General features: G+C 73.1%; 53 protein-coding genes (2 of these 53 only partly in view). 21 read left to right on the plus strand and 32 right to left on the minus strand.

The window, feature by feature from the left end; all coding sequences use genetic code 11:
• Window positions 1-794 carry the 3' portion of an alpha/beta fold hydrolase gene (locus tag OG965_RS08905; protein ID WP_371650937.1) on the plus strand. The gene continues 73 nt to the left of window position 1, outside the view, so the window shows 794 of its 867 coding nt (coding positions 74-867); the start codon falls outside the window, past its left edge; its stop codon occupies window positions 792-794.
• A gap of 56 nt (window positions 795-850) precedes the next feature.
• Here the strand turns inward: OG965_RS08905 and fxsT are convergent, their stop codons facing one another.
• The 5 genes from fxsT to OG965_RS08930 all read right to left on the minus strand — a co-directional run bounded on the left by fxsT (window position 851) and on the right by OG965_RS08930 (window position 9,698).
• Window positions 851-4,825, minus strand: coding sequence for an FxSxx-COOH system tetratricopeptide repeat protein (fxsT, locus tag OG965_RS08910; protein WP_371650939.1), 3,975 nt, complete (start codon window positions 4,823-4,825; stop codon window positions 851-853).
• On the minus strand, window positions 4,809-6,173 hold the full coding sequence (locus OG965_RS08915; RefSeq protein ID WP_371650941.1) for a TIR-like protein FxsC: 1,365 nt from the start codon (window positions 6,171-6,173) through the stop codon (window positions 4,809-4,811). The genes fxsT and OG965_RS08915 overlap by 17 nt, the downstream gene beginning before the upstream one ends.
• A 94-nt stretch (window positions 6,174-6,267) precedes the next feature.
• Window positions 6,268-8,718: an FxsB family cyclophane-forming radical SAM/SPASM peptide maturase gene (locus OG965_RS08920; protein ID WP_371650943.1), complete on the minus strand. Its 2,451-nt coding sequence runs from the start codon at window positions 8,716-8,718 to the stop codon at window positions 6,268-6,270.
• Between the two features lie 16 nt (window positions 8,719-8,734).
• The gene (locus tag OG965_RS08925; protein ID WP_371650944.1) at window positions 8,735-8,920 is read right to left on the minus strand and encodes a hypothetical protein; all 186 of its coding nucleotides are present in this window, start codon (window positions 8,918-8,920) and stop codon (window positions 8,735-8,737) included.
• Between the two features lie 205 nt (window positions 8,921-9,125).
• Entirely contained in the window at window positions 9,126-9,698 is a 573-nt protein-coding gene (locus OG965_RS08930; RefSeq protein ID WP_371650946.1) for a helix-turn-helix domain-containing protein, read from the minus strand.
• Between the two features lie 122 nt (window positions 9,699-9,820).
• Here OG965_RS08930 and OG965_RS08935 point away from each other — a divergent pair, with 122 nt between their 5' ends.
• The gene (locus OG965_RS08935) at window positions 9,821-10,684 is read left to right on the plus strand and encodes an EamA family transporter (protein WP_371650948.1); all 864 of its coding nucleotides are present in this window, start codon (window positions 9,821-9,823) and stop codon (window positions 10,682-10,684) included.
• A gap of 94 nt (window positions 10,685-10,778) precedes the next feature.
• Here the strand turns inward: OG965_RS08935 and OG965_RS08940 are convergent, their stop codons facing one another.
• The gene (locus OG965_RS08940) at window positions 10,779-11,522 is read right to left on the minus strand and encodes a DapH/DapD/GlmU-related protein (protein ID WP_371650950.1); all 744 of its coding nucleotides are present in this window, start codon (window positions 11,520-11,522) and stop codon (window positions 10,779-10,781) included.
• Between the two features lie 78 nt (window positions 11,523-11,600).
• Window positions 11,601-12,131 carry a gamma carbonic anhydrase family protein gene (locus OG965_RS08945; RefSeq protein ID WP_371650951.1) on the minus strand — a complete coding sequence of 177 codons (531 nt, stop codon included), beginning with the start codon at window positions 12,129-12,131 and terminating at the stop codon, window positions 11,601-11,603.
• A 94-nt stretch (window positions 12,132-12,225) separates the two neighbouring features.
• Here OG965_RS08945 and OG965_RS08950 point away from each other — a divergent pair, with 94 nt between their 5' ends.
• On the plus strand, window positions 12,226-12,672 hold the full coding sequence (locus OG965_RS08950) for an SRPBCC family protein (RefSeq protein WP_371650953.1): 447 nt from the start codon (window positions 12,226-12,228) through the stop codon (window positions 12,670-12,672).
• Between the two features lies 1 nt (window position 12,673).
• On the opposite strand, the gene OG965_RS08955 is transcribed toward OG965_RS08950, so the two are convergent.
• The 4 genes from OG965_RS08955 to OG965_RS08970 all read right to left on the minus strand — a co-directional run bounded on the left by OG965_RS08955 (window position 12,674) and on the right by OG965_RS08970 (window position 18,184).
• Window positions 12,674-13,324: a DedA family protein gene (locus OG965_RS08955; protein WP_371650955.1), complete on the minus strand. Its 651-nt coding sequence runs from the start codon at window positions 13,322-13,324 to the stop codon at window positions 12,674-12,676.
• 77 nt (window positions 13,325-13,401) lie between these two features.
• Window positions 13,402-15,018, minus strand: a complete 1,617-nt coding sequence (locus OG965_RS08960; RefSeq protein ID WP_371650957.1) for a carboxylesterase/lipase family protein — start codon at window positions 15,016-15,018, stop codon at window positions 13,402-13,404.
• Entirely contained in the window at window positions 15,015-17,513 is a 2,499-nt protein-coding gene (locus tag OG965_RS08965) for a beta-glucosidase (RefSeq protein WP_371650959.1), read from the minus strand. The genes OG965_RS08960 and OG965_RS08965 overlap by 4 nt, the downstream gene beginning before the upstream one ends.
• A gap of 233 nt (window positions 17,514-17,746) precedes the next feature.
• The gene (locus tag OG965_RS08970) at window positions 17,747-18,184 is read right to left on the minus strand and encodes a DUF4442 domain-containing protein (protein WP_371656890.1); all 438 of its coding nucleotides are present in this window, start codon (window positions 18,182-18,184) and stop codon (window positions 17,747-17,749) included.
• Between the two features lie 110 nt (window positions 18,185-18,294).
• On the opposite strand from OG965_RS08970, the gene OG965_RS08975 reads away from it, so the two are divergent.
• Complete coding sequence (locus tag OG965_RS08975; RefSeq protein WP_371650961.1) at window positions 18,295-19,377, plus strand: hypothetical protein; 1,083 nt, start codon at window positions 18,295-18,297, stop codon at window positions 19,375-19,377.
• A gap of 90 nt (window positions 19,378-19,467) precedes the next feature.
• A complete protein-coding gene (locus tag OG965_RS08980; RefSeq protein ID WP_371650963.1) occupies window positions 19,468-20,787 on the plus strand; it encodes an MFS transporter in 1,320 nt (439 codons plus the stop codon).
• On the opposite strand, the gene OG965_RS08985 is transcribed toward OG965_RS08980, so the two are convergent.
• The 4 genes from OG965_RS08985 to OG965_RS09000 form a co-directional block, all read right to left on the minus strand.
• Window positions 20,749-21,594 carry a spermidine synthase gene (locus OG965_RS08985; protein ID WP_371650965.1) on the minus strand — a complete coding sequence of 282 codons (846 nt, stop codon included), beginning with the start codon at window positions 21,592-21,594 and terminating at the stop codon, window positions 20,749-20,751. The two genes, OG965_RS08980 and OG965_RS08985, sit on opposite strands and share 39 nt — an antisense overlap.
• 89 nt (window positions 21,595-21,683) lie before the next feature.
• Window positions 21,684-22,523, minus strand: coding sequence for a patatin-like phospholipase family protein (locus OG965_RS08990; protein ID WP_371650966.1), 840 nt, complete (start codon window positions 22,521-22,523; stop codon window positions 21,684-21,686).
• 94 nt (window positions 22,524-22,617) lie between these two features.
• Complete coding sequence (tuf, locus tag OG965_RS08995; protein WP_371650968.1) at window positions 22,618-23,787, minus strand: elongation factor Tu; 1,170 nt, start codon at window positions 23,785-23,787, stop codon at window positions 22,618-22,620.
• A 100-nt stretch (window positions 23,788-23,887) separates the two neighbouring features.
• On the minus strand, window positions 23,888-24,022 hold the full coding sequence (locus OG965_RS09000; RefSeq protein WP_371650970.1) for a hypothetical protein: 135 nt from the start codon (window positions 24,020-24,022) through the stop codon (window positions 23,888-23,890).
• A 306-nt stretch (window positions 24,023-24,328) separates the two neighbouring features.
• Between OG965_RS09000 and OG965_RS09005 the strand changes: the two genes are divergently transcribed.
• Window positions 24,329-25,144: a TVP38/TMEM64 family protein gene (locus tag OG965_RS09005; RefSeq protein ID WP_371650972.1), complete on the plus strand. Its 816-nt coding sequence runs from the start codon at window positions 24,329-24,331 to the stop codon at window positions 25,142-25,144.
• Between the two features lie 120 nt (window positions 25,145-25,264).
• Window positions 25,265-26,143, plus strand: coding sequence for an undecaprenyl-diphosphate phosphatase (locus OG965_RS09010; protein WP_371650974.1), 879 nt, complete (start codon window positions 25,265-25,267; stop codon window positions 26,141-26,143).
• A 22-nt stretch (window positions 26,144-26,165) separates the two neighbouring features.
• Here the strand turns inward: OG965_RS09010 and OG965_RS09015 are convergent, their stop codons facing one another.
• Window positions 26,166-26,963, minus strand: coding sequence for a crotonase/enoyl-CoA hydratase family protein (locus OG965_RS09015; protein ID WP_371650975.1), 798 nt, complete (start codon window positions 26,961-26,963; stop codon window positions 26,166-26,168).
• A gap of 109 nt (window positions 26,964-27,072) precedes the next feature.
• On the opposite strand from OG965_RS09015, the gene OG965_RS09020 reads away from it, so the two are divergent.
• Together OG965_RS09020 and lnt are read left to right on the plus strand one after the other, a co-directional pair.
• Window positions 27,073-27,558 (plus strand): nuclear transport factor 2 family protein, encoded by a 486-nt coding sequence (locus OG965_RS09020; protein ID WP_371650977.1) that lies wholly within the window; start codon window positions 27,073-27,075, stop codon window positions 27,556-27,558.
• 148 nt (window positions 27,559-27,706) lie between these two features.
• A complete protein-coding gene (gene lnt / locus OG965_RS09025) occupies window positions 27,707-29,311 on the plus strand; it encodes an apolipoprotein N-acyltransferase (RefSeq protein ID WP_371650978.1) in 1,605 nt (534 codons plus the stop codon).
• Here lnt and OG965_RS09030 read toward each other — a convergent pair.
• The gene (locus OG965_RS09030; RefSeq protein WP_371650979.1) at window positions 29,235-30,140 is read right to left on the minus strand and encodes a Gfo/Idh/MocA family protein; all 906 of its coding nucleotides are present in this window, start codon (window positions 30,138-30,140) and stop codon (window positions 29,235-29,237) included. The two genes, lnt and OG965_RS09030, sit on opposite strands and share 77 nt — an antisense overlap.
• Window positions 30,141-30,276: 136 nt before the next feature.
• On the opposite strand from OG965_RS09030, the gene OG965_RS09035 reads away from it, so the two are divergent.
• From OG965_RS09035 to OG965_RS09045, 3 genes are all read left to right on the plus strand, one after another.
• A complete protein-coding gene (locus OG965_RS09035) occupies window positions 30,277-30,798 on the plus strand; it encodes a DinB family protein (RefSeq protein WP_371650981.1) in 522 nt (173 codons plus the stop codon).
• 108 nt (window positions 30,799-30,906) lie between these two features.
• Window positions 30,907-31,350, plus strand: a complete 444-nt coding sequence (locus tag OG965_RS09040) for a hypothetical protein (RefSeq protein WP_371650983.1) — start codon at window positions 30,907-30,909, stop codon at window positions 31,348-31,350.
• A 138-nt stretch (window positions 31,351-31,488) separates the two neighbouring features.
• Window positions 31,489-31,959: a hypothetical protein gene (locus OG965_RS09045; RefSeq protein WP_371650985.1), complete on the plus strand. Its 471-nt coding sequence runs from the start codon at window positions 31,489-31,491 to the stop codon at window positions 31,957-31,959.
• A 64-nt stretch (window positions 31,960-32,023) separates the two neighbouring features.
• Here the strand turns inward: OG965_RS09045 and ung are convergent, their stop codons facing one another.
• From ung to OG965_RS09075, 6 genes are all read right to left on the minus strand, one after another.
• Complete coding sequence (gene ung, locus OG965_RS09050; RefSeq protein WP_371650987.1) at window positions 32,024-32,707, minus strand: uracil-DNA glycosylase; 684 nt, start codon at window positions 32,705-32,707, stop codon at window positions 32,024-32,026.
• 109 nt (window positions 32,708-32,816) lie between these two features.
• Window positions 32,817-34,352 (minus strand): ABC transporter substrate-binding protein, encoded by a 1,536-nt coding sequence (locus OG965_RS09055; protein WP_371656891.1) that lies wholly within the window; start codon window positions 34,350-34,352, stop codon window positions 32,817-32,819.
• 235 nt (window positions 34,353-34,587) lie between these two features.
• On the minus strand, window positions 34,588-35,355 hold the full coding sequence (locus OG965_RS09060) for an SDR family oxidoreductase (protein ID WP_371650989.1): 768 nt from the start codon (window positions 35,353-35,355) through the stop codon (window positions 34,588-34,590).
• Window positions 35,356-35,372: 17 nt separating this feature from the next.
• On the minus strand, window positions 35,373-36,134 hold the full coding sequence (fabG, locus tag OG965_RS09065) for a 3-oxoacyl-ACP reductase FabG (RefSeq protein ID WP_371650991.1): 762 nt from the start codon (window positions 36,132-36,134) through the stop codon (window positions 35,373-35,375).
• A gap of 181 nt (window positions 36,135-36,315) precedes the next feature.
• Complete coding sequence (locus OG965_RS09070) at window positions 36,316-36,699, minus strand: DUF3037 domain-containing protein (protein WP_371650993.1); 384 nt, start codon at window positions 36,697-36,699, stop codon at window positions 36,316-36,318.
• The gene (locus tag OG965_RS09075; RefSeq protein WP_371650995.1) at window positions 36,696-37,574 is read right to left on the minus strand and encodes a HipA family kinase; all 879 of its coding nucleotides are present in this window, start codon (window positions 37,572-37,574) and stop codon (window positions 36,696-36,698) included. Before OG965_RS09075 ends, OG965_RS09070 begins: the two co-directional genes overlap by 4 nt.
• 64 nt (window positions 37,575-37,638) lie before the next feature.
• Here OG965_RS09075 and OG965_RS09080 point away from each other — a divergent pair, with 64 nt between their 5' ends.
• Both OG965_RS09080 and OG965_RS09085 read left to right on the plus strand, forming a co-directional pair.
• The gene (locus OG965_RS09080; protein WP_371650997.1) at window positions 37,639-39,732 is read left to right on the plus strand and encodes a prolyl oligopeptidase family serine peptidase; all 2,094 of its coding nucleotides are present in this window, start codon (window positions 37,639-37,641) and stop codon (window positions 39,730-39,732) included.
• 67 nt (window positions 39,733-39,799) lie between these two features.
• On the plus strand, window positions 39,800-40,288 hold the full coding sequence (locus OG965_RS09085; protein ID WP_371650998.1) for a Rieske (2Fe-2S) protein: 489 nt from the start codon (window positions 39,800-39,802) through the stop codon (window positions 40,286-40,288).
• Between the two features lie 20 nt (window positions 40,289-40,308).
• On the opposite strand, the gene OG965_RS09090 is transcribed toward OG965_RS09085, so the two are convergent.
• The gene (locus OG965_RS09090; RefSeq protein ID WP_371650999.1) at window positions 40,309-40,983 is read right to left on the minus strand and encodes a cysteine hydrolase; all 675 of its coding nucleotides are present in this window, start codon (window positions 40,981-40,983) and stop codon (window positions 40,309-40,311) included.
• An 87-nt stretch (window positions 40,984-41,070) separates the two neighbouring features.
• Here OG965_RS09090 and OG965_RS09095 point away from each other — a divergent pair, with 87 nt between their 5' ends.
• Window positions 41,071-41,556, plus strand: a complete 486-nt coding sequence (locus tag OG965_RS09095) for a pyridoxamine 5'-phosphate oxidase family protein (RefSeq protein ID WP_371651001.1) — start codon at window positions 41,071-41,073, stop codon at window positions 41,554-41,556.
• 88 nt (window positions 41,557-41,644) lie between these two features.
• On the opposite strand, the gene OG965_RS09100 is transcribed toward OG965_RS09095, so the two are convergent.
• Window positions 41,645-42,550: a LysR family transcriptional regulator gene (locus tag OG965_RS09100; protein ID WP_371651002.1), complete on the minus strand. Its 906-nt coding sequence runs from the start codon at window positions 42,548-42,550 to the stop codon at window positions 41,645-41,647.
• A gap of 74 nt (window positions 42,551-42,624) precedes the next feature.
• On the opposite strand from OG965_RS09100, the gene OG965_RS09105 reads away from it, so the two are divergent.
• On the plus strand, window positions 42,625-43,599 hold the full coding sequence (locus OG965_RS09105; protein WP_371651003.1) for a DMT family transporter: 975 nt from the start codon (window positions 42,625-42,627) through the stop codon (window positions 43,597-43,599).
• A gap of 29 nt (window positions 43,600-43,628) precedes the next feature.
• On the opposite strand, the gene OG965_RS09110 is transcribed toward OG965_RS09105, so the two are convergent.
• Window positions 43,629-44,960 carry an aminotransferase class I/II-fold pyridoxal phosphate-dependent enzyme gene (locus tag OG965_RS09110; RefSeq protein ID WP_371651005.1) on the minus strand — a complete coding sequence of 444 codons (1,332 nt, stop codon included), beginning with the start codon at window positions 44,958-44,960 and terminating at the stop codon, window positions 43,629-43,631.
• 36 nt (window positions 44,961-44,996) lie between these two features.
• Between OG965_RS09110 and OG965_RS09115 the strand changes: the two genes are divergently transcribed.
• On the plus strand, window positions 44,997-45,659 hold the full coding sequence (locus tag OG965_RS09115) for a pyridoxamine 5'-phosphate oxidase family protein (protein WP_371651007.1): 663 nt from the start codon (window positions 44,997-44,999) through the stop codon (window positions 45,657-45,659).
• A gap of 44 nt (window positions 45,660-45,703) precedes the next feature.
• On the opposite strand, the gene OG965_RS09120 is transcribed toward OG965_RS09115, so the two are convergent.
• The 3 genes from OG965_RS09120 to OG965_RS09130 all read right to left on the minus strand — a co-directional run bounded on the left by OG965_RS09120 (window position 45,704) and on the right by OG965_RS09130 (window position 48,436).
• Window positions 45,704-46,663 (minus strand): DMT family transporter, encoded by a 960-nt coding sequence (locus tag OG965_RS09120; protein ID WP_371651009.1) that lies wholly within the window; start codon window positions 46,661-46,663, stop codon window positions 45,704-45,706.
• Window positions 46,664-46,824: 161 nt separating this feature from the next.
• Window positions 46,825-47,862 (minus strand): DMT family transporter, encoded by a 1,038-nt coding sequence (locus tag OG965_RS09125; RefSeq protein WP_371651011.1) that lies wholly within the window; start codon window positions 47,860-47,862, stop codon window positions 46,825-46,827.
• Between the two features lie 31 nt (window positions 47,863-47,893).
• Window positions 47,894-48,436 carry a Clp protease N-terminal domain-containing protein gene (locus OG965_RS09130; protein ID WP_371651013.1) on the minus strand — a complete coding sequence of 181 codons (543 nt, stop codon included), beginning with the start codon at window positions 48,434-48,436 and terminating at the stop codon, window positions 47,894-47,896.
• Between the two features lie 231 nt (window positions 48,437-48,667).
• Between OG965_RS09130 and OG965_RS09135 the strand changes: the two genes are divergently transcribed.
• Both OG965_RS09135 and OG965_RS09140 read left to right on the plus strand, forming a co-directional pair.
• Window positions 48,668-48,865 carry a hypothetical protein gene (locus OG965_RS09135; RefSeq protein ID WP_283144452.1) on the plus strand — a complete coding sequence of 66 codons (198 nt, stop codon included), beginning with the start codon at window positions 48,668-48,670 and terminating at the stop codon, window positions 48,863-48,865.
• 114 nt (window positions 48,866-48,979) lie between these two features.
• Entirely contained in the window at window positions 48,980-49,408 is a 429-nt protein-coding gene (locus OG965_RS09140; RefSeq protein ID WP_371651015.1) for an SRPBCC family protein, read from the plus strand.
• Window positions 49,409-49,490: 82 nt separating this feature from the next.
• Here OG965_RS09140 and OG965_RS09145 read toward each other — a convergent pair whose 3' ends face one another.
• Complete coding sequence (locus OG965_RS09145) at window positions 49,491-50,078, minus strand: PadR family transcriptional regulator (protein WP_371651017.1); 588 nt, start codon at window positions 50,076-50,078, stop codon at window positions 49,491-49,493.
• Window positions 50,079-50,255: 177 nt separating this feature from the next.
• On the opposite strand from OG965_RS09145, the gene OG965_RS09150 reads away from it, so the two are divergent.
• Entirely contained in the window at window positions 50,256-51,071 is an 816-nt protein-coding gene (locus tag OG965_RS09150) for a PhzF family phenazine biosynthesis protein (RefSeq protein WP_371651019.1), read from the plus strand.
• A 99-nt stretch (window positions 51,072-51,170) separates the two neighbouring features.
• Here OG965_RS09150 and OG965_RS09155 read toward each other — a convergent pair whose 3' ends face one another.
• Window positions 51,171-51,974, minus strand: a complete 804-nt coding sequence (locus tag OG965_RS09155) for a CPBP family intramembrane glutamic endopeptidase (RefSeq protein ID WP_371651020.1) — start codon at window positions 51,972-51,974, stop codon at window positions 51,171-51,173.
• Between the two features lie 163 nt (window positions 51,975-52,137).
• Here OG965_RS09155 and OG965_RS09160 point away from each other — a divergent pair, with 163 nt between their 5' ends.
• Entirely contained in the window at window positions 52,138-53,922 is a 1,785-nt protein-coding gene (locus OG965_RS09160; RefSeq protein WP_371651021.1) for a substrate-binding domain-containing protein, read from the plus strand.
• Window positions 53,923-53,941: 19 nt separating this feature from the next.
• Here the strand turns inward: OG965_RS09160 and OG965_RS09165 are convergent, their stop codons facing one another.
• Window positions 53,942-55,395, minus strand: the 3' portion of a protein-coding gene (locus tag OG965_RS09165) for a glutamate--cysteine ligase (RefSeq protein ID WP_371651022.1). 67 nt of this gene lie beyond the right edge of the window; the window shows 1,454 of its 1,521 coding nt (coding positions 68-1,521); its start codon lies beyond the right edge, outside the window; its stop codon occupies window positions 53,942-53,944.

The following is a 55,395-nucleotide window of genomic DNA, read 5'->3' on the forward strand; positions in this document are numbered from 1 at the left end:
CGGTGTTCCTGCTGCACGGCACGCCGGGGAGCCGGCACGGCCCGGCTCCCCGCAGCACCGTGCTCTACCGGATGGGCGTCCGCCTCATCACCTTCGACCGGCCGGGGTACGGGGACTCCGACCGGCGGCCGGGGCGCCGGGTGGTGCACGCGGCCCAGGACGTGGCGGCGATCGCCGACGCCCTGGGTATAGGCGAGTTCGCCGTGGTGGGGCGCTCCGGCGGCGCGCCGCACGCGCTGTCGTGTGCCGCGCGGCTTCCGGGGCGTACGGCCAGGGCGGTGGCGCTGGTACCGCTCGCGCCGCGCGACGCGGACGGCCTGGACTGGTTCGACGGCATGACCGAGGACAACGTCCGGGCGTACACGATCGCGGCGGGCGGCCCGGAGGCGGTGACGGCCGCTCTTGAGGTGCGGGCGGAGGAGATACGAGCGGATCCGAGGGCGACGGTCACCGCGATGCACGGCATGGTGCCGGAGCCGGACCGGGAGGTGCTGACCGACGCCGCGATCCGGGCGCTGCTCGTCCGCAACTTCGCGGAGGGGCTGCGCTGTTCGGCCGACGGATGGGTCGACGACGTGCTGGCGCTGAGCTCGCCCTGGGAGTTCCGGCCGGAGGAGATCCGTACGCCGGTGCTGCTGTGGCACGGCGAGCAGGACGTCTTCGCACCCGCGCAGCACACCCGGTGGCTGGCCGAGCGGATCCCCGGGGCGCGCCTGGAAGTACCCCCGGACGCCGCGCACTTCGGCGCGCTCGCGGTGTTCACCCGCGCCCTGAGCTGGGCGGCCCGCACCTAGACCGGCCGATCACGCGAGGTACCGGGCACGGCACCCCGGGCGTGGGCCGTCCGTCCCTAGACCGGCTGGATTTCGATGTCCCGGTCCAGCCGCTGCCAGGAGCGGGCCGCCTCCGCGATCGGGTGGTCCACGCCCAGGCGTTCGGCGGCCGGTTCGATCACCGCCGCGCGCATTCCGGCCGCGTCGTCGCCCCGGTCCGCCGCCCGCAGGGTGACCGCCAGGTTCGACCGGCAGACCAGCACGTCCGGATGCCACGGGCCGAGCTTGTCGAGCAGCCCCTCCAGCGCGGTGTACTCCCACCGCTCGGCGAGGTCCAGCCGGCCCAGGTCTCCGTACACGTTCGCCAGATTGACCGCCGCGCACAGCGCGAAGGGGTGCTGGGGGCCGAGCGCCTGCTCCAGCCGCTCGCGTACCTCCTCGGCGTCCGCGACCGCCTCCTCGGCGCCTCCGGTCGCCCGCAGATAGACGACCGCGTTGGCCCGGCACGCCAGGCTGTACGGGTGGGACTCACCCAGCGTCCCCCGGTATCCGTGCAGCATCTGCCGCGCCAGGTCGAGGGCGTGCGCCGGGTCGCCGGTGGCCGCGAGGTCGGCGGCCAGACCGACCCCGCAGGCGAGGGTGTCGGGCGAGGCGGGCCCGTACCGGTCGCGGAACCGCTCGTACGTCTCCCCCGTCAGCCGCATCGCCTCGTGCGGATGCCCGGCCCTGCGCAGCGAGACCGCCAGGCTCTTGGCGGCGCGCAGCACCTCGGGCGCGTGCGGGTCCAGGACCCGGCGCAGAGCGTCCACGACCTCCCGCAGGACCTCCACCGACACCGCGTACTCACCGGTCTCCCGCAGGTCCCCGGCGAGGTTCATCTTGGTGACCAGGGTGTAGGGATGGTCGTCGCCGAGCAGCATGCCGCGCCGCTCCACGGTCCGCTCGTCGAGCCGCCGCGCGGCCTCGCTGTCCCCGGTCAGCCGGTAGTCGATCGCGAGGTTGTGCGCGGCGATCAGGGTGCGCCGGTGGGCCTCGCCGAAGAGGCGGCGCATGCCCCGGTAGACCCACAGGTCGCGTTCGAGCGCCTCGGTGAACCTGCCGACGGCGCGCAGATCGGCGGCCAGGCTGCCGGTGACGATCAGCACGCTGGGGTGGTCGTCGGCGGGATGGTCGGCGTGGAAGAGCCGCAGCTGGCGGGCGAGGGTGTCCTCGTCCATCGTCAGCGCGTCCTGGTAACGGCCCTGCGCCCGCAGGGCGTTGGCCAGTTCGAAGCGGATGTTGAGGGTCTGCAGCGCGTCCTCGCCGAGCCGGCTGGTCCAGATCCGGTCCAGCTGGGCGCCGAAGACCCGGGCGCTCTCCAGTTCGCCGCGCCGCAGGAGGTAGCGGATCCGGTCGACCATCAGCTCACGGGCCTTGGCGTCGTCGCTGTCCGCGATGCCGGAGGCGTTCAGATGCGGCCAGATCAGCTCGAAGGCGGGCCAGCTCTTGGGGTCGTTCACCGGGTCGTCCCGGTCGACGCCCTCGGTCGGCCGCGCCTGCGCCAGGATGCGGTGGACCACGCTCTTGGTCTCGGCCTGCTCCTCGGCGCTGAGCGCGTCGCGCACGGCCGCCTGGACCAGGCGGTGCACCTGGATGCTGCTGTCCGCCGGGTCCACCTTGGCGAGGGCGAACCGGTTCAGCGTCTGGATGACCCGGCCCAGCATGTACCGCTCGCGCAGATCGGCGTCGTACGGGAGCAGCGCGTCGAACATCGCGTCGCTGCCGATGAGCCGCATGGAGACGGGTTCGGCGGAGAAGAACGAGCAGATCTCCAGGAGGCGCACCGCGGCGCTCGACTCCTCGCGCAGCCTGCGGATGGAGATGGCCCAGGTCGCCCCGAACCTCAGCCCGTACCCCTCCGGTGTGCCGAGCGAGAGGACCGTGGTGCTCTGCTCCGCGAGCTGGCGCAGATAGGCGTCCACCGGCGTCGCCGTCTCGGCGAGCCAGGCCGCCGCCACCTCCACGGCCAGCGGCAGGTCGCCCACCGCGTCGGCGACCAGGTCGGCGTCCTCGGGCGGCAGTCCCGCCACCCGCCAGGTCAGGTGCTCCACGCTCTCGAACCGGGTGAAGACCTCGACCTGGGTGGTCTCCACCCGGTTGGTGGCCGGTTTGTTGCGGCAGGTGGCGAGCAGATGCCCGTAGACGGGGCCGGGCAGCGGCCCGATGGGCGGGGGCAGCCGGTGCAGCGCCTCGTCCGGGTCCTCCACGTTGTCGAAGATCAGCAGCCAGCGCGGGTAGCGCTCGCCGCGCCACAGCTCCTGGAGGGCCGCCATGGCCGCCTCGGCCACCACGTCCCCCGTCCGCAGGCCCATCTCGGCGGCGAGCTGCGCCAGCGAGGCCACCACCAGGTCGGGCCGCTCCGCCTCGATCCACCACACCAGGTCGTAGTCGGCCCGGAAGCGGTGCGCGTACTCAAGCGCGACCTGTGTCTTGCCCACGCCGCCGAGTCCGTACAGGACCTGCGGCAGGCGCTGTGCGGAGCGGCTGTCGCCGCGCAGCTGGTCGCGCACCCGGTCGAGGAGGTCGGTGCGGCCGGTGAACCAGCTGTTGCGCGGCCGTACGTTCCAGATCCGGGGCACGTTCCCGGGGAAGCGGGGCCGGTCGGGGGCGCACGGGAGCGCGGCGGCGGCCTCGCTCCGGCCCAGCGCGCCGAGCAGCGCGGCCGCCGCCTCGGCCTCGTCCACGCGCACCAGGTCGACCGCGCGCAAGCCGCCCGGCGGCGGTGTGAGCCGTACGTCGCCGACGCGCACGGGCAGCACCTGACGGCGGCCGCCGGCCCGGTCCGGGGCGGGTCCGCTGTCCCACAGTCCGCGTCCCGCACGGGACTTGAGGTAGGGCGGGGAGGCGATGTGCAGGACGCGGTGGGCGCCGTCCTCGCCGGACTCCGGCACCGTCAGGTCGGACCGGGGGTCGCGGACGTCCACCGGGAAAGTGCGGAAGCCCGCGGCGCCGAGCACGGCGGACAGCCAGTCCACCCACATCCGGTCCTCGGACACGTGGTTGAGCACGATGTTCGCGGGCGAGGTGGGCCTGCGCCGGGTGAAGGCGGCGACATGGGCGAGCCGCAGCGACTCGTCGATCGGCGGCAGCCCGGTGACCTGCCCGTGGGTGAGCACCGAGGTGAGCCGCTCGCAGGCGGCGAGCAGGGAGCTGCCGAGGTTGGGCGGGTCGCCGAAGGTCGCCAGGACCTCCTCGTAGGCGTAGAAGGGCCGGTACGGGATCTCCACCGTGCCCCAGTAGTTGTCGGCGGCCTCGCCCGTCAGACCGCTGGGGAGGCCTTCGAAGCACTCCCTGGCGAGCGCCCGCCCGGCGTCGGCCTTCTCCTTCTCGCCCTCGTCGATACGGGTCGGCACGGGCAGGATGCGGATGTTCCGCTCCTGGTAGCGCTCCTCGATGTACCGGGCGACGGCCGAGGCGCCGTCGATGCTCTGGTCGCTCAGGGTGAAGCAGACGACGAGGACCTGGGGCATCTGGACCGTGCAGATGTCGGCGATGTCGCTGAGTCCGGTCCGGCTGTCGATCAGGGTGAAGTCGTAGTGGCGGCGCATGTCGTCGCCCATGGCGTCGAAGAACTGGCCGCCGCCGGAGTGCTCGTAGAAGTGGTCCCAGTCCATCCGGCCCACGACGGAGGAGTAGTCGCGGTTGCGGCGGCCCGCCGAGAGGAAGTCCAGGCTGCCGCCGCTGGGGAAGGACCAGTCGAGGGTGACGGAGTGCGGGCGGACGCGCGCGTAGGCGCGGTGCCAGTCCGGGGTGCGCTCGCCGGGCCGCCGGGCCTCCTCCTGGTACTCGGTGATCAGGTTGATCAGGCCCGGAGTGGCCTCCAGATCACGCAGGTTGAGGAAGGGGTGGAAGAACCGGTGCAGGCCCGGCGCCTCCAGGTCCCAGTCGACGGCGAGCACCCGGTAGCCGTTGGCCGCCAGGATCCAGGCGCAGTTGGCGAGCGCCATCGTGCGTCCGGTGCCGCCCTTGTACGAGTAGAACGTGATGACGGTCCCGTCACGGTTCTCGGCCATCTGGGGGGCCCTCCACCTGCTCGGCCTTGCTCTTCCCGGCGGCGCGCTGTTCTCGCTGGTCCCCGGTGCGGCCGCGGGCCGGCCGGCCGAGCCCGACGCCGTCCGGCAGGACGTGGGGCAGCGGGCTGCCGGGCCCGGCCGGCCTGCCCGTGCGCGCGGCGCTCTCGTAGTGCCTGACCGCCGACCGGACCGCCCTGGGGAGTTCCTGGCTGAAGGCTTCCAGAGTAGGCAGCCCGCCGCCCTGCGTCAGGTGGCCGGGGCTCTGCCGCAGCCGCCTCGCGAGCACTTCGTCCGCGACATGGCGCAACTCGGCCTCGCGCGGGGGCGATTCGGGGTCGGCGCGGTTCCAGGGAACCATCACGCTGAGCCACGGGCGGGGCTCGGCGCAGAGCAGCCGCACCAGCTCCCGGTGGCGGGGCGAGTCCAGCGCCCAGCGGTCGAGCAGCAGCAGTCCGGGGGCGTCGGGCGGCCCCGGGCGCAGCAGCCGGTCGGCGCGGTCCTCGAACTCGGCGAGGCGCACCGCGTAGTTGAGGTTGACGACGAGGTCGGCGGTGTGGCGGGCGAGCGGCCGCGCGGACAGCGGGTGGTACGGATTCCAGTCGCTGGGCCGGGGGCCGTAGCAGTCGGGGCCGCGCCCGCGCGGCAGGCCGTCGCGGGAGCAGGCGAGGACAGTCACCTCCAGGTCGCGCCCGGGCCCGGGGGCCGCCCCGAAGGCGGAGGTGAGCGTCGCGTAGTCCTGGAGCGGGTCGCCGTCGGCCACCCGGGTCCGCTCCGCGACGCTGACGATGCGCTTGGCGAGCTGGTACACGGCGTGTTCGTAGTGGTCGCGCAGATAGCTGAGCTTGATCATCCCGTAGAAGCCCTCGTCGGCGTAGTCGTCGCCGAAGTCCGCGTGGTCGAACTTCAACCTGCGGGCGGGCTCGGGCAGTTGGTGCGGCAGTACGGGGATCCAGAGCGCGGGGATGATCGCCGGGGGCGAGCGGTGCTCGCTGCGCGACTGGTGGAGGGTGTCGCGCCCGGCGAACGCGAACCACTCCCGGCCGCACTGCTCGCTGAGGAAGTAGCGCGGCGAGTAGAGCGGTACGAAGACGCGGCAGTGCGCCAGCGCCTCGGTGATCTGCCCCTGCCAGTCCTCGCCCGGGCGCACGTGCTGGTCCATGAACCCGGCGGGCACCCCGGCCGGGAGCGCGGTCAGCTGCATCACGTGCGCGGACAGGTCGCGGAAGAAGCGCTGCACCCAGAGGTCGGGGTCCTTGTCCCGGGGATCGTTCTTCGGCGTGTGCGCGTAGCTCAGGAAGAAGTACGGCCTCGGCTCGTGCCCCCCGCCCCGCGCGGCTCCGTGCGGCACCGCTCCCTCCCGGTCCGAGTGGGTGGGTCCTCAGTGTAGAAAGCGAGCGATCCACGGCGGAACCGCTTGTACGCGCCGATTCGGGGGCGGTCGGTCACCCGCGCGGCGCATTGCGGGCCCGCCAGGCGTCCCGGTGGCGCCGGGCGGAGTTCGTGGCCGCGGTGAGCGCCTCGGGTGCGACCCGCTCCTCCCGCCAGGCCGCGGCGGTCTCCCCCATCCCGGCGACGAAGCGTTTGCCCGGGCCGGTGAGCGCGCCGCAGCGGGCGAGCGTGTCGATCGCCTCCGACGTCTGCCGGCGCCAGCGCGCGAACTCCGCCTCGGCCCTGCCGCGCGCCGCCGGGGTGTCCGCGGTGGTGCGCCGCACCCGCCAGAAGTCGGTGACCGCCAGATGCGCGTACGCGCCTTGCAGCAGGGCGCCCAGGGGTCTCGGGTCGTCGCGCCAGGGCGCGTAGTAGCGGCCGGTGTCCTCCGGGTCGTACAGGTCGCAGCTGTCGAGCACCGCGCCCAGCTTCACGTGCTGGAACTCGTGGACGATCAGGAGCGCGAGCAGGGCCGGGGCGGACGGGCGGGCGGCGCCCACGGCCCCGAAGGCGTCCCGGCAGGTGGCGCTGGTGTCGCCGCCCGCCCGGGGGCTCAGCGGGGTGATGGACCGCAGCCCGGCGGCGATTCCCGGTGCGTACGCCGGCAGATGACGCTGGATCAGGGACCAGGCGCCGGCGAGCGCGTCGGCCCAGGCGCGCGCCCCGGACGCCGGCAGCCGCTCCTCGGCCGGCCAGGGGTAGCGGTCGCGCAGCGGGTCGGTGTCCTCCAGGGCGACGGTCCAGCCGCTCGCCTCGAAGAGCCGTACGGGCTGCCAGTGCGGGGTGCGGCCGTCCAGACCCTCGCCCCAGCCCATCTCGATCCTGCGGCCCCCGGCCCGTACGGTGAACCCGTAAGGCTGCGCGGTGAGTTCGGCCTCCTCGGCGCCGCCCGGCAGCAGGGCCCGGCCGATGCCGGGCAGCCGCAGGGTGCCGTCGCGCAGCGGCACGACGACGGTGTCGGCGCGCCTGGCCCGCAGCGCCGCCGACGCCGCGAGCTCCGCCAGACCGCCCGCGAGCGCGCCGGGTTCACGGCCGCCCAGGACGCCGAGCGCCCATGGCCGGAAGTAGGGGTGGGCGAGGGCGGCCTCCAGGGCGTGCGGCGCCGCCGCGTCCAGGTCGAGCAGCAGCTCCCAGGCGGCGGCCGCCCGGTGGTCCGCCGGGTCCGCCCGGCCGCCGAGGGCGGCGAGCAGTCCGCGGTTGAGGTCGAGCTGGGCGAGGGCGAGGCGGGCGACGGCTTCGGCGCCGCCGAGCCCGGCGGCCAGCTCCTCGAAGTCGGCCGGTTCCAGGGCCTGTTCGGTCTCGGGCCGGGTGGTGGGCTCACCGGCCCGGGCGTGCGCCGGGTGTTCGGGGAGCGACTCGTGCGTGCGGATGTTCATGATCAGCGCCATCAGGTCGGGGCAGAACACGGACGGATTGTCGAAGCCGGTTCCGGTCCGGTAGCGGTGGGCGTAGAGGCCGCCGCCGCAGGACGCGACCACGGGACAGGCGGTGCACTGGGCGCACAGCGCCTCGATCCCCTTCTGGCGGGCCAGCATCCCGGGGTGGGTGAGCACGTCGTCGATGCTGTGCTCGAAGACGTTCATCCCGGTGGCCGGGGCTCCGTCGTAGGACGTCTTGAGGCTGTCCGCCTGTTCGAAGGTGCCGTCGGTCTCGACGACCACCAGGTCGGCCGGGGCGAGCCCCAGGGACTCGGTGAGGCTGGTGCCGCCGCGCAGGGTGCGCCGGACGGATTCGAAGAGCCGTACGGGAACCGGGCGCCCCTGCCCGTCCCAGCGCCGGTACACGGCGTCCAGCCAGTCCGCGTACGGCGTCGGCGAGCCCTGGGGGCGCGGCGGCGGGTGGTCCCAGGTGGCGTGCGGCAGCAGGAAGTCGATGCGCGGCGGGGCCAGTTCGGCCAGCGCGTCGTACACCGCGACCGGGTCGTTCTCCAGGTCGATGGTGCACAGCAGCCCGGCGAACAGCTCCCGGTAGCGGGGGCGGCCGAGCAGGGCGATCGCGTCGAGGACCCGGGCGTGGCTGCTGCGGCCGTCGGCGTAGCGGCGATGGCGGTCGTTGGCCGCCCGGTCGCCGTCGAGCGAGATGCCGACGTGGACGCCGAGTTCACGGAAGAGCTCGCAGAACTCCTCGTCGAGCAGGACCCCATTGGTGTGGATGCGCAGATCGAGGGCGCTGACGCCACGCAGGGCGCGGTGCAGCTCCTCGGCGGCGCGTCTCAGGAGCGCGGGCCCGGCCAGCAGCGGCTCGCCGCCGTGCAGCACCACATGGACGGCGGGCAGCCGGTGGGCCCGGGCGTGGGCGGCGATCCCGGCCGCCGTGGCGGCCAGGATCTCGTGCGAGACCGCCCTGGGCCGGCCGCGCCAGCTGGTGTCGGCGTGTTCGTACACATAGCAGTGGTCACACGCCAGGTCGCAGCGGCTGTGCATCTTCAGTACGACCTGCGACACCACCGGAGGCGACCGGTCCATGGTGCGGGGCCTCCGGCTAGAGCGCCGACTGGAAGGCGGCGACCGGAACCGTCGAGGCGTTCTCGGCGATCAGGCGCTGAATCTCCGCGGGGAGTTCCCCGCCGCGCGCCTTGGCGGCCTGTGTGTGCAGTGATGGCCGTTCACGGCCCTGACGGTCGGGCGCCGGACAAGGTCGTTCGGCGGCCGTGACGAGATGTCCCATAAATCCCCCCACCGGCGGGCGTGCATCGTTGCGGGAGGGCTTTTGCCCTCTCCGCACTTGTCTTCCCCGCATCGGCCACTCTCGCACAGGACCGCGCCGATCGGTCCGACTCCCGCGCATGGATGGCCAGTTCGCACCACTCGACGGATTCCGACGGCACGGACCCCGGGCCCCTCCTGCACCACGGGCCACCGCGCCGGAGGTATCAGCGTTCGAACGGGACCGAGATCGCCATGGTCATCTCCACCGGCTCGGTGCCGTCGTTGCGGTAGGTGTGGCTCGTGGCGGCCTCGAAGGAGACCGAGTGGCCCGCCGGGACGGGGTGTTCGGCGCCGCCCACCACGAGGGTGAGGGTGCCCGCGGTGACGTGGATGAGCTCGAAGGTGCCCACCGGGTGCGGGTCGGAGGAGCTGCCGTCGCCGGGCATCAGGTGCCACTGCCACATCTCCAGCGGGCCGGGGGCCTCGGTGCCCGCGAGCAGCGTGCTGGAGCTTCCCCGCTCGGTGGACCAGAGGCGGACGGCCTGCTCCGGCGGCACGATCCGCACGCTGGGCCCGCTCTCGTAGTCGAGCAGGGTCGTGATGCTCACGCCGAGGGCGTCGGCGATCTTCACCACGGTGCCGACGCTGGGGTTGGTCCGGGCCTGCTCGATCTGGATGAGCATGCCGCGGCTGACTCCCGCGCGGGAGGCGAGCGCCTCCAGGGTGAAGCCGCGCTCGCTGCGCCAGCGCTTGACGTTGCGGGCCAGGGACTGGGTCAGCAGGTCGAGGTCCGACACATTCCGTCCATGATGGGGGCCGCCGAGGGCGGCAGGCTAATATTTTGGATGACAAGTTCAGCATAGTGAACTACGGTCCGGTGCACCGAACCGTTCACCGCACTGTACTGCGAGGCACTCCCATGACGGCACTCTTCGCCCTGGCCACCAGCCTCCTGTGGGGGCTGGCCGACTTCGGCGGCGGGCTGCTCACCCGGCGTACGCCCGCGCTGACCGTGGTCGTCGTCTCACAGTCCATCGCGGTGGCCGTCCTGGGCGCGGTCGTCGTGGCCACCGGCGGGTGGCACGAGGCCGGGCCCCAGCTCTGGTTCGCGGTGGCGGCGGGCGCCGTCGGCCCGGTCGCGATGCTCAGCTTCTACAAGGCGCTGGCGCTCGGCCCGATGGGTGTGGTCTCCCCGCTCGGCTCGCTGGGAGTGGCCGTGCCGGTCGGGGCCGGCCTGGTCCTCGGCGAGCGGCCCGGCGTGCTCCAGTTCGCCGGGATCGCCGTCGCGGTGGCGGGCATCCTCATGGCGGGCGGCCCGGAGCTGCGGGGCGCACCGGTCCAGCGGCAGGCGATCGTGCTCACACTGCTCGCCGCGTTCGGCTTCGGCGCGGTGATGGCGCTGATCGCGGAGGCGTCGACCACCATCACCGGCCTGTTCCTCGCGCTCTTCGTCCAGCGCGTCACCAATGTCGCCGTCGGCGGGACGGCGTTGTACGTGTCCGTGAAGCGCGGCGGCGAGGCGCTGCCGGAGGGCGGGGTGAGCGTGGTCCGCGCCGCGCTGCCCGCGCTCGCCTTCGTCGGCCTGGCCGATGTGGCCGCCAACGGCACGTACTCCATCGCCGCGCAGCAGGGGCCGGTCACCGTGGCGGCCGTGCTCGCCTCGCTCTACCCGGTGGTGACCGCGCTGGCCGCGCGGGGTGTGCTCAAGGAGCGGTTGCGCGGGGTGCAGGCGGCGGGGGCGGGGATCGCGTTGGTGGGGACGTTGCTGTTGGCGACGGGTTGACCGGGCAGGGGTTTGTCTGCGGACCGGTGGAGGCTGAGCGCGCCCACGCGGCGGAGCCGCACCATGCCACAGCCCCGCACCCCTTAAGGGGCGCCTACACCTCGTCCGCCGTCAACTCCGCCACCGCCAGCAGCTGTTCCGGCGTCACGCCCTCCGGGATCGGCACCGGGGCCGGTGTGCGCAGCGGCGGCTGCCAGCCGTTCTCGCGGTCCCAGGTCCGTACGACCCGGGCGGGCGCCCCGGCCACCACGGCGTGGTCGGCCACCTCGCCCCGCACCACCGCGCCCGCCGCGACCACCACATTGCGGCCGAGCCGGGCGCCGGGCAGCACCACGGCGCCGGTGCCGAGCCAGCAGCCCGGCCCGATCTCCACCGGCTCCATCCGCGGCCACTGCTTGCCCACGGGCTGGTGCGGGTCGTCGTAGCTGTGGTTGGTGGAGGTGATGTAGACGTACGGGCCGCAGTACGTGTTCGAGCCGATGGCCACCGTCGTGTCCGCGATGACATGGCTGCCCCGGCCGAGCACCACACCGTCCCCGAGCGTCAGGATCGGCTCGGAGCCGAGGTCGAGGCCCGGCATCATCCCGGCCGTCAGCGTGACCTGTTCGCCGATGATGCAGTGGTCGCCGAGCTCGATCCACGGCTCGCCGAAGACCGTGCCCTGCGGGAACGCGAGCCGGGTGCCGGAGCCGATCCGGCGGAACCGCAGCCGCCCGGGGTGCTCGGCGGTGATCGCCCCCGCCTGCTGCGCCCACTGCCAGCCGCGCTGGACCGCACCCGCGGCCAGCCGGCGCCGCCAGGCGGTCAGCGATGAGAACGTGTTTCTGTTCTTCGGCACCCGCACACGGTACTCACCGCCGACTCCGCTGGTCAGCGCCGGGACCTGTGATCTTCCGCTCAGCCCGGGCCCGGGAGGTCAGCCGCCGTGCGCCTCCCGGTGGTCCCTGGCCAGGCCCAGATACATCAGCGCGTTGACCTTGATGCCCTCGCGCTCCTCCTCGGTGAGCTCGCGCCTGACCTTGGCGGGCACGCCCGCGACGAGCGAGCCGGGCGGTACGACCATCCCCTGCGGCACCAGCGCCTGCGCGGCGACCAGCGAACCGGCGCCGATCACGGCCCCGTTGAGGACGGTCGCCCCCATGCCGACGAGCACGTCGTCCTCGACCGTGCAGCCGTGCAGCACGGCGTTGTGCCCGACCGAGACGCGCTCGCCGACCGTCACCGGGAAGCCGGGGTCCACATGGACCGTGCAGTTGTCCTGGATGTTGCTGTCGGCGCCGAGCACGATCGGGCCGCAGTCGGCCCGCAGCACCGTGTGGTACCAGACGCTCGCCCCGGCGGCCAGGGTCACCTCGCCGAGCACCACGGCGGTGGGGGCGGTGAACGCCGCCGGATCGACCTGCGGCTTCTTCCCGCCCACAGCCACGACCAACGCCTGCTCTGCCATGCGCCACTCCTTCGTACGGATCTCATCGCACCCAGGGGCACGGTAGGCGACGGATCGCCGCGGTGTGCGCCCGGGTGGTCCGTACGATCGCCGGATGGCACTCTTCCGGATCGACCGGCGTACGGAGGCGGACCCCGCCGAGGTCTGGCGGCGGCTCACCGACTGGGCCCGCCACTCGGGGAGCGTCCCGCTGACCCGGATCACCGTCACCACTCCCGCGCCCACCGGCGTAGGCACGGTCTTCGTGGCCCGCACGGGCATCGGGCGCCTCGCGTTCGAGGACCCGATGGAGGTCGTGGTGTGGGAGCCGCCCGAGCGGGGACGGCCGGGGCGCTGCCGTATGGAGAAGCGCGGGCGGGTGGTCACCGGCTGGGCCGAGATCGAGGTGCGCCCCGGCCCCCGGGGATCCGCGGGTGGGGCGCTGCTCGTGTGGCGGGAGGACCTGCGGGTGTGGCGGCTGCCGCGCGCCCTCGACCCGGTGGTGTCGCGCGCGGGCCGATACGTGTTCGGCCGCGCGCTCACGGTCCTGCTCGGGAGGTGAGTCAGTCGACGGCGGGCACGTTCTCGGCCTTGGCCGACTCGATCTCGGCCGACGCCTTCTTCGCGCGGTTCTTGACGACCAGCATCGAGACGACGCCCAGCACGGCCGCGAGGCCCAGACCCACGTACGAGAAGTTCTTCAGCCACGACTCGGCGACCACGCCGATGTAGTAGATCGCGGCCGTCGTGCCGCCCGCCCAGCAGATGCCGCCGAGCACGTTGGCGATGAGGAACTTCCAGTACGGCATGTGCAGCACACCCGCCAGCGGGCCCGCGAAGATGCGCAGCAGCGCGATGAAGCGGCCGAAGAAGACCGCCCACATGCCCCACTTCTTGAAGGACTTCTCGGCCATGGCGACATGGCCCTCGCTGAAGTGCTTGGGGAACTTGGCGCCGAGCCAGGCGAGCAGCGGCCTGCCGCCCTTGCGGCCGATCGCGTAGCCGATCGAGTCACCGACGACCGCGCCCACCACTGCGGCGGCGCCGAGGATCACCGGGTTGATGTGACCCTCCTGGGACGCCAGCAGCGCGGAGCTGACGAGGACGATCTCGCCCGGCAGCGGAATGCCGAGGCTCTCCAAGCCGATGACCAGCCCCACCAGGAGGTAGACACTGACGGCGGGGATGTTCTCCAGCCACTCCTGGATGTGCAAGGCCCGTTTCCTCCCGATCGCGACGGGCCGACGCCCGGCGTGCGCCCCCCTTGGCGCACGCCGGGAAGCCTACCCGCTCATACCGCGTCGACGGCGTCCCAGAAGCCGCACCGATGCGCGCGGGCGACCGTGGTGACCACGGCGTTACCGTCCGCCGCGGCCGTGCGCAGCCGCAGCACCCGGCCCGGGGAGCCGTCGCCGGGCCACTCCGGCATGGCGGGCTGCCCGGCCGCCCGGGGCGGGTTCCCGTGCAGGAAGGAGCCCCAGTACGCGGTCATCTGCCGGGCCAGCGCCCGCTGTTCGCGGTCGAACGGCGCCTCCAGGCCGAAGTGGCGGAAGAGGTACTGGACCTCGTTGACATGCGTGGCCCCGAAGTCGAAGTCGGTGTGCAGGGCGCGCAGCGAGGCGAAGGGCGGCGAGGTGCGGTCGGCGAACTCGTACGCGTAGACCGGCCCCCGGGCCGCCAGCGCCCGGTCGAGCCGCAGCGCGGGGCAGGCCATCAGCTGGTCCCCGACGGCGGTGGCGTAGGCGAGCGTGGCCGAGGGGAAGGCGCTCAGCGGATAGTGCGCGAGGACCTCCGGGGCGCGGGCCGCGCCGAAGTACGCGGCGACCGCCTCGGGGTAGTCGGCCGCCGCGAGCGGGTAACGGGAGAAGGCGAACAGCCGCCCCTCGTCCTCGTTGGCCCCGTTGAGTACGGGCACGCGGGCGGACCGGCCGGTCGCGAACGCGCTGGCGGGCTGCTCGGGCAGGAAGGCGCCGCCGGTGACCGGGCCCCAGTCGAGGCCGGACTGCGCGGCGAGCAGCTCGGCGGCGGACCTGCGGCGCAGACAGGCGAGGACGGTGGCCGGCTCACCGCACCCGGCCCTGCGGGCGAAGGCGGCGCCGTCGGTGGCCGCCCGCGAACGGGTCCTGGCCGCGCAGTCACCGTACGCGCCGCTCTGGATCACGGCGGCGCGGAACAGGCCCCGGGCGGTGGGCGAGGCGAGCTGGGTGCAGACCGAGCGGCCGCCGGCCGACTCCCCGGCGACGGTCACCCGGCCCGGGTCGCCGCCGAAGGCGCCGATCTCGGAGCGCACCCAGCGCAGCGCGGCCTGCTGGTCGAGCATGCCGTAGTTGCCCGAGACGCCGTCCCTGGCCTCCGCGTCCAGGCCGGGCAGGGCCAGGAAGCCGAGGGCGCCGAGGCGGTAGTTGACGGTGACGACGACGGAGTCGGTGCTGCGGGCGAACGCGTCCGGGACGACGTCGGAACCCGCGCCCGCGGTGAGCCCGCCCCCGTGCAGCCAGACGAGGACCGGCAGCGCACCAGGCCGGTGTGCGGGCACGTACACGTTGAGGGCGAGGCAGTCCTCGGTGTGGGTGGCCCGCTCGTATCCGGGGTCCCAACTGGCGCCCTGGACACAGCGGTCGGCGAACCGCGTCGCGTCCCGTACGCCCCGCCAGGGCGCGGCCGGGCGCGGCGCCGTCCAGCGCAGCGCGCCGACCGGCTGCTCGGCGTAGGGAATTCCCAGGAACTGCCGCCCCTCGCCGGTCGTTTCCCCTTCGAGCAGACCGGAGTGGGTGCGTACGAGGGTGGGGCCGGGGGTGTGCGCCCCGGCCGGGACGGGGGTGAGCAGGGCCGCCGCGCAGGCGGTCGTGAGGAGCAGAGCCGTGCGGATCCGCGCCGCGAGCCGGACCCGTATCCCGCCGTCGCTCATCGCCGGACCTCCCCGTGGCCGGTGAGCCGGATGTCGCGCGCGGAGGCGCCCACCTCCACGCGGCGGCGGCCGGTGCCCAGGACCCAGCCGTGCCGGGCCGGGTCCCAGGACGAGAGCGTGCGGGCGGGGAGCGTGACGGTGACCCGGCGCGTGCCGCCCGGGGGCAGCTCCAGGCGCCGGTAGCCCGCGAGCGCGCGCTCGGCCTGGTCGAGGCGGAGGTGCGGCGAGCGGCCGACGTAGACCTGCGCGACCGTGGTGCCGGTGCGGCGGCCGGTGTTGCGGACGGTGAAGGTCACCGCAAGCCCCCCGTGCTCGGCGCGCACGGACAGGTCGTCGTAGACGAAGGCCGTGTACGAGAGGCCATGTCCGAACGGGAAGAGCGGTGCGACGCCCGCCTGGTCGTACCAGCGGTAGCCGAGGTGGATGCCCTCGCTGTACTCCTCGACGCCGTCGACGCCCGGGTAGCGGCGCGGGTCGCCCGCCACCGGGTGGCGCTCGTCGGAGACCGGGAAGGACTGGGTGAGCCGCCCGCCCGGGTCGCAGTCACCGAAGAGCACCTCGGCCGTGGCCGCCGCGCCCTCCTGGCCGGGGTAGTACATCTGGAGCACCGCGGCGGTCCGCTCCAGCCAGGGCATGGTGGTGCTGGAGGAGGTGTTGAGGACCACGGTGGTACGGGAGTTGACGGCGGCGACCGCGTCGATCAGCGCGTTCTGGTGGCCCGGGAGCGCGAGGGTGGTGCGGTCGGCGCCCTCGGTGGCGTCCTCGTACGCAAAGAGGACCACGCTCTCGGCCGCGCGCGCCACGCGCACCGCCTCGGCGACGTCGGCGGCCCGGGTCGCCCCGGTGATCCGGCGCAGCCGGAACAGCTGCCCGTCGGCGCCGCCCTTCGCGGTGATCTTCAGCGTGTGCGGACCGGCCTTGAGCCGCACGGTGGCCCGGCGCACGGAGAGCCCGTCGGGGGCGGCGCTGACCAGGCCGCCCGCGAAGTACTCGCCGTAGCCCGGGGTGAGCGGGAAGAGCTCGGTGCCGTCGAGGTGGACGACGGGCCGCTCACGCCCGGAGTAGTGGATGACCAGGGTCCACTCGTCGGCCTCGGCGGCGGTGAGGGTGCCGTCGTACGTCCAGGTCGCGCCCGGGGCGACGTGCCGGCCCTCGAAGTCGGCGCCGGGCGAGACGGCTCCGGCGGGCAGGGCCCGGCCGAACAGGTCCTCGCCGAGGGCGTAGCGCACCCGGGCGCCCTTGCCCGCCCGTTCCCTGATGGCGTCCAGGGGGCTCGCGGCCCGGTCCGGCACCACATGGGCGCTGCCGCCGCCGCTGACGAAGGGGAGCGAGCCGGTCGGGCCGATCACCGCGAGGGAGCGGGCGGCGGCGCCGGTGAGCGGCAGGGCGCGGTGCTCGTTGCGCAGCAGCGTGGCCCCGGCCTTGGCGACCTTGAGCGCGGTGCGGGCACCGGCGGCCGGGTCGCGGTCGGGGCGGGCCGGAGCGCTGCCGTCGAGCAGCCCGAAGCGCTCCATGACGGTCAGGACGCGGCGCACCGAGCGGTCCACCAGCGCCTGGGGGACGCTGCCGTCCCGGACCGCCTGCTTGAGGGCGGCGCCGAAGTGGGTGCCGTCGGGCATCTCCATGTCGAGCCCGGCGCGGATCGAGGCGACCGTGGAGTGGGCGGCGAACCAGTCGGTCATCACCCACCCGTCGAAGCCCCAGGTGTCCCGCAGCACCCCGGTGAGCAGGTCCGCGCTCTCGCAGGCGAAGGTGGAGTCGACCTTGTTGTACGCGCCCATGACGGCCCCGGCGCGGGCGGCGACCGCCGCCTCGAAGCCGCGCAGCTCCGCCTCGTGCATGGTCTGCTCGTCGGCCCGTACGTCGACGGACATACGGTCCTTCTCCTGGTTGTTCAGGGCGAAGTGCTTGACCGTGGCGATCAGGCCCTGCGCCTGGATGCCGCTCACCTCCTCGGCGACGAGGTCGGCGGAGAGCAGCGGGTCCTCGGAGAAGGTCTCGAAGTTGCGGCCCGCGTACGGGGTGCGGATCAGGTTGACCATGGGTGAGAGCAGCACGTCCTGGCCGAGCGCGCGTCCCTCGCGGCCGATGACCTCGCCGTACTCCCGGGCGAGCGCGGGGTCGAAGGCGGCGGCGAGCAGCACCGGGGCGGGCAGCGCGGTCGCGTGCTTCGTGACGCGGACCCCGGCGGGCCCGTCCGCGAGCCGCAGGGGCGGGATGCCGAGCCGGGGCACGCCGGGGACGTAGCCGGCCTGGCCGAGGCTCTGGGGGTCGTCGGCGCCGTGCAGGAGGGTCAGCTTCTCGCCGAGGGTGAGGCGGCGGATCAGCGACTCGACGCGGGGGCTGGCGGCGGGGGCGGCGGCTGCTGCGGTTCCGGCGGCGCGGGGCCCGGCGGCCCGGGCGGGCAGGGCGCTCCAGCCGGTCGCGGCCGCGGCGACCGTGACGGCGCCGCCGAGCAGCCACAGGGCGGACCTGCGGGAAACGGTGTCGGACATGACCGTCACTCCTTTGTGTGCGGGCACGGCGAGGTGACACGTGCAAACGACAGGGCGTGCTTCGGCTTCTGAACACACCATGCGCCAGAACCCTGTTGACGCACCGTCAGACGCCTCGTGTTGTCCGAGAAAGCTAGGACCGGCCCGGAAAGGAGTCAATAAGTTGAACAAGAAACGGATCCGGCCCCGAGTGCAGGGCACTCGGGGCCGGATCCGTTCGGGAACCGCGTGGATCAGCTGTGCGGGCGCAGGGTCCAGACGACGGTCATCTCGCCGGTGACGGCGCCGTCCTCGCGGGTGATCGCGATGGCGACCGGGAACTCGGGGCGCTCCCCCGCGTCCAGCTCCGCGACGACGTCCGCGATCGGGCGGCCCAGCGTGGCCGTGGCGGTGACCACGCCCATGGCGAGCTTCTTGTAGCCGATCTCCGCCTTGACGGCGAGCGGCACGGCACGGTTCATCTGGTCGCCGAAGGCGGCGATCACGATGGCACCGCTGGCGGACTCGGCGAGCGTGAACATCGCGCCGGCGTGCGGTCCGCCCACGTGGTTGTGGTAGTCGGGCTGGTCGGGCAACCGGACCACGGCCCGCTCGGGGGTGGTCTCCAGGAACTCCAGGTTGAGGGTCCTGGCCATGGGAACGGTCGCGGCGAGCATCTCGCCGACGGACATCTGATCAGCGCTCATGGCATCGGATGTTACCCGTGAGTAGTAGACCTTGACCATCCCCTCACGGGGGCGGACGTTGGAGCCGCGACCCGTCCCCTCTATGGTTACTCGCCATGTGGCAAGGACAGCAGCCGCCCGGGGGCGAGCAGAATCCGCAGGACCCGAACCAGAACCCGTACCAGCAGCCGGGGTACCAACAGCCCAACCCGTACCAACAGCCGACGCAGCCGGGGTACCAGGCACCGCCGCCCCAGGCACCGCCCGGCGGCCACCAGCAGCCGGGATACGGATATCCGCAGCAGCCCAACCCGTACCAGCAGCCGACCGTGCCGCAGTACCCGGTGGGGGCGCCGCCCGGACCGCCGATGCCGCCGCAGAACGACGACGGCGGCAAGAAGAAGACGACCCTGATCGCCATCGTCGCGGCGACCGCGGTCGTGGTCGCGGCGGTCGTCACCGGCGTCGTCGTCATGAAGGACGACGGCAAGAAGGACGACAAGGCCGACGACAAGAAGCCCTCGAAGAGCTCCTCGGCTCCGGCGCAGGCGTCGCCCACCGCCCAGCCCAATCCGCGCGGCGACTCCACCCAGGACATGAAGCCGACCATCGAGGGCTGGAAGGTCATCACCAACCCCAAGTGGGGCACGGCCTTCGACGTCCCGTCGGACTGGGAGTTCAAGGGCCCGAGCTGGGCCGGTGGCTTCGAGGACCACGCCAACCCGACCGGGAAGCCGATCATCATGCAGTCGGCGCCCGCGTACTACAAGCCCAAGTGGTGCACGGAGGACTCCAACCACGACGGCAACACCGAGGACACCGAGCTCGCGGGCACCGGCACCAAGGGCGCCGACGGCGCGAAGAACACCGACGAGGTGGCCGAGAACCAGGTGCCGTGGTGGGTGTACGGCGCGTACACCCAGCCGGACAAGAACATCATCAAGATGGTCAAGCCCGTCCCGTACACCACCAAGTCGGGCATCGTCGGCAGTCTCGCCCGCGCCTCGGCGACCGGGGTCAAGAAGACCAGCAAGTGCGACACCGACGGCAAGGCGGTCACCTTCGGCTTCAAGAACGCCAAGGGCGACTTCGTGGCGTGGAGCCTCTACTCGGCCACCGGGGTCAGCGGCGCGGTCACCGACGAGACGATCGACAAGATCCTCAGCACGGTCCGTCTCGCCGGTCAGCCCACCGGCTGACGCCCGTCCGTACGCGGTGACACCCCCGGCACCGCGTACGGCACGGCAATCGGTTTGGCACATCGAGGCGGCGACGGCGATAGTCCACAGGTGACATCTGCCGCCGCCGTCTCCCGTTTCCGCCGTCCCACCTGGGCGGGCCGCAACTACTCGCTGCTGACCGCCGCCGCGATCGTGACCAACCTGGGCAGTCAGGGCGCCCTGATCGCCTCGGCGTTCGCGGTGCTGCAGGCGGGCGGCGACGGCGGCGACGTGGGCCTGGTCGCGGCGGCCCGGACCGTGCCGCTCGTCCTCTTCCTGCTCGTCGGCGGCGCGCTCGCGGACCGAATACCCCGGCACCGGGTGATGGTCGCCGCCAACAGCCTCAACTTCCTCTCCCAGGGCGCCTTCGCGCTGCTCGTGCTGACCGGCACGCCGCAGCTGTGGCAGATGCTGGCGCTCAGCGCCCTTGGCGGCGTGGGCCAGGCGTTCTTCGGCCCCGCCTCCGAGGGCATGCTGATGTCCAGCGTGGAGGGCGAGGAGGCCGGGCGCGCCTTCGCGTTGTACCGGATGGCGATGCAGGGCGCGGGCATCGGCGGCGCCGCCCTCGGCGGGGCGCTGATCGCCGCCGTCGGACCCGGCTGGGTGCTCGCCGTCGACGCGGTCGCCTTCGCCGTGGCGGGCGCGCTGCGCGCCTTCATCGACGTACGTCACATCCCGCCGCGCGAGCCCGGCGGCGGCATCGTCGCCGATCTGCGCGACGGCTGGCGGGAGTTCATCGGCCGCCCCTGGCTCTGGGCGATCGTGGCGCAGTTCTCGATCGTCAACGCCGTCGTGGTGGCCGCCGACGCGGTGTACGGGCCGCTGGTCGCCCGGGACCACCTGGGCGGGCCGGGGCCGTGGGGCCTGGCGCTCGCCGCGTTCGGGGCGGGCACGGTCGGCGGCGCCCTGGTGATGATGCGCTGGAAGCCGCGCCGGCTGCTGTTCGTCGGCTCGCTCTGCGTCTTCCCCCTCGCACTGCCCTCCGCCGCGCTCGCCGTGCCGGCGCCGATCGGGGTGCTGGTCGCGGTGATGTTCGTGACCGGTGTGTCGATCGAGGTGTTCGGCGTCTCCTGGATGACCGCGATGCACCAGGAGATACCCGAGGAGAAGCTGTCGCGGGTCTCCGCGTACGACTGGCTGGGCTCGCTCGCCGTGGTACCGCTGGCCACCGCCCTCGCGGGCCCCGCCGAGAGCGCCGTCGGCCGGACCTCCGCGCTGTGGGGCTGCGCGGTGGTGATCGTCGTCCTGACGGCGGCGGTGCTCACGGTCCCGGACGTACGCAACCTGACGCGCCGCACCGCGCCGGTCGCCGGGGGGCCGCCCGCGCCGGACACGGCCGCGGCTCCCGTCTCAGCCGATGCCGAACGCCCCCTCGGGGGGCTCGGGTGACGGCATCGCCTCGCTGTCCGGTACGGGCGTCGCGCCGCCGGTGAACCGCCGCAGCGCGTCGCCGTGCTCGACCCGGGCGGGAAAAGCGTCCCCGGCGGTCAGCCGGGCGAGGGAGGCGATCGGCAGCGGCCCGTGCGAGGCGAGCAGCACCACGTTGCCGAACCGCCGCCCGCGCAGCACCGAGGGCTCCGCGATCAGCGCGACCTGCTCGAACACCGCCCGGAAGGTGGCCAGCTGGGGGCGGAGGAAGTCGAAGGGCGCGCCGTCGGCGAGGTTGGCCGCGTAGAGCCCGCCGGGCCGCAGCACCCGCTCGGCGGTCCGCGCGTACTCGACCGAGGTGAGGTGCGCGGGCACCCGGGAGCCGCCGAACACGTCCGCGACGAGCAGATCGGCCGAGTCCGCCGGCGCGGCCTCGGTCCAGGCGCGGGCGTCGGCCGCGTGCACCCGGATCCCACAGCCGTCGGGCAGCGGCAGATGCTCGGTGACCAGGGCGAGCAGCCCGCGGTCGGCCTCCACGACGTCCTGGCGCGAGCCCGGCCGGCTCGCCGCCAGATAGCGCGGCAGGGTGAGCCCGCCGCCGCCGAGGTGGATCACGTCGAGCGGTGCGCCCGGCTCCCCCGCGCAGTCGACGACATGGGCGAGCCTGCGGGTGTACTCGAACTCGATGTACGTCGGGTCGTCGAGGTCGACGTACGACTGGGGCGCACCGTTCACGGTGAGCAGCCAGGCCCGCTCCCGGTCCACGTCGGGCATCAGCTTGGCGGTGCCCCAGTCCACTGTCCGGCTGACCGGTATCGGCTCGTTCACCGTCCCATTGTGCGGGACGCTCCGCGGGGAGCCCCCGGTAGGGACGCGGTACCGCAGCCGGCCTCCACACGTTCGCGCCCCTGATGGGACTACGCCCAGAGCTCTGCCACGGCCGCCGCGTGGGCGGCTGCCTGGGTGCGGCCGGCGCGGGCGGCCGGGGCGCGGCGGGACGGCTCCAGGGAGTTGCGGCCGAAGGCGCGGCGGGCGGCGGAGTCCGGGGTGATGAGCTCGACGCGCGCCCCCGCGGCGGCCAGCTCGGCCACCTGGGTGCGCGGCGAGTCCAGCGGGCCGCCGCCGAGCGCCAGCGGCGCGAGGACCAGCACCCGGTCGTATCCGGCGGCGAGCTGGGCGTTGGCCGGGGAGTGCACTCCCCCGTCGATCCAGCGGCGGCCCTCGACGGTGACGGCGGGCCACACCCCGGGCACCGCGCAGCTGGCGGCGACCGCGTCCACCAGCTCCACGCCGCTCTCCCGGTCGAAGATCCGCAGTTCGCCGCTGTCCGCCGCGACCGCCGTGATCCGCAGCCGCCGCGCCGGCCACTCGTGCGCGACCAGCCGTCCGGCGATCACCTTGCGCCGGGCCGCCTCCTGGCCCGTGCCACCGGCGAGCGCCACCCGGCCCAGCTTTCTGCCGTACTCCTCGGGGGTACGGGAGGTCAGCGCCGCGCGGGCGAACCGGAACAGCGCGGCCGGGCCCAGATTCGCCGGGACCTCGCCGTCGGGCCGGGCGAGCTGACGCTCATACAGCTGCGGCAACCCGATCCGCCCCGAGGTGATCTGCGCGGCGACCACCGAGCCCGCCGAGCTGCCGACCACCAGCTCGGCGCCGGTCACGTCGACGCCCGCCTCGGCGAGCCCGTACAGCATGCCGATCTCCCAGCCCACGCCGGTGATTCCGCCCGCGCCGAGCACCAGTGCCGTCTCTGCCATGCCCGAAGCATGGCGGAAGGCGCGGGGCCCGCCTCCGCCGGGGGTGCCGGAGGAGGCGGGCCCGTTCGGCCGCGGGTCGGGGTTCGGCCGCCGGTCAGAGGAGGCCGGTGATCGTCCCGGCGCCGACCGTGCGTCCGCCCTCGCGGATCGCGAAGCCGAGCCCGGGCTCCAGCGGAGTGTCCCGGCCCAGCTCGACGGTCATGGTGACCGTGTCGCCGGGGCGCGCCACCGCCGCCTCGCCGAGGTCGACGTCCCCGACCACGTCCGCGGTACGGATGTAGAACTGCGGGCGGTAGCCGGTGGCGACCGGGGTGGTCCGCCCGCCCTCGCGCGCCGACAGGACGTACACCCGCGCGGTGAAGCGGCGGCTCGGCGTGACGCTGCCCGGCGCCGCGACCACATGGCCGCGCCGCACCGCGTCGCGGGGCACCCCGCGCAGCAGCAGCGCCACGTTGTCCCCGGCCTCGGCGGACTCCATCGGCTTGCCGAAGGTCTCCAGACCGGTGACGACCGTCTCCAAGTCCGCGCCGAGCACCTCGACCCGGTCGCCGACGCGGACCGTGCCGCGCTCCACGGCGCCGGTGACGACCGTGCCGCGGCCGGTGATGGTCAGCACGTTCTCCACCGGCAGCAGGAACGGTACGTCGGTGTAGCGGACCGGCATCGGCACATAGGTGTCGACCGCGTCGAGCAGCGCCTCGATCGCCGCCGTCCAGCGCGGGTCGCCCTCCAGCGCCTTCAGCCCGGAGACCCGGACGACGGGCACCGAGTCGCCCCCGTACCCGTGCGCCGAGAGCAGGTCGCGGACCTCCAGCTCGACCAGGTCGGTCAGCTCCTCGTCACCCGCGTCGGCCTTGTTGAGCGCGACCACGATGTGGTCGACGCCGACCTGGCGGGCGAGCAGGACGTGCTCGGCGGTCTGCGGCATGATCCCGTCGAGCGCGGAGACGACGAGGATCGCCCCGTCCAGCTGGGCGGCGCCGGTGACCATGTTCTTGACGTAGTCGGCGTGCCCGGGCATGTCGACGTGGGCGTAGTGGCGGGTGTCGGTCTCGTACTCGACGTGCGCGATGTTGATGGTGATGCCCCGCGCGGCCTCCTCCGGCGCCCGGTCGATCCGGTCGAACGGGACGAACGTGCCGGTGCCGCGCGCGGCGAGGACCTTGGTGATGGCGGCGGTCAACGTGGTCTTGCCGTGGTCGACATGACCCATCGTGCCGATGTTGAGGTGGGGCTTGGTGCGTACGTATGCCGTCTTGGACATGGCTGTGTCCCTCAAATACCGAATGGCTCGAAGCTGCGACGGGACCCCTGGATCCGGCCGACCCTCCCCCTGCGGGGTCCGCCGGTCTCTCCGGGAAGGGTCAGCTTCGGGCGCCGCCGAGGGGCGCCGCGTCAGCGGCGACTGCCGCGATGGCGGCGATCGCCGCTGCGGCGAGGGCAGCCTTCGGCGCGTCCGCGACTGCGGACGGCGCTGCGGGGAAGGCGTGCCGGAACATGCTGCCGATCATTCCCCGGCGGGGGGCGGGCGTCGAATGGTTTTCGGTGGTGGGGAGTTGGGGCGGGGCTTGGAGGCGGGGCCTTGGCGGGCGGTGCCGCTTCCGGCACCCGCGTCTTCCGGCGAGCGCACGGCCGGGCCGCCCGTGTCGCGGCGCCGTGGCGTGCCCGGCGCGTGGGCGGAGCTCGCCGCAGGCGTTCCCGGCGGGGCTCATCCCTCTCGGATCCGGACGGCGTTCGCCCCGCCTACGGCCATAAGGCGACGCCCGTTACGGCGATCACATGCCCCGGTCGGTTACTCTCCCCGGATGCTCGACGACCTAGTCGCCCGACCGTCCGCCGGGCTCGCCGTGCGCTGCACCAGGGCCCTGCTCTCGCCCTGGACGCGGCTGGCCCTCCTGGTGCTGGTGCTCGCGGCGGCCGCCACGACCGTGCTGCTCCTCGAACCGCAGCGGCTGCTCGCCGACGGCTGGCCGCACCGGCTGAGCGGCGGCGCCGCGGTGGTCCTGTTCGGTGTGGCGTACGGCCTGTGCACCGCGGCGTTCGTACCGCGCCCGCTGCTCAACCTGGCCGCGGGCGCGATCTTCGGGTCGCAGGCGGGCCTGGCGTCCGCGCTCGCCGGGACGGTGCTCGGCGCCGGGATCTCGTTCGGTCTCGGCCGGGTGCTCGGCCAGGACGCGCTGCGGCCGCTGCTGCGGGGCCGCTGGCTCAAGGCGGCGGACGGCCAGCTCAGCAGGCACGGATTCCGGTCGATGATGGCGATCCGGCTCTTCCCCGGCGTGCCGTTCGCGGCGGCCAACTACTGCGCGGCGGTCTCCCGGATGGGCTGGCTGCCGTTCCTGCTCGCCACGGGCCTCGGTTCGGTGCCGAACACGGCGGCGTACGTGGTCGCGGGCAGCCGGGCCGCCTCCCCGACCTCGCCGGTCTTCCTGATCGCGATGGCGTTCATCGCGGTGTCGGGCCTGGGCGCGGCGGCGGTGGCGTGGCGAAAGCGGCACCGGTTGAGCGGGCGGGCGGAGACGCCGGGGGCATCCTTGTCCGGGGCACCCGCCGGGCCGGAGGCACCCACCCCCGCCACCACGCAGGCGCCCGTCGCCCCGCCCGCGCCCGACCGGACCGCATAACTCCCGCTTCATCTCCGGCCTGTACGCTGCCCTCCGACCGGCCGTCGATCACACCATCACACCGACCGTCGGATCGTCGCGCCCGCAACCGTCTTCAGCACCCGGGATGGCCCACGCCCCATGTCTTGGTTCGAATCGTTCATACTCGGGCTCGTCCAGGGGCTGACGGAGTTCCTGCCGATCTCCTCCAGCGCGCACCTCCGCCTCACCGCGGCCTTCGCCGACTGGCAGGACCCGGGACCGGCGTTCACCGCGATCACGCAGATCGGCACCGAGACGGCCGTCCTCATCTACTTCCGCAAGGACATCGTCCGGATCATCTCGGCGTGGTTCCGCTCGCTCACCGACCGGCGGATGCGCGGCGACCAGGACGCCCGGATGGGCTGGCTGGTCATCGTCGGCTCGATCCCGATCGGTGTGCTCGGCATCGTCCTCAAGGACCAGATCGACACCACTTTCCGCGATCTGCGGGTCATCGCCACCACGCTGGTCGTGATGGGCGTCGTCCTCGGCATCGCCGACCGCCGCGCCGCCCGGGACGAGGCGGGCGGCCGCCACCGCGCGGCCACGCAGCGCAAGTCGCTCCAGGACCTGAGCGTCAAGGACGGCCTGGTCTACGGCCTGTGCCAGGCCATGGCCCTGATCCCGGGCGTCTCCCGCTCGGGCGCCACCATCAGCGGCGGCCTGCTGATGGGCTACACCCGTGAGTCCGCGGCCCGCTACTCCTTCCTGCTCGCCATCCCGGCGGTACTGGCGTCCGGCGTCTTCGAACTCAAGGACGCGGGCGGCGAAGGCCAGGCCCCGATGGCCGAGACGCTCTTCGCGACGGTGATCGCGTTCGGCGTCGGATACGTCGTCATCGCCTGGTTCATGAAGTTCATCTCCAGCAAGAGCTTCATGCCGTTCGTCGTCTACCGCATCCTGCTCGGCATCGTCCTCTTCGCCCTGGTCGGAGCCGATGTCCTCAGCCCGCACGCGGGGGAGGTCTCGGGCGGCTGACACGGGCCCGGGGAGGCGTACCTCACTCCCCGAACACCCCATGCCGCCCCGCACCCCCCGCGAACCGGGCCGCCCCCTCCCCCGCCCGCTCCAGCGACCGTATGCCGTGGGCCAGTTCGTTGCGCAGGGCCTCCGGCTCGGGCAGGGGCTCCTGTTCCAGGAGGGAGAGGCGGTCCTCGCGGAGGCAGAGTTGGGGGAAGGCCGCGATCTCCGACGCCAGCTTCTCGGCCGCCGCGCGGGCCGTGCCGTTCGGCACCACCCGGTCGGCGAGGCCGATCGAGAGCGCCTCGGCCGCGTCGACCGGGCGGCCGGTGAGGACCAGGTCCATCGCGCGGCCCGCGCCGATCAGCCGAGGCAGCCGTACCGTACCGCCGTCGATCAGCGGGACGCCCCAGCGGCGGCAGAAGACGCCGAAGACCGCGTCCTGTTCGGCCACCCGCAGATCGCACCAGAGCGCCAGCTCCAGGCCGCCCGCCACGGCGTGTCCGGAGATCGCCGCGATCACCGGCTTGGTCAGGCGCATCCGGGTCGGGCCCATCGGGCCGTCGCCGTCCTCGGTCACCGCGTTGCCGTGCTCGGTGCCGATGGCCTTGAGGTCGGCGCCCGCGCAGAACGTGCCGCCCTCGCCCCAGAGCACCGCGACCGCCGCCTCGTCGTCGGCCTCGAAGGCGCGGAAGGCGTCGGCGAGCTCGCGGGCGGTGGGCCCGTCCACGGCGTTGCGCGCGTGGGGGCGGGAGAGCACCACGGTCGTGACGGGGCCGCTGCGCTCGCTGCGGACGCAGGCACGGGCGGAGGCGGCGGATTCGCTCGGTACGGTCATGGCGCCCACCGGTAGCACGCGCCTCCCGGCGCCCACAAGAGCGGGGCCGTCCAGGTTGTCGGCCGTCGGGGCCCTTGGCCCCCCGCGCCCGCTGCCGGAGACTGTGGCGATGACCCAGCGTGTGGAACTCTCGACCGTGATGGACCGGCTCGCCATCGATGAACTCGTCACGGGCTACGCGGCCGCCGTCGACGACGCCGACTGGTCCGCGTACGGGGAGCTGTTCACTCCGGACGGGCGCGCCGACTACCGGATGGCGGGCGGTGTGGAGGGGCCGGCGGCCGAGGTCGCGGCCTGGCTCGCGGAGACCATGCGGCTCTTCCCGGTCCGCCAGCACCTGATCGTCAACCGGCTGCTCACCCTCCAGGACCTCGGCGGCTATCCCGGCGACCGGGCTCAGGTGCGGGCCGACTACCTCAATCCGATGCGGTTCGGCGCGCAGGACGACGGCGACGGCGGGCCGGTGGAGCCCAACTTCGTCTCCGGCGGCCGGTACGCGTTCTCGGTGCTGCGCACCGACGCGGGCTGGCGGCTGCGCGAGGTGACCGTGCACGAGAAGTGGCGGCATGTGTCGGGGGCGCTCGGCACGGACTGAACGGGGCGTACGGGCGCACGACGGGGCGGACTCGCCGGGCGCGCGGGCCATCTGGGCGCGGCCGCCCCGCTGCCGCACACTGAGGGCGCACACTGGGGACACGCCCGGGCGGAAGCCACCGCTCATGGGCGGGGCGAGGAGGCGTGGCATGCGGGTTCCGGTCGGGCTGCGGCACGCTCTCACGGGGCTGCGCCACCGTCTGATGGTGTCGCGGTGGTGGCGGGGCACGGCGGCGCTGCTCGCCGGCGCGCTCCCGGCCCTGGCGTTCCCGGCGCCGGGCCTGTGGTGGTTCGCGTACGTCGCGCTGGTGCCGTGGCTGCTGCTGATCCGCTCGGCCCGCGACGGGCGGCGGGCCGCGCTCGACGGCTGGCTGGGCGGCACCGGGTTCATGCTCGCGGTGCACCACTGGCTGATGCCGAGCCTGACCGTCTTCATCGTCGTCCTGGCCGCGCTCCTGGGGCTGCTGTGGGCGCCGTGGGGCGTCCTCGTGCGCTCGACGCTCGGCGGTCCCGGCGCGGGCAGGCCCTCGCCGCTGCGCGCGACGGCCGCGCTCGCGGTGCTGCCCTCGGGCTGGCTGATGGTCGAACTGGTCCGCTCCTGGCAGGGGTTGGGCGGCCCGTGGGGGGTGCTCGGCTCCAGCCAGTGGCAAGTGGCTCCGGCGCTGCGCCTCGCCTCGGTCGGCGGGGTCTGGCTGGTGAGCCTGTTCGTGGTGGCCGCCAACGTCGCGGTGACGGTGCTGCTCGTCTCCCGCCCGGCGCGTACGCCCGTGGTGGCCGCGGTGCTCGCCGGGGCCGTCGCCGCCGGGGCCGTGTGGGCATGGGCGCCGCGTCCCGAACGGGCGGGCCGGGTGCGGGTGGCCGTCGTCCAGCCGGGCATGTACGAGAGCGGCGGCTCCCGCTTCGCCCGCAGCGAGGCCCTGACCCGGGAACTGGCGGGGCGGGACGTGGACCTGGTGGTGTGGGGCGAGAGCAGCGTCGGCTCCGACCTGACGGCCCGGCCGGACCTCGCGGCCAGGATCACCGCGCTCTCGCGGGCGGTGGGCGCGGACATCCTGGTGAACGTGGACGCCCGCCGCGCCGACCGGCCGGGGATCTTCAAGAGCTCGGTCCTGGTCGGGCCGGACGGGCCGACGGGCGACCGCTACGACAAGATGCGGCTGGTGCCGTTCGGCGAGTACATCCCGGCCCGCTCGCTGCTCGGCTGGGCCACCTCCGTCGGCAAGGCCGCGGGCGAGGACCGGCGCCGGGGCTCGACGCCGGTGGTGATGACGCTGCCGGACGGGCTGCGGATCGGTCCGGTGATCTGCTTCGAGTCGGCGTTCCCGGACATGAGCCGCCATCTGGTGCGCGAGGGCGCCCGGTTGATCGTCGCCCAGTCGTCGACGTCGTCGTTCCAGCACAGCTGGGCGCCCGCGCAGCACGCCTCGCTCGCCGCGCTGCGCGCCGCCGAGACGGGCCGCCCGGCCGTGCACGCCACGCTCACCGGGATCAGCGCGGTGTACGGCCCGGACGGCCGGCGGATCGGCCACTGGCTCGGCACCACAAGCAGCACGGCCGGGGTCTACGACGTGCCGCTCGCCGACGGCACCACCCTCTACGTCCGGTTCGGCGACTGGGCGGTGTACGCGGCGCTGCTGGTCCTCGCCGCGTACTGCGCCTTCACGGGGCGGCGCTCGCTCAGGAGGCCTGCTCCAGAGCCTCCCGTACCACCCGCTCGCACAGCTCGTGCGTCGCAAGAGCGTCCCGTGCACTGACCAGCTTCCCGGCCCGTACGGCGTCGAGGAAGGAGTGCACGGCCTGCTCGATGCCGCGCTGGCGGGCCACCGGAACCCAGTCGCCGCGCCGGCGCACGGTCGGCTGGCCCTTGTGGTCGACGACGTCGGCCAGATTGAGCACCTGCCGCTTGGTGTCCTGTCCGGAGACCTCCAGGATCTCCTCGGTGGAGCCGTTCATCCGGTTCATCGTGCCGATGGCGGTGAAGCCGTCGCCGGAGAGCTGGAGGACGACGTGCTCCATCAGTCCCTCGCGCACCCGGGCTCGTACGACCGTGTGCTCGACGGGCCCCGGCGCCAAAAAGCGCAGGGTGTCCACGACGTGGATGAAGTCGTCCAGGACCAGCGTGCGCGGGTCCTCGGGGAGCCCGACGCGGTTCTTCTGCATCAGGATGAGCTCGCGCGGGTGCTCGGCGCACTGCGCGTAGCCGGGCGCGAGCCGCCGGTTGAAGCCGACGGTCAGGCTCACACCGCGCTCCTCGGCGAGCTCCACGAGCCGCTGGGAGTCGGCGAGTTCGTACGCCAGCGGCTTGTCGACGTAGGTCGCCACGCCCGCTTCGAGCAGCCGGGTCACGATCGTCGGGTGCACGGCGGTCGGCGCGTGCACGAAGGCCGCGTCGAGGCCCTGCGCGAGGAGCGCGTCGAGCTCGGTGTGGCGCTGCGCGAGTGGGACGTGGTGGGTGTCGGCGACCCGCGCGAGAGTGGCGGGGGTGCGGGTCTGCAGATGCAGCTCCACCCCCGGCAGGGTGGTCAGGACCGGCAGATAGGCCTTCTGCGCGATGTCCCCGAGTCCGATGCAGCCGACCTTCACGAAGTCTCCTGTCGCCGTCCGGTTTCCTGCTTCCTTGCCTGGTCAGCATACGTGGGGCGGAACGGCTGCCGGACGGCGCGGAACGGCGCCCGATATCCCGTGGCGGTGGCGGGGGCGATCCGTGAGGATGGCCGCCATGACGACGACCGAGACGCCCGAACGCCAGGAACCCGCCCTCGACGCCGACGAGCTGTCGATGCTCGTGGGCTGGCTGGAGTACCACCGCGAGACCCTCGCCCTGAAGTGTGCGGGGCTCACCGACGAGCAGCTCAGGACGGCTTCGATGCCGCCCTCCGGGCTCACCCTGATGGGCCTGATGCGGCATATGTCCGAGGTCGAACAGCACTGGTTCAGCAATGTCTTCGGCGGCGAGCAGGGCGCGCCGCACTACTACACCGACGAGGACCCGGACGGCGACTTCCACCCCGGCCCCGAGGACACCTTCGAGGAGGCGCTCGCCACCTGGCGCGGCGAGATCGCCAAGGCCCGCGCCCACGCCGAGGGGCACACGCTCGACGACCTGAGCGCCGGCACCTCGCGCGGCGGGCAGCACTTCAACCTGCGCTGGGTCTACACCCACATGATCGAGGAGTACGCGCGCCACAACGGCCACGCCGACCTGCTGCGCGAGGGCGTCGACGGCACGACCGGCGACTGACCCAGCGCCGACGGCGCCGTCCGCCGTCACCCTCCGCCGTCACTCGTGCGGGCCAATCCCGGCCCGCACGCGCGCACAACGGGCCCCGCACCCAGCAGAGTTGAGCGGGTGCACCGAACACGAACCACAGCGAGGCTTCTCGTCGGGGTGGCCGCCCTGGCCGTTTCCGGATGTGTCAGCGTCCCGCACGGTCCCGCCCCGGGACCGCCCGCGGCGCCCGAGCGCCGGACCAGCGAGCAGGCCGACCGGAACGTCCGGCCCCAGATCGTCCAGGCCCCCGCCCGCGAGGCACTGGAGGCGGCACTGCCGCCCGCCCCGGAGCCCCGGGCCCCGGCCGCGCATCCCGCCCCCGCCCCGCATCCGCACCCGCGCGCCCACCCGGCGCCGCCGCGCCCGCACCCCGCACCACACCCGGCCGTGCCGCATGTGCCGCACGTGCCGAAGCCCGCGCCGATCATCGGGGACGACGTCTGCGACCTGGGCAGGTCACTGGGCGGCTGGCGTCCGGACAGCCCTGAAGCACGCATCTGCGAGGGGGCGTACGGGAAGTAGGGGAACGAGCGAGAAGTAGCGGCGGGCCCCGGCACGTCCGCGACAGGCCCGGGGGCCGCGCCGAAGCCCGATTGTCGGTGCGGGCGGCTAGCGTCAAGGCGACCGGATGCGTACGCAAGGCTCGCGGAGGCCGCAGTGATGGAGCAGCAGGAGGCGTCGGAGGACGTCGTCATGACCCGGATCGGCCAGGCGCTGATGCTCCTGCACGGCGGCGACCGGGAGGAGGCGCGCAACCGCTTCGGCGTCATCTGGGCGGAGATCGGCGAGCACGGCGATCCGCTGCACCGCTGCACGCTGGCGCACTACATGGCGGACGCACAGGACGACGCGGGCGACGAACTGGCCTGGGACCTGCGGGCGTTGGCCGCCGCCGACGGGCTCGGCCAGGACCGGCTCGACGCACACCACGCCTCGCTCGCGGTCCGGGCCTTCTACCCGTCGCTGCATCTGAACCTGGCGGCGGACTATGTGAAGCTGCACCGCCCGGACGCCGCCCGCATCCATCTGGACCGGGCGCACGCCGCCCTGGACGCGCTCGCGGACGACGCGTACGGAAACGGGATCCGGGCGGCGCTCGACCGGCTGGAGCTGCGGCTCGACGGCATCTGAGTGCCTGAGCGCCCGCGGCCGACGGGCGCCCGCGGGTCCCGCCGCGCAGGCGCCCCGAGGCGGGTCAGCCCAGGTCGGGGATGCGCCAGTCGATCGGCTCGTGGCCCTGCGCCGCGACCGCCTCGTCGATCTGGGTGAAGGGCCGCGAGCCGAAGAACCGCTTGGCCGACAGCGGCGAGGGGTGGGCACCCTTCACCACGATGTGCCGCTCCTCGTCGATCAGGGGGAGCTTCTTCTGCGCGTAGTTCCCCCACAGCACGAAGACCGCCGGGTCCGGGCGGGTGGCGACCGCGCGGATCACCGCGTCGGTGAACTTCTCCCAGCCCTTGCCCTTGTGGGAGTTGGCCTCGCCCTCGCGGACGGTCAGCACCGCGTTGAGCAGCAGGACACCCTGCTCGGCCCACGGCATCAGATAGCCGTTGTCCGGCACCGGGTGGCCGAGCTCCTCCTTCATCTCCTTGTAGATGTTCCGCAGCGACGGCGGCGTCCTGACGCCCGGCCGCACCGAGAAGCACAGCCCGTGGCCCTGGCCCGCGCCGTGGTACGGGTCCTGGCCGAGGACCAGGACCTTCACCTTGTCGTACGGAGTCGCGTCCAGGGCGGCGAAGACCTCCTCGCGCGGCGGATAGACGGGACCCTTCGCCCGCTCCTCCTCGATGAAGTCGGTGAGCTCCTTGAAGTACGGCTTCTGGAGCTCCTCGCCGAGGACGCCGCGCCAGGACTCGGGCAGCATGGCGATGTCGGTCACGTCAACAACCTCCGTGGGACGTTCGGTTCCCGCACCCTGCGGTGCGAGGTACCGAAAAACCTACCGGCCGCCACTGACAACGCCTGCCGCGCCCGTCCCGCCGGGCCTCCTACCAGCTGGTCTTGCGGTGCAGCTCCCACATGCACATGACCGTCTGGGGGTCGATGGCGCGCTCGCCGCCGGCGATCTCCTCGCTGGCCGCGACATAGAGCTTGCCCTGCCACAGCGGCAGCAGCCGCACATCGTCGGAGAGCACGTCCTGGGCCCGCTCGAACTTCTTGCTGACCGCGCCCCGGTCGGAGACCTCGCGGGTCTGCGGGATCAGCTGATCGACGATCTCCTTGGGCTCGTACGAGGTGCCGACCGCGTTCTCCTTGCCGACGAACGGCGCGATGAAGTTGTCCGGGTCCGGGAAGTCGGGGAACCAGCCGCGCCCGAAGACGGGGTACTCACCGGCCTGCATCCCCTGGGTGTACGCCTTCCAGGGGCGGCTCTGCAGGGTCACCTGGAACAGCCCGGAGGCCTCCAGCTGCCGCTTGATCTCGGCGAACTCCAGCGCCGTGGACGAGCCGTACCGGTCGGTCGTGTACCAGAGGGTGAGCGGCACCGGGTCGGTGATCCCGGCCTTGCGCAGGATGGACTTGGCCTTGGGGACGCTGGGGGCGCCGAAGGTGTCGAAGAAGCTCACCGTGTGCCCGGCCACACCCTTGGGCACCATCGAGAACAGCGGCTCGGCCGTGCCCTTGTAGACCTTGGCGACCAGCGCCTCCCGGTCGACGAGCTGGGCGACGGCCCTGCGTACGGCCGGATTGGCGGCGAGCGGGTCCTTGGGGTTGAAGACCAGGAAGCGGATCTCCGTGCCGACCGTCTCGACCAGCTGGAGCTCCTTGCCGGCGGCCTTCTCGTTCTGGACGTCCACGACCTCGTCGGCGGTCAGGCCCCGGTAGGTGACGTCGATCTGCTTCTTCTTGAGGGAGTCCACCATGGCGGCGGAGTCCTTGAAGTAGCGGATCGAGACGGCGTCGTTCTTGAGCTGCGCGAACCCGGCGTAGTGGGAGTTCTTCTTCAGCTCGGCCCGGTCGCCCGCCCGGTACGACTCCAGGGTGTACGGGCCGGAGCCGGTGAGCCCGCCGTCGTCGCGGAGCGCGTTCGCCGGGTAGGACTTGGGGTCCACGATGGACATGGCGGGCGCGCCGAGCACGAAGGGGAAGGTCGCGTCCGGCTTGTTCAGATGGAAGGTGACCGTCCGCTCGTCGTCGGCGGTGACCCGGTCCAGGCTGGTGAGCAGGCCCTTGGGGCCCGCCTTCACATTGATCTTCACAATGCGGTCGATCGAGTACTTCACGGCCGCGGCGTCGATCTTGTCGCCGTTGGAGAACTCCAGGCCCTTGCGCAGCGTGCACTGGTACGTACGGCTGCCGGCGCCCTTGAACTGGCAGTTCTCCGCCGCGTCCGGCTGCGGCGCGTTGCTGCCGGTCGGGAAGGACAGCAACGTCTGGAAGACGTTACGGAAGAGTTCCCAGGAGCCGTCCCAGGAAGCGGCCGGATCGAGGGTGCTCGGCTCGCTCACCGTGCCGACCTTGATCGTCTGTTCGGTATCCGAACCGCTCCCCGAGAGCAGTCCGCAGCCGCTCAGCAGGGACATCGCCGATATGGACGCAAGGGCCGCGGTGGTGCGCAGGCATATGGTCCGGTTGAACACGTGCACGCTCCTCGTTCCGCCATGAGTCGGCAGACCATACCGCAGCGCCCCGCCCGGTCAACTGAATGACCAGACGGGGCACTTGGGGTATTGAGGGGCAAACCGGGCGACTACTCACCGGTATCAAGATCACCCTACGCGACGCACGCGCGCGTACGCGCGTCGGCGCACCCGCGCGTCAGTGCACGCCCGCGCCGAGGAACAGCCCTCCGTCGACCACCAGCGTCTGCCCGGTCACCCAGGCCGACTGCTCGGAGGTGAGGAACGCGACCGCGCCCCCGATGTCGGAGGGCACCCCGAGGCGCTTGAGGGGGTAGGCCGCGGCGGCCTCCTCCTCGCGGCCCTCGTAGAGCGCCTGCGCGAACTTGGTCTTGACCACCGCCGGGGCGATGGCGTTGACCCGCACGTCCGGCGCGAACTCGTGCGCCAGCTGGAGGGTCAGATTGACCATGGCCGCCTTGCTCATCCCGTACGCGCCGATGAAGGGCGAGGGGGCGAGGCCGGCGACGGACGCGATGTTCACGATCGCGCCGCCGTTCTCCTTCTGCCAGGCCTTCCAGGTCTGCTGGGCGAAGCCGAGCGCGGAGATCACATTGGTCTCGTACACCTTGCGCGCCACGTTCAGGTCGAGCTCCGCCATCGGGGAGTAGACCGGGTTGGTGCCCGCGTTGTTGACCAGGAAGTCGACCCGGCCGAAGGCCTCCATGGCGCGCTCCACCGCGACGGCCTGGTGGGCCTCGTCATGAGCCTTCCCGGCGACGCCGATGACCCGGTCCGCGCCGAGCCGCTCGACGGCCTCCTTGAGGGCGTCCTCGCCCCGGCCGGTGATGCAGACGCGGTCGCCGCGGGCGACCAGCGCCTCGGCGACGCCGTAGCCGATGCCCCGGCTGGCGCCGGTGACCAGGGCGACCCTGCCGGAGAGCTCGGGGAGCTGAATGTCCGTCATGATGTGTTCTCCCGGCTTCAGTTGAGGGGTCCGCCGGCCACGTACAGCACCTGGCCGGAGACGAAGCCCGCGTCGTCGCCGGTGAAGAAGGCGATGGCGTTGGCGATGTCCTCGGGCCTGCCGACGCGCTGCACGGGGATCTGGGTGGCGGCCGCGGCCTGGAAGTCCTCGAAGCCCATGCCGACCCGGGCGGCGGTCTGCGCGGTCATCTCGGTGACGATGAAGCCGGGGGCGACGGCGTTGGCGGTGACGCCGAACTTGCCGAGCTCCTTGGCGAGGGTCTTGGTGAAGCCCTGGAGGCCGGCCTTGACCGCGGAGTAGTTGGCCTGGCCGCGGTTGCCGAGCGCGGAGGACGAGGAGAGCGAGACGATACGGCCCCAGGCGGCGTCCACCATGTGCTTCTGGACGGCCTTGGCCATCAGGAACGCGCCCTTGAGGTGCACGTTCATCACGAGGTCCCAGTCGGACTCGCTCATCTTGAAGAGCAGGTTGTCACGCAGGACGCCCGCGTTGTTGACGAGGATGGTGGGCGCCCCGAGCTCGGCGGCGACGCGCGCCACGGCGGCCTCCACCTGGGCGCTGTCGGAGACGTCGCAGCCGACGGCGATCGCCCTGCCGCCCGCCGCCGTGATCTTCTCGACGGTGTCCTTGCAGGCCGCCTCGTCGAGGTCGAGTACGGCGACCGCGCGGCCCTCGGCCGCGAGCCGGACGGCGGTCGCGGCGCCGATGCCCCGGGCCGCCCCGGTCACGATGGCTACGCGCTGCTCGGTGGTGGACATGCTGTTCTCCTCGCCCTGGGGATCCGCGGCTCCTCGTCCCTGAGCAACCGCTTAGTAGCTTCAGCAGACGAGACGCTAGAAGCCCTGGCACCCGGTGTCAACGGCCCACGGATCCCCCGGCGAAGGTCACACCCGCGCGGCCCGCCCTCCGGGCGGACGACGGGGGTTCGAAGACAGGCCCTCAGTGGACGAGCAGGTCGAGCAACCGCTCGGTCTCGGCCGCCGGATCCATGGTGAGCCCGGTGTGCACCGGCCCCGGCTGCACCACCGTCGACCGCGGGGCGATCAGCCAGCGGAACCGGCGCCCGGCGTCGTCGCCCGCCGCCTGCCCGGCCGCCTCGCCGCCGCCGCAGACCCCCTCGACGGCCCGCAGCGCCGCCCGCACCCCCACCACGTCCGCGTGCGGGTCGAGCGCCTTCAGCTTGGCCTCGTCCAGATGTGTACGGGCCGCGACGAACGACTTGGCCCGGCAGTAGACCAGCACTCCGGCGTTGAAGTACTCCCCGCGCTCGACGCGCGGCACCACGCGCAGCAGCGCGTACTCGAAGACATCGCGGTCGCTCACTTGCCGTCCTTCTCGCCGGGCGCCGCGGATTCTGCGGGCTTGCTGTCCTTGGTGGGGTGCGGCCAGGGCTTGAGGTGGTCGGTGAGCCAGCCAGGGGCCTGCGACGGAGCCGCCTTGGCGGGCGCGTCCAGCGTGATCCGCTCGTGGATGTCGGCGGCGCGGGCGAGCAGCGGCGCCACGTACGCCCGGCGCAGCGCGTCCGTCGTGTCGAAGCCGGGCTCGTCCACCAGCCACTCGTCGGGCACCAGCGCGGTGACCTCGGTCAGCAGCTCCTCGGTCACCAGCGGCGCCAACTCGGCGGCGGCGGAGGCCACATCGGGCCCGAACGGGGCGAGGGCGTGGTCCGAGGCGTTGTAGGGCTTGGCGGCCGAGGCCTGCGCGCCCGGCCAGTTGTGGTGCCAGATCATCGTGGCGCCGTGGTCGATGAGCCAGAGATCGCCGTGCCAGACGAGCATGTTAGGGTTCCGCCACGAACGGTCGACGTTGTTGATCAACGCGTCGAACCAGACGACCTTGCCCGCCTCCGCCGAGCTCACTTGGTAGGCGAGCGGGTCGAACCCGATCGACCCGGGCAAGTAGTCCATTCCGAGATTCAGCCCGCCGCTCGCCTTCAGCAGCTCCTGCACCTCCTGGTCCGGCTCCGAGAGCCCGATGACGGGGTCGAGCTGAATGGTGACCAGTTCGGGGACGCGCAGAGCGAGCCGTCTGGCGAGCTCCCCGCAGATCACCTCCGCCACCAGGGTCTTGCGGCCCTGCCCGGCGCCGGTGAACTTCATTACGTACGTACCGAGATCGTCGGCCTCGACGATCCCCGGGAGCGAGCCGCCCTCACGCAAAGGCGTGACATAGCGGGTCGCTGTCACTTCATTGAGCATCTGCCCAGGCTACTGGGACGGATGCGACTGTTCGATCACTCAAACCCCGAAGGGACGCTTCGCCATGCCCACCGAAGAGAAGACCGCCCAGGCCCAGGCCACCGAGGACTTCCCCCTCCAGTTCGCGCGCACCAGGCGCTTCTCGCTCGGCGCGCCCCGGAGCCTCACCGTCTCCCCCGACGGCGACCGGGTGCTGTTCGTGCGCACCGCCGACGGGCGCTCCCCGCTCAGCTCGCTGTGGCTGTTCGAGAACGGCCGGGAGCGCGTCCTCGTCGACCCGCTCGCGCTCGGCGAGGAGGACGAGGTGCCGCAGGCGGAGTTGATCCGCCGCGAGCGGGCGCGCGAGACCAGCGGCGGCATCGTCGGATACGCCACCGACGCGGCCGTCCGCACGGTCGTCTTCGCCCTCTCCGGCGCGCTCTGGCTGGCCGGGACGGACGGGAGCGCGCCGCGCCGGCTCCCGACCGCGGGCCCGGCCGTCGACCCGCGCCTCTCCCCCGACGGCACGCTCGTCTCGTACGTGACGGGGCGCGCCCTGCACGTCGTACGCGCCGACGGCACCGGCGACCGGCAACTGGCCGCACCGGAGGGGCCGGACGTGTCCTACGGGCTGTCCGACCACGTGTCGGCCGAGTCCATCGGCCGCGCGCGCAGCTCCTGGTGGTCGCCGGACGGCTCCGCGCTCCTGGTCGTCCGCGTGGACAACTCGCCGGTCCAGCGGTGGTACCTCAGTGATCCCTCGGACCCGGCGAAGGCCCCTCGCGCACTGCCGTACCCGGCGGCGGGCACCCCCAACGCGGAGGTGTCACTGGTCGTCGTCCGCGTCGACGGCGAACGGGTCCCGGTGCGGCTGCCCCGGTCGGCGGACGCCGCGTCGCACCCGGCCGGCGTCTGGACCGACCCGGCCTTCGAATACCTGGTGGAGGGCGGCTGGGACGGGGCGGGCGCGTTCGCCACCGTCCAGACCCGGGACCAGCGCACCGCGTACCGCCTCGCCATCGACCCGGCGAGCGGCGCGACCGAAGTGACGAATCGTCACCATGACGACCACTGGCTGGAGTTCACACCGGGAGCGACGGCGCTCGCCCGATCCGGGGCCGCCCTGGGAGAGGGACTTCCCGCCGGTCTGGAAGTGCGCGCGATACTCGGCTCGGCCGGTGACACGGTCTACTTCGCGGCGAGCGACGAGCCGACCGAGACCCACGTCTGGGCGTACGCACCCGAGTCCGGCTTCACCCGTGTCACCGAGGAGCCCGGGGTGCACACCGCGGCCCTCGGCGGCGACACCCTCGTCCTCGACAGCCGCACCCTGCACGAGCACACCGTCACCGTCCTGCGCGACGGCAAGCCGACGGGCCGGATCGGCGTGCTGACCGAGCGGCCGGCGGTGACGCCGAGGCCGGTGTTCCTGTCGCTGGGCGAGCGCGAACTGCGCACCGCGCTCTATCTGCCCTCCTGGCACCGCGAGGGCGCGGCCAGGCTGCCGGTCGTCGTCCACTCGTACGGCGGCCCCGGCACCCAGACCGTCGTACGGGCCAACGGCTGGCACCACGCGGTGAACCAGTGGTTCGCCGAGCAGGGGTTCGCCGTCCTGTCCGTCGACGGGCGCGGCACTCCGGGGCGCGGCGAGGCATGGCGTACGTCCATCCACGGCGACCAGCTCACCCCGGTCCTGGAGGACCAGGCCGACGCGGTGCGGGCGGCCGCCGAGCGCTACCCCGATCTGGACACGGGCCGGGTGGGCATCCGGGGCTGGTCGTTCGGCGGGTATCTGGCGGCGGCCGCCGTGCTGCACCGGCCCGATGTGTTCCACGCGGCCGTGGCGGGCGCGGCCCCGACCGATCTCACGCTCTACGACACCCACTGGAAGGAGCGCTATCTCGGCCACCCGGACGTGCAGCCGGAGAACTACGAGCGCTGTTCGCTGGTCGCGCACGCCCACAAGCTGACCCGGCCCCTGATGCTCGTCCACGGGATGGCGGACGACAATGTGGTGCCCGCACACATGCTGCGGTTCTCGCAGGCGCTGGTCGCGGCGGGCAAGCTGCACAGCGTGGTTCCGCTGGTGGGCGAGAGCCACTTGGTCACCAAGGAAGGTGTGGCCGACACCCTGCTGTGGCTCAATCTCGACTTCCTCAAGAAATCCTTGAACGTCTGAACAAGCGACAACGCCCGGCCGTATCCCTTCACGCAGCCCCGTGTAGCAAGGTGAAGGGAAAGCCAGTATGAGCACCCAAGCTCTTCCGTCCGAGCCGGGCCCGGCCCGCCGTACCGTCGTCGCGGCGGTCGGCGGCGTCGGGCTCGCGGCCGCGCTCGCCGCCTGCGGCGACTCGGACAAGTCCGGCGACGCCGCCAAGTCCTCCGGTGACGGGGGTACGGGAGGAACGGGCGGCAGCGCCGGAGGGGGCGACGCCGGGTCGGCCGGCGGCGGGGTGCTGGCGAAGACCGCCGACATCCCGAAGGGCGGCGGCAAGGTCTTCCCCGACCAGGGCGTGGTGGTGACCCAGCCGACGGCGGGCACCTTCAAGGCGTTCTCGGCCACCTGCACCCACCAGGGCTGCACGGTGAAAGATGTCGTCGGCGGCACCATCAACTGCCCTTGCCACGGCAGCAAGTACGACTCGGCGACGGGCAGTGTCATGGGCGGCCCGGCGCCGCGGCCGCTCCCCACAAAGGCGATCAAGGTGGAGGGAGACTCGATCAAGCTGGCGTGACGGGCGGCCGTGCGGGCGGGTCACGCCCGTACGACCCGACGCGGCCCTTTCCAACAGGCCACGATGTCGTCGGTGGTGGCGATGGTGGCGACCAGGGCCAGCGTGTTGCGGATCATCGCGGGGGTGTACTCGGCGGGCACCCCCGCGATTGCGTCCGCGGGCACCACGGCGGTGTAGCCGAGGTTGACGGCGTCGAACACGGCGTTCGGAATGGCCACGTTCGCCGAGACACCGCTGACGATCAGCGTGCGGCAGCCGAGATTGCGCAGCAGCGGGTCGACATCCGTCCCCGCGATCGGCGAGAGGCCGTGCAGTCTGCGGACCACGAGGTCCTCGTCCGCCACGTCGATGCCCTCGACGATCCGCACCGCCGTGGTGCCGGAGTACTGCTGTACGGGCAGGCGTTCGGCGGCCCGGAAGAGGCGGGCGTTGCGGTTCGCGCCGCGCCCGTCCGGCCGCCGCTCGGCCACCGCGTGCAGGACCTGGACGCCGGTCTCGTGCGCGGCGGCGACGAGCCGGGCGATGTTGTGCAGGGCGCCCGACGACCGTGCCACCTTGGCGAGTTCGGGCAGCGCGCTGTCGAGGCCGACGACGCCCTGCTGGCACTCCACGGTCATCAGCACGGTGGAGGCGGGATCCAGTTGCCCGGCCAGCCGTTCGTTCGGTCGCTCGTTCAGTCGTTCGTTCGTCGCCATGGCGCGGGAGGCTAATGGGCATTGCGCGAGGGGGGAAGGGCGCGCCATGATTCCTGACACTCAGTCAGCTCGCGGAAGGAACCGCCGATGACCGCCACCCAGCGCCGGGGCCGCCGGATCATGATGACGGACGCCGAACGGGACGCGTTCCTCACGGAACAGCGCACCTGCCGGGTCGCCACGGTCGCCCCCGACGGCCACCCGCACGTCGGCGCGCTCTGGTACGTCTGGGACGGAACCGCACTGTGGCTGTACTCGATCACCCGCAGCCTGCGCTGGTCGCAGCTGCTCAAGGATCCCAGGATTGCGGTGGTGGTGGACGCGGGAGAGTCGTACGGGGAGCTGCGCGGCGTGGAGCTGCGGGGCAGCGCGGTCCCGGTCGGCGAGACCCCCCGCACGGGCGAGCCGTGCGCCGAACTGGACGCCCCGGAGCGGCAGTTCGCGAGCAAGAACTTCGGCCTGAAGGAAATGATCCACGACGGCAGCCACGCGTGGCTGCGCCTGACGCCGGAGACGATCGTGTCGTGGGACTTCAGAAAGCTGAACAACAAATTCAGCCCCTCCGGCGTTTGAGGAGCGGGGTCCGGGGCGGAGCCCCGAAGCGGGGTGCAGGGGGCGCAGCCCCCGGGAAAACCACCTCCACCCACCCCCGCCCCCGCCCTCACCCGGCCAAATCAACCCCCGCCGAAACCAACGCCTCCACCGCCGCCCGGATCGAGGGCCGCCGATCCGCATCCGCACGCCACACCGCGTACACATGCCGCCGCATCGCATCCCGCACCGGCACCACCCGTACCCCCTCGGGAACCGGCCCCCGCCCGAGCCGGGGCGCGACGCTCACGCCCAACCCGGCCTCCACGAGGGCGAGCTGGGTGGCGTGCTCACGCGCCACGTGCCCGATGCGCGGCTCGACCCCCTTGCCCCGCAGCGTGAACATCAGCCACTCGTTGCAGAACTCACCCTCGGGCCAGGTGACCCACTCGTCCGAGGCGAACTCCTCCAGGTCCACGGCCTCGCGCCCCGCGAGCCGGTGCCCCACCGGCATCGCCACATCCGCCAGGTCGTCGAGGAGCGACCGCTTCGCCAGCCCGTCGGGCAGCGGCAGCGGCTTGTTGTACCAGTCGAGGACGACCGCCAGGTCGAGGTCGCCGAGCAGCACGCCCCGTACCGAGTCCTCCGCCTCCAACTCGTCGGAGCGGACGGCCAGTTGGGGGTGTGCGGCGCGCAGCGCGGCGAGCGCCGCCGGGAACAGGCCGCGCGCGGCCGTGGCGAAGCCCGCGATCCGCAGCTCGCCCACGACCCGGCCGCGCTGGGCCTCCAGATCGGCCTGGGCGATCTGGACCTGGGAGAGGATCCGCGCGGCGTGCTCGGCGAGCAGCCGGCCCGCGTCGGTGAGCCGCACGCCCCGCCCGTTCTTGGCGAGCAGCGGCTGCCCTGCCTCCCGTTCCAGCTTCGCGAGCTGCTGGGACACGGCCGAGGTCGTGACGTGCAGATTGTCGGCGGCACCGCCCACCGAGCCGTGGCGGGCCACCGCGTCGAGGGTCCGTAGGCGCTCCAAGTTCAACATGTAAGCGATGCTAACTGAACCACTCCACTTTTTCTCGCTTGTGCTACGAGGTTGAACAAGCCAGGCTTGCCGCCATGAGCACCGTCACCCCGCCCCGGTCCCTGTCGAGACCGTCCTCGTTCCTCTCCACCCGCCGCCCGGCCCTCGACTGGCGGGTCCGGTTCGCGGCGCTCTCGCTGGTCTGGGGGTTCAGCTTTCTCCTGATCAAGGTGGGTACGGACGGCTACGCCCCGTTCCAGGTCACCTTCGGGCGGCTCTTCTTCGGTACGGCGGTGCTCGCCGTCGCCATGGCCGTCAAGCGGGAGCGGCTGCCGCGCGGCGCCCGCACCTGGCTCCATCTGGCGGTGGCCGCACTGCTTCTGAACGCGTTGCCGTTCTCGCTCTTCGCGTACTCCGAGCTGACGATCCCCTCGACCCTCGCCGGCATCTGCAACGCGACCTCCCCGCTGTGGGGCATGGCGCTGTCGCTGGTGGCGCTCTCCGAGGACCGGCCGACCCGGCGCCGGGTGGCGGGCCTCGGTCTCGGCTTCCTCGGGGTGCTCACGGTCCTGGGCGCCTGGCAGGGTTTCCACGGCCTGGATCTGACGGGCACCGCGATGGCCCTGCTCGCCTCGCTCTGCTACCCGGTCGGCTGGATCTACGTCCGCCGTACGCTGGCGGGCAGCGGCCACTCGAACCTGTCACTGATCGGCTCCCAGCTGGGCCTGGCGACCGTTCAACTCGCCCTGGTCACCCCGGTGTTCGCCGGAGTCCCGACCTCGTTCCCGCTCGTCCCGCTGCTCGCCGTGGCCGCGCTCGGCGCCCTCGGCACCGGCTTCGCGGTGCTCGTCCAGTACGGCCTGGTCAACGAGGTGGGACCGACGACCGCGCAGATGGTCACGTACTTCATCCCGGTCATCGCCACCGCCGCCGGGGTGCTGGTCCTCGGCGAGAGCCTGAGCTGGAACACCCCGGTCGGCGCGGTGATCGTCCTCGCGGGCGCGGCCCTCACGCAGAGCCGCCCGAGGGCGACCCGGCAGCCCACCCCTGCGCCCGCCGACCAGCCGTAGCGCCCGGCCATGGCTTCCGGCCGTACCGCCTAGTCGTACCGTCGCCCCGGCGCCGACCCCGTGGCCGCCGCCACCGCGTCGGCGGCGGGGCCGATGTCGGCCGGGGCGAGCGTGGAGACGGTGAGGCGGATGCCCGGCGGAGCCGCCATCCGGAAGCGCGCGCCCGGCGCCACCGCCCATCCGGCGTGCAGCAGCCGCGCCACCGCCGCCGTCTCGTCGGGCACCGGCACCCACACGCTGAACCCGCTGCGGCCGTGCGCCGCGACGCCCCGCGAGCGCAGTGCGCGCACCAGGGTGTCGCGGCGCTCCCCGTAGGAGCGGGCCACGGCCGCCGGGTCGAGGACGTCCGAGGTCCACAGGTGTACGACGGTTCGCTGGAGCAGCCGGCTGACCCAGCCGGGGCCGAGCCGCTGGCGCCCGCGCACCCGGTCGAGGGTCACCGCGTCTCCGGTGAGCACGGCGAGCCGCAGGTCGGGGCCGTACGCCTTGGCCACCGACCGTACGAACGCCCAGTGTTCGGTGGTCCGCGAGAGCGGGGAGAGCGGGACGTCGACCATGCCGTGGCCGTGGTCGTCCTCGATCAGCAGGACCGAGGGATGCGCGGACAGCACCTCGCGCAGCGCGCGGGCGCGGGCCGCGCTCACGGCCGCGCCGGTCGGGTTCTGCGCGCGGCAGGTGACGACCAGCGCCTTGGCGCCCGCGGCGAGCGCGCTGTCGACCGCCCCGGGCAGCGGCCCCTCGTCGTCGAGCGCCACCGGCACCGGCCGCAGCCCGAGCGCCGGGACGAGGTCGAGCAGCGCGCCCCAGCCCGGGTCCTCGATGGCGACGGCGTCGCCGGGCCGCAGATGCGCGGCGAGCACCCGCTCGATCGCGTCGAGCGAGCCGGAGAAGACACCGACCGGGCCCGGCGGCACCCCGTCGGCGTCCAGGGCCGCGCGGGCCAGCCGCGCCAGCTCCGGGTCCACCGGGTCCTGCCCGTAGAGCGTGGGCCGCTCGGCGTGGTCGCGGGCGGCGGCCGCGAGCGCGTCGCCGAGCGGCGGCAGCAGGGCGGGGTCGGGGTTGCCGTCGGAGATGTTGCGCACGCCGACGGGCACGTCGATGCGCTGGGCGTCGCGGGCGGTACTGGCGGGGCGCGGACGCACCCGGCTGCCCCGGCGGCCGCCGGTCTCGATGACGCCCCGGTCCCGCAGGATCCGGTAGGCGGCCGCGACCGTATTGGGATTCACCCCGAGCTCGGTGGCCAACTCCCGCAGCGGCGGCAGCACTTGCCCCGGCTCCAGCTCTCCGGCGCCCACCGCGCGCTCCACGTCGGCGGCGATCTCCGATGCGCGGCGCCCCACAATCCGATACTCTCCTAGCACAAACATAACTATGCACTAGTGCAATGGAGAACGCAAATGCCCGACACCGCTGCCTACGAGCCCACCGAGCGCACCGTGCCGACCCGCTCGCGCGAGCGGGCCTCGTACGACCGCGAGCTGGTGCACGGGATACTCGACGAGGGATACGTCTGCCACCTCGGCTTCGTCCGCGACGGCGCCCCGGTCGTGCTGCCGACGCTGTACGGCCGGATCGGCGAGCGGCTGTACGTGCACGGCTCGACGGGTTCGCGGCCGCTGCGCATGGCCGGCAAGGCGGACCCGGGGCTCGCGGTCTGCCTCACCGTCACGCACGTCGACGGCCTGGTGCTGGCCCGCTCGGCCTTCCACCACTCGATCAACTACCGCTCGGTCGTGGTCCACGGCATCGCGTACGAGGTCACCGACCCCGAGGAGCGGCGCGGCGCCCTGGACGCGATGGTCGACCAGGTGGTGCCCGGCCGCTCCTACGACTCGCGGCAGGCCAACGCCAAGGAGCTCGCCGCGACCGCGGTGATCCGCCTCGACCTGAACGAGGTGTCGGCGAAGGTCCGCACCGGCGGCCCCAACGACGAGCCCGAGGACAGCACCCTGCCGCACTGGACCGGTGTGCTCCCGGTCGTCCGGGGATACGGGACGCCGGTCCCGGCCGACGACCTGGACCCGTCGGTTCGGCTGCCGGAGTACCTCGCGGCGCTGTGAGGTGGCGGGGGCTTCCGGAGGCCTTCCGAAAGCCCCCCGCCGGGTCAGGCGGGCACCACCTGCCGCCGGGCCCGCGCGGCGAGCCGCGCCTCGGCCCCGGCAAGCCCGACCACCGCGACCAGCAGCAACAACGTCCCCGCGACCGTGGCCGCGCTCAGCCGCTCACCCAGTACCGCGACCGCGAGCAGCGCCGCGCTCACCGGCTCCAGGAGCATGATCACGGAGACGGTGGTGGACCGGACGACGGCCGCGCCCGCGAAGTAGAGCGCGTACGCCAGCGCCGTGGGCACCGCCGCCACGTACAGCAGCAGCACGCCCACCCGCACCGGCTCGACGGTGTGCGGCACCATTCCTTCCGCCCCCGCCAGCGGCAGCAGCAGGACCGAGGCCACCGCGAACGCCCAGGCCGTGGTGGCGGAGGGATCGGCGGCCGCGCCGTCCCGGCCGAGCCGCCGGGTGAGCAGCGTGATCGCCGCGTATCCGGCCGCCGACAGCAGCGCGAGCAGCACCCCGGCGGGGCGGACGGCGCCGCCGCCGTTGCCGAGGACCAGTACCGCCAGCCCGGCGAGCGCCCCGGTCACGGCGGTCAGCCCGGCGCCGCCGATCCGCTCGCCCATGGTGAGCCGGGCGCCGACGGCGATGAGCACGGGCCCGGCGCCGAGGGTGACCACGGTCGCCACGGCCAGGCCGGTCGAGGCGACGGCGGCGAAGTAGGCGCTCTGGAAGACCGCGAGGCCCACGCCGTTGCCGAGGATCCGCAGCAGCCGCGTGGCGCGCGGCTCGGCGGGCCTGCGCACCGGGCGCCGCCGCAGCGCGCGTGCGCCGAGCAGCAGGACGAGCCCGCCGACGCACCGCCAGAAGGAGAGGGCGAGCGGGCCGAGGTCGCTGGCGTCGAAGACCAGCGCGGCCGCGCCGCCCGCGGTGCCCCAGGCGACACCGGCGAAGACGAGATAGAGCAGGCCGCGCCCGACGGGCAGGCCGGAGGAAGAGGAAGCGTTCGACACGTACGTACTCCGAAGAGGAAGACGGGAAAGGTCGCATGCCTGGAGTACGCGGGCAGCGACGAGCCGCTCGGGGACTGCCCGAGCCCGGTCTTCGTCTGGAGTGCGGCCGCCCGCGCTACGCGGCGGGAGGCGGCAGAACGGTCGAATGCATGATCGTCACCCTACGGGGCGGCCCGGCCGGCCGACAACTCGCCCTCGGGCGCGGGCTCCTGCTGAGCGGGCGCCTCCTGAAGGGGCGTCTCCTGGACCGGCAGCGGATGCCCGTCCCCGGCCGCCACCGGCCCGGTGGGCTCCTTCGGCGCCGAGGACTGCGCGATGAAGGCACCGACCAGGACCACCGCGCCGCCCGCGATCTGCGGCGCGGAGAGGTGTTCGCCGAGCAGCACCCAGGCCAGGACGGTCGCGATGACCGCCTCCAGACAGGCGACCACCCCGGCCACCTGCGGCGAGAGCTTGCGCACCGAGATCACCCCGGTGACGTACGCGATCACGGTCGCGATGAGCACGATCCAGCCGAGCAGCAGGGCCGCGGGCACGTCCGTGCCGTTCATGTCGGCGCTGCCGCCGAGCACCGACCAGTCCATCCCCCAGGGGCGGGCGACGAGCGTGAGCAGGACGGAGCCGATGAGCAGGCCGTACGCGATGACGCCGATCGGGTCGGGTGCGTCGTCCGCGTCGCCGCCCTGGTCGGACAGGACGAAGTAGCCCACCTGGCAGCAGGCGGCGCCGAGGGCGAGCACCAGACCGACGAGGTCGAAGCTCAGCCCGGACCAGATCTCGACGACGGAGGCGAGGCCGCCGACGGCGAGCACCACGCCGATGACCGCCGCCCGGGTCACGGGCCTGCGCTGGACGAACCGGACCCAGCCGAGGACGAGCGCGGGCGCCAGATATTCGACGAGCAGGGCGACGCCGACGGGGATGCGGGATATCGCCGCGAAGTAGCAGGCCTGGACACCGGCGACGGCGAGCAGGCCGAACCCGGCGAGCAGCGCGGGCCGGCGCACCAGCAGGCTCCGGTGGCGCCAGGCCACGGGCAGCATGACGAGCGCGGCGCCCGTCACCCGCAGCCACACCACGTGCAGCGGGTCAAGGCCCGCCTCGATCAGCGGCTTGGCCGCGACACCCGATCCACCGAATGAAAACGCCGAGGCCAGGGCCAGTCCCAGGCCGACGTTTCTCCCCTGAGACGCCTGCATCGGCACATCATGACAGGAGAAGTCAGGACCGTCACCCCTGTGACACCTGTCGAGACGGCGGGGCCTCGACGAGCCGTGCCGCGAGCTCTCCGGCGTCGACTCCGGCGTGGTCGAGAACCTCCACGGCCCGGCACTCCGGGTCGCCCGCGAGCGCCGCGAGGAGGTCGGTGCCGCCCACCCGTGCGTCGCCCCGGGCACCGGCCCGGGCCAGGGCGCCCTCCATCGCGGTGACCGCGGCGGGCGACCAGCCGGGCTGGGCGAGCAGCGGCAGCGCCCCCGAGTCCTCCACCGACCCCTGCCAGCGCAGCCCGTACCCGATGGAGCGCTGGACGAGATAGCCGAGCACCCGCGCCACCTGCGGCGCACCGTCGAAGGCGGCCCGCACCTCCGGGTCCGTCTCCATCAGCGAGTGCAGCAGATGGGCGGTGTCGATCTGCCGGTCGCCGTCGCGCAGCGCCCTCCTGCGGGCACCCGCGACCACCGAAGCCATCTCGTCGGTGAGCCGGGCTTCGAAGTCGGGGGCGGCGGGGACCGCAGCCGGGACGGCCGGGACCCGCGGGATCGGGAGGTGCACTCTCCTACCCCATCAGGCACGCGGCCCAGAGACATCCCCGCCGGGAAGCATTCCGCATCCGACGTTGGGTGGGCACGGATGACCGGGTTCTCCTCCTTATGGATGAGATTTGCGGTTTACGCCTCGGGGGCGCGCACGGCCGGGCCGTACGCCCCCGCGCAACCACACCGCTGCCGGACACGTCCCCTCCCGTACGACACAGCCGCCCCGGCGACCGCGGGAGGGGGCCCGATGTGCTGGATGGTCGCTCTGCTCGCCGAGGACGGGCTGCAGTACGTGTACCGCGTGTACGCCCCGGGGGACGCCCTGCGCGGCGATCTGTTCTGGGCCGCCTTCCACTGCCACGACGAGTCCTCGCGCCCGCGCGCGTCCGACCTCTTCGACTCGGCGCAGATATGGGCGTTACCGGTGAGCGACGCACGGATCTGACGGTTCATCAGTATTGAATGTTCACGACACCCCGGCTACGTTCCGCGACACGTTCCCGATGCGCATTCCGTTTCGCGTTCCCGATTCGCGTTCCTTAGGTGAAGGGGTGGTCGCATGGCCGAGGTCAGCGCGGAGGCGCGCCTGGAGGCTCCGGCGGAGAAGGTCTGGGCCCAGCTGACGGACTTCACCGCGTACGGCGAGTGGAACGCCACCCACACGAGCTTCCCGCACGGCGGCCCCGAGAAGCTGGAGCTCGGCGCCACCTACGCCGAGAACATGAAGCTCATGGGCTTCCCCGCCGAAGTCACCTGGACCGTGGACGAGTTCGAGGCGGGCCGGCTCCTCGGCATCAAGGGCAAGGGCCCGATGGGGGTGAGCGTCGGCAACCGCTACACACTCACGCCCGACGGGGACGCGACGGTGGTCCGCATCGAGGGCGAGTTCACCGGCGCCGCCGTCTCACTGATGGCGGGCAAGCTCAAGGACTCGGCGACGGCCGCGCTGAACGAGTCGCTGCGCAAGCTCGGCGGCCTGGTGACCTGACCGGCCTGGGCCTTCCCCACCGCCCGCACGCACGGGAAAGCCCCGCGACCGGCGGTCGCGGGGCTTTCGGTGGCCGACGGGGTCAGTCCTCGTCGGCCAGGATCAGATACAGCTTCTTACGGGCGTCGTTGATGACCCCGAGCGCCTTCTGGCGCTGCTCGGCGGTGCCGGTCTTCCAGACCTGGCCGAACGCCTCCATCAGACCGAACCCGGCCTGGCGGATCTCGTTCATGCTCTCCCAGTCGACCCCGCGCCCGGCCTCTTCCCATGGGGCCTCGGCCCCGGATTCGGCTTCGGTGCGCCCGGTGTCGGTGAGCGTGAACAGCTTCTTGCCGCCCTCGCTCTCACTGGTGATCAGGCCCTCGTCCTCCATCATCTGGAGGGTCGGGTAGACCGAGCCGGGGCTGGGCTTCCACGCCCCGCCGCTGCGCTCGACGATCTCCTGGATCATCTCGTAACCGTGCATCGGCCGGTCCTTCAGCAGAGCCAGGATCGACGCGCGGACATCCCCGCGCCGCGCCCTGCCCCGCGGACCGCCCCGGCCGGGCCCGAACGGTCCGCCGCCGAAGCCGGGACCGAAGGGCCCGAAGGCGGCACGCCGCCCCTCGAAGTCGCCCCGACCGCGATGGCCGGGTCCGTGCTGTCCGTGCCCATGTCCATGTGAACGCATCGCTACGCTCCTTCCATCGTTGATCCGTCGCGATGCTTCAACGATATATCGGGACTGTTCGGTTAGCAAGCCTCTTCCGAACGCCGGACGGAACGGGGCCGACCGGTCCACCGAAGGGGCCAATGAACCCGGATTGGCCTTGGCCCGTGGCCTGCTTCGGCCCGTACCGTCGTGCCCATGCAGATGCGAATCGTCGACGCCTTCACCGACCGCCCGTTCGCCGGCAACCCGGCCGGGGTCCTGCTCCTCGACGCGTTCCCGGAGGATGCCTGGCTGCAGGACGTCGCCCGGGAGATCAACCTCTCCGAGACCGCCTTCGCGCACCCCCTGCCGCCCGGTGGCGAGGCCGACTGGGCGCTGCGGTGGTTCACCCCGGCCACCGAGGTCGGCATGTGCGGGCATGCCACTCTGGCCACCGCCCATGTGCTGCACACGACGGGCGCCGCGACCGGCACGGTCAGGTTCGCGGCCCAGTGCGGCATCCTCTCCGCGACCGCGCACGAGGACGGGTCGATCACGCTCGACTTCCCCACCTCGCCGCTGACCCCGGTGGAGATCCCGGACGGCATCCCCGAGGCGCTCGGGGCGCGGCCGCTGTCCGTCCACGACACCTCCGAGTTCATCGGAGACCTGGTCGTCGAGCTGGCGGACGAGCGGACCGTGCGGACCCTGACGCCCGACTTCAAGGCGCTGGCCGCGCACTCCAAGCGCGGCGTCATCGCCACGGCCGCGGCCGAGGACCCCTCCCTGGGCTACGACTTCGTCTCGCGGGGCTTCTTCCCGGGCGTCGGCATCGACGAGGACCCGGTGACGGGCAGCGCCCACACCGCGCTCGCGCCGTTCTGGTCGGCGCGCCTGGGCCGCACCGAGCTGACCGGCCTCCAAGCCTCGGCGCGGACCGGTCTGGTCCGCACGTCCCTGCGGGGCGACCGCACCCTGCTGACCGGTTCGGCGGTCACCGTCATCGAGGGCGAGCTGCTGACGGCGCCGTAGCCACAGCCGTGGCGAACCGCGGGGGATGCGTAAGGGGCGTACGCAATAGCCGTACGCCCCTTACACCTTCATCCACGCGCGCGTGCGCGGCAGCGGACGTCACACCGTCGGCAGCCAGCTCACCTTCCCCGCGAGCAGCGCGTACCCGACGAACGCACCGATGTCGAGCAGGGAATGGGCCACGACCAACGGCCCGACCCGCTGCCAGCGGCGGTAGAGCAGGACGAACACGACGCCCATCGCCATATTGCCGAGGAAGCCGCCGATGCCCTGGTAGAGGTGGTACGAGCCGCGCAGGACCGAGCTCGCCGCGAGCGCCGCCAGCGGGGTCCACCCCAACTGGCCGAGTCGGCGCAGCAGATACCCGACAACGATCACCTCTTCCAGTACGGCGTTCTGCACCGCCGACAGGACGAGCACCGGGTACTTCCACCAGACGTCCGGCAGCGACTCGGGGACGACCGTCAGATTACCCCCGGCCGCCCGCGCCACCAGGTAGAAACCGAGCCCCGCGCTGCCGATCCCGGCCGCGATCAACGCGCCCCTGCCGAGGTCCGGCCAGGGCCGCCCGCGGTCGAGGCCGAGCACCCGCAGACCGCCCGCCCCCTCCCGCAGCAGCAGATGCGCGACGAGCGCCACGGGCACCAGCGCGCTCGCGATGCCGAAGAGCTGCCAAGCGAGATCCAGCCAGGGCCGCCCGGGGGCGTACGAGGTGTTGAGTTTCGCCGCCTGGTCCTTGAGGCCGCCCGGTTTGGTCAGCGATCCGACAAAGCTGATCAGCGCCGACACACCGCTCGCGCCGAGCGAGAGGGCCAGCACGAGCACCGTCTCGGACCGCAAGATCCGCGGCGACACCCCCTGTTCGGGAAGAGAATCAGCCACACGCCCCGCCTCCACCTGCACACCTGCCTCCAGTTGACCGAACCCGTCCCAAGCCCCCCACTGCCCCGCTAGGGTCTCGAATGAAAGTACGAAGATCGCGCGCGACAGGCCGGGGGGCGAGCGCCATTTCGACGGTGCGGTCGCTCTTTTTCCTTGTTCAGGATTCAAGGAGGGCACCACCGCCATGGGACGTCACAGCTTGCCCGACGAGTACGCGACCGAGGGAACCCGGGGCCGTCCGGCCGCCGACCGCCGCCGCACGGTCGTCGTCGCCACCCTGCTCGTACTCGTCGTGGCGGGCGGCGCGGCGGTCGCCGCCAGCAGCGGACTCCTCTCCTTCGGCGACTCCTGCCGGGACTCCGCGGTGCGGCTGGATCTCGTCGCCTCCCCCGATGTCGCCCCGGCCGTCCGGTCCGTCGCCGAGCGGGCGCGCGCCGACAAGGTCACCTCCGACGGCTCCTGCATCGACGTCCGGGTCACCGCCCGCGAGTCGTACAAGGTGGCCGGCGCGCTCGGCGCGGGCCGCGACCCCGACTTCGCGGTGTGGATACCGGACTCGGCGCTGTGGGTGGACCGCGCCAAGGAGGGCGGCGAGGGCGTCCCGCTCGCCACCGCGGGCCACGTCGCCGCATCCCCGGTCGCGCTCGCGCTGGTGGCGCCCGCCGCCAAGTCGCTGGGCTGGCCGTCCAGCACGTACACCTGGGCCGAACTCGCCGCGGCCGCCACCCGCTCGGACGCGCTGCGCCTGGGCGCGGCCGACCCGGCCCGCTCGGCCGTCGGCCTCCTCGCGCTGAGCAGCATCGGGCGCTCCACGGCCCGTCAGGGCGCGGACGGCGACACCAGGGCGGCGGCCTTGGCCAAGCTGCTCTCGCAGCGCACCTCCGACACCGACGCCCAGGTCGTCGACACGCTCGCCAGGGACGGTTCGGGCACCGAGAGCGGCAGCCCGCGCCGCAACCAGGCCGTCGTCCTCTCGGAGCAGGCGGCGTACGCGTACAACACCGGCCGGGGCGCGGGGCGGGGGCTCGACCTCTTCTACCCGAAGGACGGGGCGCCGCTGCTCGACTACCCGTACACGATCGTCCGCGAGAACCGGCTGAGTACCGACCGCAGCCGCGCCGCGATGCGGTTCCTGACGCTGCTCGGCGAGCCGGAGTCCCGGCGGACGCTCACGAACAGCGGCTTCCGCACACCCGGCGAGGCGGTGGACGAAGCGGCCGTGAAGAAGGCGGGCGGCGCCGCGCCGCAGCCCTACGCCACGTCCACCGCCGAGGCCCCGTCCGCCAAAGAGCTCCAGGAGGCTCTCGGGATGTGGACGGTCATCGTGCAGAGCGCCCGGCTCACCACCCTCGTGGACGCCTCGGGGTCGATGGCCGCGCCCGTGCCCGGCGCGGGCGGCCGCTCCCGGATGGACGTCACCAAGGCCTCACTGCTCCAGGCGCTGGCGCAGTTCACCACCGAGGACGAGATCGGTCTGTGGGACTTCGCCACCCGCCTCGACGGCTCGCGCGACTACCGCGAGCTGGTGCCGGCCGCCCGCCTCGGCGACCCGGTCAAGGGCGGGCGCACCCAGCGCGACCGGCTGGCCGCCGCCTTCGGCGCGCTCCAGCCGGTGCCGGACGGGGCGACCGGTCTGTACGACACGACGCTCGCCGCGTACAAGCAGGCCACCGCGGGGTACCGGCAGGGCAGGTTCAACGCGGTGGTGATCCTCACCGACGGCGCCAACGAGGACCCCGGCAGCATCTCGCGCGCCGAGCTCATCACCCGGCTCCAGAGGCTCTCCGACCCGGCGAAGCCGGTGCCGATGATCGCCATCGCGGTCGGCCCGGACGCGGACGGGGAGGCGGTCAAGGAGATCGCCCGGGCCACCGGCGGCGCGGGGTACCAGGTCTCCGACCCGGCCGAGATCCAGGCGGTGATCCTGAAGGCCATCATGACGGTGGGCCAGGGCGGCCGGGCGGGCTGAGAAGCCCGCCCGCGCCCCCTCACCCGCCTCTCACCCCCGGCGCCGGAAAGCCCACCGGCCAGGTGTGGACCGGCTCGCCCGCGTGCATCAGATCGCGGTAGCGCCGGGTGGTGGCCGCCAGCGCCGCCTCGCGGGTCAGCCCCGCGTCGAGGGCGCGGTGGTACGTGTCGACCTGCCAGGAGGCCCCGTTGACGCGGCGCCGGCAGCGCTCCTCGATGACGCCGAGGTAGTGGTCCCGGTCGGCCGGCTCCACGCCCCACGCGTCGAGCCCGGCGTGGGCCAGCGGCAGCAGCTCGTCCCGGACCAGCTTGACGGCCGGTACGCGCGCGACGCCGCCCGCCCTGCGCGGCACCGGCCACAGCAGTTCGGCGTCGATGCCCTGGCGGCACGCCGTCTCGAAGTTGGCGGCGGCCACCGCGAACGGCAGCCGGGTCCACACCGGCCTGCTGTCCTCGGCGAGGGAGCGCACCAGCCCGTAGTAGAAGGCCGCGTTGGCGATGACGTCGGTGATGGTGGGCCCGGCCGGGAGCACCCGGTTCTCCACCCGCAGATGCGGCACTCCGTCCGCGATCCCGTACACCGGGCGGTTCCAGCGGTAGATCGTCCCGTTGTGCAGGACGAGTTCCTGGAGCGTGGGCACCCCGCCGGCGGACAGCACCCGCAGCGGCTCCTCCTCGTCGCAGATGGGCAGCAGCGGCGGGAAGTAGCGCAGGTTCTCCTCGAACAGCTCGTACGCGGAGGTCACCCAGCGCTCGCCGAACCAGGTGCGCGGGCGCACGCCCTGGGCGCGCAGTTCCGGCGGCCGGGTGTCGGTGGCCTGCTCGAACAGCGGCGGCCGCGACTCGCGCCACAGCTCCCGGCCGAACAGGAAGGGCGCGTTGGCCCCCACCGCGATCTGCACGGCGGCGATGGCCTGCGCCGCGTTCCACACCGCCGCGAACCGCGCGGGGGTGACCTGGAGGTGCAGCTGTACGGAAGTGCAGGCGGCTTCCGGGGTGATGGAGCCGGAGGTGCAGACGAGGCGTTCGACGCCCTCGATGTCGAGGGTGAAATCCTCGCCGCGGGCCGCCACGATCTGATCGTTGAGCAGCACATAGCGATCGGAATTCGAAAGGTTCGTGGATACGAGGTCCTGCTGGCTGATCGTCGGGAGAATTCCGATCATCAGGATCCCGGCACCGACTTCACCCGCTTTGCGCTCGGCGTACCCGAGGCCGGTCCGCAGCTCCTCGGAGAGCTGATCGAAAACCCGGCCGCCGAGCCGGTGCGGGGCGATATTCACTTCGAGATTGAACATCCCGAGTTCGGTCTGGAAATCCTTGCTCGCAATCCGCTCCAGAACCTCCGCGTTCATCATGCGCGGCATACCGTCGGGCCCCACCAGATTCAGCTCGATCTCCACGCCCATCAGATTCCTCGGACGATCGAACCTCCGTTCGGTCAGGAGTCGCCCCAGCCCCTCCAGGCACTGCT

The organism is Streptomyces sp. NBC_00224, from assembly GCF_041435195.1.
GTDB lineage: Bacteria > Actinomycetota > Actinomycetes > Streptomycetales > Streptomycetaceae > Streptomyces.

Excerpts from the sequence above, each read along its gene's own strand:
- fxsT (WP_371650939.1), bottom strand. The coding sequence starts at position 4,825 with ATGGCCGAGAACCGTGACGGGACCGTCATCACGTTCTACTCGTACAAG.
- OG965_RS08920 (WP_371650943.1), bottom strand. The coding sequence starts at position 8,718 with ATGGACCGGTCGCCTCCGGTGGTGTCGCAGGTCGTACTGAAGATGCAC.
- OG965_RS08925 (WP_371650944.1), bottom strand. The coding sequence starts at position 8,920 with ATGGGACATCTCGTCACGGCCGCCGAACGACCTTGTCCGGCGCCCGAC.
- OG965_RS08935 (WP_371650948.1), top strand. The coding sequence starts at position 9,821 with ATGACGGCACTCTTCGCCCTGGCCACCAGCCTCCTGTGGGGGCTGGCC.
- OG965_RS08945 (WP_371650951.1), bottom strand. The coding sequence starts at position 12,131 with ATGGCAGAGCAGGCGTTGGTCGTGGCTGTGGGCGGGAAGAAGCCGCAG.
- OG965_RS08950 (WP_371650953.1), top strand. The coding sequence starts at position 12,226 with ATGGCACTCTTCCGGATCGACCGGCGTACGGAGGCGGACCCCGCCGAG.
- OG965_RS08960 (WP_371650957.1), bottom strand. The coding sequence starts at position 15,018 with ATGAGCGACGGCGGGATACGGGTCCGGCTCGCGGCGCGGATCCGCACG.
- OG965_RS08965 (WP_371650959.1), bottom strand. The coding sequence starts at position 17,513 with ATGTCCGACACCGTTTCCCGCAGGTCCGCCCTGTGGCTGCTCGGCGGC.
- OG965_RS08970 (WP_371656890.1), bottom strand. The coding sequence starts at position 18,184 with ATGTCCGTCGGCGAGATGCTCGCCGCGACCGTTCCCATGGCCAGGACC.
- OG965_RS08975 (WP_371650961.1), top strand. The coding sequence starts at position 18,295 with ATGTGGCAAGGACAGCAGCCGCCCGGGGGCGAGCAGAATCCGCAGGAC.
- OG965_RS08990 (WP_371650966.1), bottom strand. The coding sequence starts at position 22,523 with ATGGCAGAGACGGCACTGGTGCTCGGCGCGGGCGGAATCACCGGCGTG.
- tuf (WP_371650968.1), bottom strand. The coding sequence starts at position 23,787 with ATGTCCAAGACGGCATACGTACGCACCAAGCCCCACCTCAACATCGGC.
- OG965_RS09000 (WP_371650970.1), bottom strand. The coding sequence starts at position 24,022 with ATGTTCCGGCACGCCTTCCCCGCAGCGCCGTCCGCAGTCGCGGACGCG.
- OG965_RS09005 (WP_371650972.1), top strand. The coding sequence starts at position 24,329 with ATGCTCGACGACCTAGTCGCCCGACCGTCCGCCGGGCTCGCCGTGCGC.
- OG965_RS09010 (WP_371650974.1), top strand. The coding sequence starts at position 25,265 with ATGTCTTGGTTCGAATCGTTCATACTCGGGCTCGTCCAGGGGCTGACG.
- OG965_RS09015 (WP_371650975.1), bottom strand. The coding sequence starts at position 26,963 with ATGACCGTACCGAGCGAATCCGCCGCCTCCGCCCGTGCCTGCGTCCGC.
- OG965_RS09020 (WP_371650977.1), top strand. The coding sequence starts at position 27,073 with ATGACCCAGCGTGTGGAACTCTCGACCGTGATGGACCGGCTCGCCATC.
- lnt (WP_371650978.1), top strand. The coding sequence starts at position 27,707 with ATGCGGGTTCCGGTCGGGCTGCGGCACGCTCTCACGGGGCTGCGCCAC.
- OG965_RS09035 (WP_371650981.1), top strand. The coding sequence starts at position 30,277 with ATGACGACGACCGAGACGCCCGAACGCCAGGAACCCGCCCTCGACGCC.
- OG965_RS09045 (WP_371650985.1), top strand. The coding sequence starts at position 31,489 with ATGGAGCAGCAGGAGGCGTCGGAGGACGTCGTCATGACCCGGATCGGC.
- OG965_RS09055 (WP_371656891.1), bottom strand. The coding sequence starts at position 34,352 with ATGTCCCTGCTGAGCGGCTGCGGACTGCTCTCGGGGAGCGGTTCGGAT.
- OG965_RS09060 (WP_371650989.1), bottom strand. The coding sequence starts at position 35,355 with ATGACGGACATTCAGCTCCCCGAGCTCTCCGGCAGGGTCGCCCTGGTC.
- fabG (WP_371650991.1), bottom strand. The coding sequence starts at position 36,134 with ATGTCCACCACCGAGCAGCGCGTAGCCATCGTGACCGGGGCGGCCCGG.
- OG965_RS09075 (WP_371650995.1), bottom strand. The coding sequence starts at position 37,574 with ATGCTCAATGAAGTGACAGCGACCCGCTATGTCACGCCTTTGCGTGAG.
- OG965_RS09080 (WP_371650997.1), top strand. The coding sequence starts at position 37,639 with ATGCCCACCGAAGAGAAGACCGCCCAGGCCCAGGCCACCGAGGACTTC.
- OG965_RS09085 (WP_371650998.1), top strand. The coding sequence starts at position 39,800 with ATGAGCACCCAAGCTCTTCCGTCCGAGCCGGGCCCGGCCCGCCGTACC.
- OG965_RS09090 (WP_371650999.1), bottom strand. The coding sequence starts at position 40,983 with ATGGCGACGAACGAACGACTGAACGAGCGACCGAACGAACGGCTGGCC.
- OG965_RS09095 (WP_371651001.1), top strand. The coding sequence starts at position 41,071 with ATGACCGCCACCCAGCGCCGGGGCCGCCGGATCATGATGACGGACGCC.
- OG965_RS09100 (WP_371651002.1), bottom strand. The coding sequence starts at position 42,550 with ATGTTGAACTTGGAGCGCCTACGGACCCTCGACGCGGTGGCCCGCCAC.
- OG965_RS09105 (WP_371651003.1), top strand. The coding sequence starts at position 42,625 with ATGAGCACCGTCACCCCGCCCCGGTCCCTGTCGAGACCGTCCTCGTTC.
- OG965_RS09115 (WP_371651007.1), top strand. The coding sequence starts at position 44,997 with ATGCCCGACACCGCTGCCTACGAGCCCACCGAGCGCACCGTGCCGACC.
- OG965_RS09125 (WP_371651011.1), bottom strand. The coding sequence starts at position 47,862 with ATGCAGGCGTCTCAGGGGAGAAACGTCGGCCTGGGACTGGCCCTGGCC.
- OG965_RS09135 (WP_283144452.1), top strand. The coding sequence starts at position 48,668 with ATGTGCTGGATGGTCGCTCTGCTCGCCGAGGACGGGCTGCAGTACGTG.
- OG965_RS09140 (WP_371651015.1), top strand. The coding sequence starts at position 48,980 with ATGGCCGAGGTCAGCGCGGAGGCGCGCCTGGAGGCTCCGGCGGAGAAG.
- OG965_RS09145 (WP_371651017.1), bottom strand. The coding sequence starts at position 50,078 with ATGCGTTCACATGGACATGGGCACGGACAGCACGGACCCGGCCATCGC.
- OG965_RS09150 (WP_371651019.1), top strand. The coding sequence starts at position 50,256 with ATGCAGATGCGAATCGTCGACGCCTTCACCGACCGCCCGTTCGCCGGC.
- OG965_RS09160 (WP_371651021.1), top strand. The coding sequence starts at position 52,138 with ATGGGACGTCACAGCTTGCCCGACGAGTACGCGACCGAGGGAACCCGG.